Here is a 57,671-nt window from a genome sequence, read left to right on the forward strand (position 1 = left end):
GGCTCGATCGCGGTCTGAAACAGATCGACAAAGAAATCATCGGCGGCAACGCGGCGCGTGCCGTCGCGATTGGCGATTTCAAGCTCGGCACCCAGCGCCAGCGTCATCGCGGGAAATTCGGAGGCCGGATCGGCATGCGAGATGCTGCCGCCGATGGTGCCCTTGTTACGGATCGCCGGATGCGCCACATGCGGCGCAGCGTCGCTGTAAAGCGGCGCGTGCGTGCGGATCAAAGGATCGGCCAGCACTTCGCAATGGCGCGTCAATGCGCCGATCCGCAGCCAGTCGCCCTGCAGCTCAACGCCACGCAACGTCTCGATATGAGCAATGTCGATCAGCAATTGCGGCGCCTGCAGACGCAGAGCCAGCGCAGGCACAAGACTCTGGCCGCCCGCGATATAGCTCGCGTCCTCGCCAGAACTCTCAAATGCGTCCAGCGCCTCCATCACCGTGGAGGGCCTCGCATAGCTGAATGCCCGCGCCTTCAAGCCTCAACTCCCGACCGCTTCACCCATCCCAAATTTGTGACCATTTGGTCTGAAATCTAGACCACGCGAAATTCCTGCGGTCAACTAAAAATGACCATTTGGTCTCATTTTCAAATTGGGCTATTCAGAAGTTCCGCAATGCGAAGCCAAAATGGCCAAGAAGCCCGTCAAATCCGCCAAGAGACCACCGCGTCGCAACATGCGCGCAGCGGAGCGCGAGCGCTTCATCGTCGATGAAGCCGTGAAATTCTTCGCCGAACACGGCTTCGGCGGGCAGACGCGCGAACTGGCGAAACGCATGGGCATCACCCATTCGGCGATCTATCGGCACTTCCCGAGCAAGGAAGCGCTGATCGAGCGTGTCTATGAAGAGATCTATCTCAGCCGCTGGTCACCCTCGTGGGCCGGCCTGATCCAGGATCGCACGCTCTCGCTGCAGGCTCGGCTGTCGCGCTTCTATCTCGAATATGTCGAGCAGGTCTTCGAATATAACTGGGTGAGAATCTTCGTCTTCTCCGGCATGAAGTCGTTCGACATCACCAAGCGCTATCTTCAGATCGTCCGCGACCAAATCATCGAGCCCGCCTGCCGCGAGCTTCGTCACGAGTTGAAGCTGCCTTCAAGCGACCAGGTGCCGCTGTCGGAGCGCGAAGTCGAAATGTTCTGGGGTTTGCACGGCCGCATCTTCTATATGGCCATCCGGCGTTTCGTCTACGACACGCCGACACCGGAGCGACTGGACGACATCGTCAACGACGCAGTGAGGGTGTTTCTCGATGGCTCAAAACAGCTGATGCCTGAGCTTGTACAATCGGCATCATGACGTTTGTAGCACAGCCACGCCGGCAGATTGATCAAGTTGATCGAGCACATGAAGTGCATTGACGGAGCCAGGTTCTGCCGCGGCATTGATGTGACCCGGCACTGGCGCAAGCATTTTCCGCCGAAAGAGTGAGATCGCGCCACGCCGACATTACGGGCTTTCCGAAGCGCGACGCTCGAAATGGGCATTGCCGAGGTCGGAGAGAAGCTTGCTGTCATTGTCGCGGGTGCAACTGCAGCAGAGGAAACCGAAACGCGCGTCATCGAGCATCATTTCTCTCAGCGATACTTATGCGCGCGTTTGTGTAGTTCCTTCACCGTATCGGGACTATTGAAAAGTACCGTTGCGAACAGATTGAATCGTTACGTACCGTGCCACCACTTCTCTGATACCAGCCTCCAAGTTTTAGCACAATAAACTCACCGTTTTGCCCAGCGCCGCGCCAAACTCCCGCCTCAAACGTAAACAAACGTTAATCCATGGGCGCTTCGATCGAAGCTAATGCAGAACTGTAGTTACGTACCTGCACTTTCTTTTACGAAGATTCTTGGGGGCTTCGTCAACACAATACAGGGGAACGGTATTGGCAACATTACACTACGCATCCGGAGATAACATTGACTCACAAGGTAACTTCACTCCAGCTCAGGCAGGCTTCAATCTTGCCGACGTTTCGTCGGTAGACCAATTGAATGCTTTGCCGGCAGGTGTGAAGGGCCTCGTCTGGCTCGATCAGGGTGATGGCGTCACCCAGAGCTTCATCGACGCTGTGAAACCTTACATCGGTAATCCCAACGTCTACGGTTTCTTCCTCAAGGACGAGCCAGATCCCACGGGGCAGTGGAATACCCTCGTGACCGCTGCAAACCTGAAGGCTGAGTCCGATTGGATTCACGCCAACGTTCCGGGCGCGAAGACGTTCATCACCATGATGAACATGGGATCTTCAGATAATCCCAGCTTCGCGAATACGTACACTCCGGAAAACACCCACATCGATCTCTTCGGAATCGATCCGTATCCGGTGCGGTCGGATAGTGGGACAGTCGACTACAGCATGATTGACAAGGCTGTAGCTGCGGCTGAGGCTGCCGGGATTCCGCATGCCAGCATCGTTCCGGTCTTTCAGACGTTCGGTGGCGGCAACTGGGTCACCGATTCGGGAGGCCACTACGTGATGCCGACCGCTGCACAGGAGCAGCAAATGCTCGACCATTGGGCGGCGGCGGTCCCGAATCCGGCTTTCGACTACGCTTATGCCTGGGGTTCGCAGAACGGAGACCAGGCGCTCGAGAGTTCGCCAGCGCTCCAGAACGTTTTCCTGCAACACAATACGAGCGGGAACACCACGACGACGGGCTCAACGCCGTCGGATGGCAGCACGCTACCGGTCGAGCCCCCAAGCGACAGCACGACAACGCCGGTCGATACCTCAAGCGGCAGCCCGACGACGCCGGTCGATACTTCCAATGACGGTTCGACGTCGCCGAGCAATCCGTCGACTCCTCCTGTCGTCTCCCAACCAGCGACGACGGATCCGACAACATCTCCGGATACGGATGTCGGCAATTCCAGACACGACCATCATCACAGGCTGGATTTCTCACATCTCACAGATGGGAACACATCTTCCTGGGGCGGACATCATCACCGTGGATCTGCTTCGCAGACTGCAAGCGAGGCAGTGAGTACTGCAACGGATACGGCTTCGACTCCGCCCGTCGCCTCCCAACCAGCGACGGCGGATCCGACAACGTCTCCGGATACGGATGTCGGCAATTCCAGACACGACCACCATCACAGGCTAGATTTCTCACATCTCACAGATGGGAGCACATCTTCCTGGGGCGGACATCATCACCATGGATCTGCAGTGGCTGCTGCGATCGCGGCTGTGAACACTGCAACGGACACGATTGCGAGCGGCATCTCCGATGCAACTCTGGCGCCGTATCTCGATCAGATCAGTCTCCACGGTTCGCATCATTCGAACCACGCGGATCACCATTCGTGGCACTGGTAAGCCTCGGGGGCTGATTTCGTGACAAGGCAGGACATACGGCGGTCCGCCACGCGTATGTAAGCGACTTGGGGGTCCCTTGGGGACCCCCTTGGGGATTATCGCGGCAAGTGTGCCGCGAGGGGAGTGCCGTCTCGCGCAGTGCGAGATGTGTTGAGTACGAGTGCCGTCGCACTCGCTTTTTCGCATGTAATTTCTCTAACCGTTTGTGCCGTCCGATCCGGGCGGCCTGGATGCACACATGTATACTTCAGCAAGACCGCCCGCGCTTGCGGACGCTTTCCGCCAGATACGTCCGGGCCTGCTTGCCGCTGGCGGGCTGTCTATCTTCATAAATCTCTTGGTGTTCGTTTCGCCGCTTTATACGATGCAGATCTACGATCGCGTGCTGACGAGCCGAAACGCGATGACGCTGTTGCTGCTTTCGCTGATCGCGCTCGCGCTTTTCATCAGTTACGCAGCACTTGAGCACTTTCGCAGCCGCGTTCTCGTGCAAACCGGAATCCGCTTCGACCATTTGCTGTCGGGAGAAGCTTTTGAAACGGCTCTCGCGCAGGCGGTGCGCACGGGAAGCTCGCATCATGTTCAGCTGTTGCGCGACGTCGATACATTGCGCGATGTTCTGTCCGGCGGCGTGATCACGTCTCTGATGGACGCACCCTGGACTCCGATTTTTCTCGGCATGTGTTTTCTGCTTCATCCATCGATCGGCATGGTTGCTCTGACAGGCGCGCTGGTCATCCTTGCGCTCGCCTTTCTCAATGAGCGCGCCACCAAAGCGCCGCTGATGGCGGCTTCGTTCAAGAATCTCCACGCTCTGGACCGATTGACGTCCTCGCTTCGTAACGCGGAAGCGATCCGTGGTCTCGGAATGGGGCCTGCCGTACGCGCCGCCTGGGGCGTCACGCATGGACAGGCGCTCGTTGAAAGCGCCAAAGCTGGAGAACGCGGCGGAACGCTGCTCGCAATCTCGAAATTTCTGCGGATGGCGATTCAAGTGGCGATTATGGGCGTCGGGGCCTACCTGGCAATTCATCAGGAGATCTCGGGAGGCGTTCTCTTCGCTGCCTCCCTGATCATGGGGCGTGCGCTGGCACCGGTTGAGGCGGCTGTCGCGCAATGGAGAGCGTTCGTGTCAGCGCGCACGTCTTTTTCCCGCCTCGACGAAGCTCTGCGGACGCGGGCTACAGAAAGACAACCGACGCGATTGCCGCCCCCCGTCGGCAACATCTCCGTCGAGGCTTTGACCGTTATGGTGCCTGGATCGCAGTTGGCGGCGATTTCCGATGTCAGTTTCCGGCTGTCACCTGGCGAAGTTGTTGCGATCGTCGGTGCGTCCGGTTCCGGCAAATCTTCCCTGGCGCGCGCGCTGGTTGGAGCCTGGCCAGCCGCACAGGGTTGCGTACGCGTCGATGGAAATGACATCCGGCATTTCGAGGCCAGTTTCCTTGGGCAAAGTTTCGGTTACCTGCCGCAGGATGTTGAATTATTCGCCGGGACCGTCCGCGACAACATCGCTCGCTTTCGTGACGGCGCCTTGGATGAACAGGTTGTCGAGGCGGCGCAACTGGCTTCGGCGCATGCCATGATCCAGCGGCTGCCGCAGGGCTACGACACTGTCATCGGGGAAAACGGGGCGGGTCTTTCCGGCGGCCAGCGACAACGCATCGGATTGGCTCGCGCGCTTTTTGGAAGGCCCGTCTTCGTCGTACTCGATGAACCAAATGCCAACCTGGACGGCGACGGCGACCGCGCCCTGGCTGATGCCATCCAAATGCTCCGTCAACAGCGCGTAACGATCGTGATCATCAATCACAGACCCAATCTCCTTTCATTGGTGGACAAGATTGTTTTCATGCATGACGGTCGCGTCGGGCGCGCGGGGACCCGCGAAGAGCTTCTTCCGTTGCTTCTTGGCGACACGGTCGCTCCCAAGCGCCACGAACCGCGGGTCGCGGCGGAAGGTCACCGAGTTGATCGGGTCTCGCGCCATGCGCCGTTTTCAAATTCGATGCGGCCTGTCCATGTGACGAGGCAATGATGAATATACCCAAGCTGCGAGCAAAGACTGCCCCTCAAGACGAATTGGCGCGCCTCCTCAGGCGTTTGAGCCATGGCGGTCGCGCGCCTGATGTCCTGCAACGATTCATGGAGATCAAGGCGCAGTCGCTGACCTGGCTATCGAGGGCGTGGCTGTCGATATTCCCGAAGCGCGACGCCGGGAACGCAAATGGCGACCCATCGGGCGATTGGCGAACTCCGGCGAGACGGGGCTTTGGTATCGTGTTCCTGACCTTCGTAGTGTTTGGTGGTTGGGCTGGCCTGGCCTCCATCGATGGTGCCGTCGTGGCTGCAGGCTCGATCGTCGTCGAGAGCGACCGTAAATCCGTTCAGCACCTGGAAGGTGGCATCGTCCAAAGCCTGATGGTGAGGGGCGACGCGCATGTCGAACAGGGACAGGTGCTGTTGCGACTCGATCCAACGCAGGACCGGGCACGGGAGGAGATGGCGCGTTCGGCCGTGTATTCGGCAATCGCGGAAGAGGCGCGCCTGCTTGCGGAAGCCGATGGGGCCGATACGATCACGTTTCCATCCGAACTGACGCAGAAGGCCTCCGATCCCTCTGCGCAGCGTGCCATGGGCGACCAGAAGCGGCGGTTCGAGGAACGCCGCGTCGCGCGAAAGATCGAGGTTTCGATCCTTGAAGAGAAGATCGGACAGGCGCAGCGCCAGATCCAGGGAAACGCTGCGCAAAGCAAGGCTGCACGCGCGCAGTTCGACAGCATGGCGCAGGAATATACCAAGCTCAAGCCGCTCGCCGACCAGGGGATCGTTCCGTTCGCGCGGATTGCGACTCTGGAGCGTTCCAAATCCGACCTTGAGGGCCGAATTGGTTCATACGACGCCGACATCGCGCGCTTCGGACGGATCATCGACGAAGCACGGTTACAGATCAATCAGGTCGGGCAGAAAGTTCTGGAGGAAGCCACCGGTAAGCTTGCCGACACCCGCGCTCAGCTCGCCGACGCGCGCGAGAAGCTGCGCATGGCCGCAGACGTTCTCGGTCGGATGGACGTTCGCGCATCTCGCTCCGGACGTATCGTCAATCTGAAAGTCCACACGGTCGGCGCGGTGATCAAGCCGGGCGACGTCTTGATGGAGATCGTGCCGGACAACGACGTCCTCGTGGTTGCCGCGAAAATATCCTCTCTCGACGTCAATCACGTACAAATCGGCATGCCCACGGAAGTTCGGCTTCCCTCGTTCAAGGCTCGCTCGACGCCGATCGCCATCGGCGAGGTTCTCTCGGTGGCAGCCGATGCGCTTCGCGACGAAGCCACGCACCAGCCTTACTATGAAGTCAAAGTTTCAGTACAAGTGACAAAATTTCCCGACAAAATTCGCGAGAAGCTCAAACCCGGCATGATGGCCGACGTCCTGATCGCGACTGGTGAACGCACCGTTCTTGCCTATCTCATGCAACCGATGACCGATGCGATACGGCGTGGCATGCGGGAGGACTAAGGAGGCCAACCGGCATCGCGACTTGCCGACGCCTCGCCGGCGGCTTGATTCAGTTCAGCATAACCGTCGTTGCCGCAATGCCAAGACATTGCAGATGTTGGAGCGTTGAATGGACGAGCGGGTGCGAGGGGCAGCTGCGAACGGGTCGCGTTGTCCTGCACTCGTTTAGCATCTGCGTCGGTCAGGGCGCGGGCCAGTTGCATGCTGTCGCTATCTTGCGTCGGACTGAATCCAAGCCGACCAATTGAAACGTACTTTCATATGGCAGACCTTTCCCAACGCGGACCTTAACGAGAAGTTGGCTGCCCTCCGGCATTGAGCGGAGCAAGCGAACAACGTCGCCTGGAAAGGCAAGACCTTTCCCCGTTTCTAAAGCCCGCCAGCGCTGTTCAACAACTGGCTCTTCGTTGATCCGGTGCGCGACCTTCACCTCGCCATCCGGGACCTGCTTCCAGGATCCCGTTGTGGAAATTATCAACTCCGTGCGATGGGCGCGACAATGGATGGCGAGCGCGGAGGCAGCATTTTGCGACGCCGCGCGCGCTATCATCAGTGCCTCAATCTGCGGCTGATAATCCACCGGCGAGGTCGTCTCGCTGATGATCCAGTTCGGACTTTGAGACAACGCGGTATCGGGGGTTTCAGCCATCTCCCCCAACAGCTCGTCGACGCATTTCAATCGCTCCATACCTTCAAACTGTGAGCAAATCTTCAGACGATCGATGGCGCCACCGGTTTGAGCAAACACCGCCTGGCTCAGAGCTAAGAGCACAGTCAGACCGAGAGCACCCACATCCTTCATTGGGATCGTCCCGCTGTTACGGCTTGCGGAAGATCAAGCCATTCCTGCGCCGGCTTAAACCGGCTGAGACTCGGCACGCTGGCGCGCAGGTTGACCTCTTTCCATTTCGGATCGAAACCGGGGGACTGCAACCGGTCGAGGCGACTAAACAGGTGATCTACAAGGCGCGCCACGCGCCGGTATCGGTCGGACTGTTGTGGCCAGTTGTAGGCCGCAAGGATGGTGGGGACTGCAATCGTCGCTATCCGCTCACCCTTCGGCACCAGACTCGGATAGTCCGTCGCGTCGATAGACGAAGGAAGATAGTAGTCCTCAAATTTGGCGCCGTATTCGACTGCGAGGAACCTAAATCCGGGATCCCAGCGTCCCTTCAGAAAAGCGTCGACGGGCTTTGACGTCACAAACACAACGGCTGCGATTTCTCCGCGCTTCATTTGCTCCAATGCTACCTGGTGCGGAATGAACATCTTTTCCACGTTTAGTCCCAGCCGGCTGAAGATCAGCGGACCGGAATAGGCGGCTGCCGTACCTTGCGTATTGAAATTCACCTTTTTGCCCTTGAGATCTTCGAGCGACCGGATCTCGGGGCGGACGAATATGTGCAGTTCGGACGGAAAGAGGCTCAGAACGTAGACGATGCGCCGTTCGATAGACGGGACTTGAGCTCTATATTCGTCAAGAGCATCCGTGTTGATGATCGCCGCATCAACGCCTCTAAGATACAGCAGCGAATTGACGTTTTCCGTTGCTCCGCGCGTCACGATCGGGAGGACGTGAAGCTTATCCTCCTCGTTTACGACGCGAGCGATCTCTGCTGCGAGACGAAGCGGAGCCCCTTCAATGAGCCCGCCGGCGAGGCCGACAGTCCATGCATTGATGCGCTCTTTCGCGGCCGTTTCGGTCCTTTTCACCGCCGCCATAGCCTGCGTCTCGCGCGTCGGGAGAGATTGGGCATTGGCGGCCAGTTGCAGCCCGAACGCCGCTAATGCCATAGCAAATGAGAACTTGATGAGCGACATGCGAGTCTCCATTCTCGGAATGACCATCTACGCGTCACGAGCTGGCTGCTATTTCAGCGACTCAATCCTCGCCTTCGCATCCTCAATGCCGCCCGCCTGTGCCTTTTCATACAGTTCGAGTGCCTTTCTGGAATCACCGAGGACCCCACGTGCGCTCCACGATTTCAGCACGCGGGCGTCGTAGGTCTCCGCGAGCATAAAGGCGGCTCGCGCGCTGCCATGTCCAAGAGCGTGTTCAAGCAATGGGCGCGCCCCGCTGATGTCAGCTTGCCGGAGCAATGCGTTCGCCCGAACAAGCAGTCTCTGTTCGTCCGCCACAGAATAGGGAGCGACACTCGCCAGCACGGTTGCCTCTGATGCCACGGGGACTTTCGGCTCCACACTTGGCACGGCTTCGCGAGCGGTCGACCGTGCTTGCGGTGGCGTTTCCAACACGGACGATCGTTCCGCATATGAAGCGACGGCCTGAGTGGAAGCCCACTGCGGCAAGGCGCTCTTTCCCTCGGTCGTCTTCGCACGGGGCTCCGCCGCGCCTTCGTTCCGGCCAGTAGGGGCGGGTTGGCGCGAAGCGAGAGTCTGAGAAGCACTCACGGCAGCAAGCTGCTGGTTTCGAGCCTCCAGTTGGTTCTTAACAAGAGCAAGCTCCTGCACAAGTGCGTCAGCACGCTCGCGCTCGCTGGCAAGAGCTCGCTTCTGCTCTGCTGCCGTGGTGTTGCTGGCCTCCGTCACCCGAAGCACCTCAGCGTGTGCCGCCGCGAGACGGCTGGCATGCTCCTCGATCTGCTGACGCGCCGAGGAGAGCTCGCGGACGACTGCCTCGGTCCGGCTGCGCTCCTTTGCAGATGCGCGCTCTTGTTCGACCTTCGCAGCCTCGACGATCCGCGCAGCCTCCGGCGTCGCGGCACGCGCCGCGTCGAGTTCGGTCCGGAGAGAGATCAATTCACGCTTGAGGGCTTCCGTGCCGTCTTGCTGCTGTTTGAGCTGCTGTTCGAGCGCCTGCTTTTGCTCGATCTCTGCCGCGGTGGCTTTTGCGGCGTCCGAAGCTGCGATCCGCACCGTATCGAGTTCCGCTTGAAGGGAAGCAAGGTCATGGGCGGGCGCGTCTGCCTTCCGCCGCTCCTGCTGTTCGAGCGCCTGCTCTTGCTTGATCTCTGCCTCGGTGGCTTGCACAGCTTTCGAAATCACGATCCGCGCCGCGTCGAGTTCCGTCCGAAGGAAGGCAAGCTCACGCATAAGGTCGATTGTTTTGTCTCGCTCCTGTTCGAGCGCTTGCGTTTGCCTGATCCCTACCTCGATGGCCTGGGCAGATTCCTTGCCTGCCACCCGCGCCGTCTCGAGTTCCGCCCGGAGGGTCGCAAGTTCACCCGCAAGGGCGTCTGCCCTAGCTCGCTCTTGATCAAGCGCGTGTCTTAGCATGGTGTTGGCCGCTTCAGCCGTCGACTGCACCGCATTGAGTTCTGCTCGGGGGGGCGCGACAAGCGTAGGTGCAAGGGCCTCAGCCCTGTTCCGCTCCCGTTCAACGACCAGCCCCCGCTCCCGTGTTTGAGGGGATTCGGAGGCCTGCGCGCGGAATTGGCTTTCACCGCATAGTCCATCCTCCGCAGCCCCAATGAAGACCCACAGGATGCAAGCTCCCGCTGCAGACGAGGCACGCGCAACAGTTCTGCTTGTTACGCGGGAGCCCTCAACAACTTTGGATCGCGGTAGCCAATGCGATGCTACCTCAATTGCCTGTGACCACATCGTGACAACTCAGGTGAGCTTTTATGTGTGACCATTTTCATGACACAGCCTTCATCGACCGTTTGTCGATGTAGCAATGGAAGTAGTCACAATGAGGTAGGCGCACCATCGCGGCAATTAAGTAGATCACGCCTGCATTGCCTGAACTATTCTTGACCCGCTTGTTCGCGCACGATTACGCTGTAGCGCACACTTGAGCCAGCACTCCAGCACACTCAAGGAAACAACATGAACAGATCACTCGTCGTCTTCGCCAGCGTGGCCGCCGTTGGGAGTATCTTGGTGCTGAGCACTCAAACCAGCGGCGCTGTAGAAATCAATACTTCTGCCAAGACTTCTGCCAAAATGAACGTTAACGCCAAGATGACGACTGCGGCCATCCGAACGCAGCCACATCGGCTCGTTGTACAGGTTAACGTCAATGACCCCGCAACAATGAATCTCGCTCTCAATAACGTCAGCAATGCAGCTCAGCACTACAGCGAGATCGGTCAAAAGGTTGGGATCGAAGTGGTCGTTTTTGGACCCGGACTGCATATGCTGCGAGATGACACCTCTCCCGTCAAAGCGCGCATCAAATCCATGAGCGAAACCATGCCACAGCTGACCTTTTCAGCATGCGGGAACACCCGCGAGAATATGGCAAAAGCTGAAGCGAAAGATATTCCTCTTATCCCGCAGGCCAAGGTCACCAAATCCGGAGTGGTACGGCTCATGGAGCTGCAAGAGCGAGGCTGGAGCTACTTGCGACCTTGATCCAGAGGGGGCCTTTGCGATCTGCATCGCCTCGTTCCAATCTGTTGGTCGAAGATCAGGAACAGGACGACGTGATCGCTCGTTCGATGACCGGTCGGTTGACGGTCAAATGCGGGTCGATAACGAGATCGAGATGGCCGCCAGCAATCGGAATAACCTCCAGTTTTGCAAACAGAGAGTCCCATCCGAGGTGTGCTGGTGACCCTCGCCGGTTGCAAAGGAATAGCGTTCCGGTAATTGGCAAGCGAGGTTTGGCACTCGCCACCCAGCGGCCGAATTCCTGCATCCGGAGAATCTCCTCAAGCTCCAACTTGAGCATGAAGCGGGTGCCGGCCAGGTGCGTCCAGATCCTCGCATCGAGAATTCGGCAGAACTTCACCTCCCAGTGAAGTCGAGCAACACATTTTGCGATAGCGCGACACAGCATTCGGTACATCGTAACCCGGTGTGATCTAACTCGCTGCAGCGTACGTGACAGGGTCTCCCGATAGTCACTCCTGCGGGGGCCGATATTCGTGTCAAGAATGCCCAGAAATTTCACCGACCGGCCTTCCGCAATCAGCCGGGCTGCCACTTCAAATGCGACGCCGCCACCCAGTGAATAACCGATTAGACGTATGTCGCCGCGGGGATGAACGGCGTTGATCTGTTCCAGCGCCAACGTCGCCATGTGGTCAACCGAACCGCATCCAGTCAGGGCGGACGTCAGATCCGGGTAACGGATCGGGATCACGTGAGCCGTCTTGCTCAGCTGTGCCCCGAACGCCGCCAGACTCGGGCCGTAACCTATCGAGCCCGGCAACATCACCAGATGAGGCAGGAGTTCCCCGGCGACTTGTTGCCGCTGCGACCGGCCACCTGCAGCGACGATCTGAATCATATCGGCTGCGCTCATGTCCACCGTGAAGGCTTCCATGTTGAGCTCTTGGCCAACCAGCTCTTCCAGCTCCATCACGCATCGCAGAAGCTTGAGGGAATCGCCACCTGCCTCGTCCCAGCGGCTGGCAACGTCGGTCGTACCTAGGATCCGCGTCCATACCTGCGCCACCATTTTTTCGGCTTGCTTCACTTCACCCGCCCCTGGGGGCTGAGGTGGGCCTGGACCTCTTCGGCTCTCGGTATCCAGCACCTTGAGTTTCGCGACGTCTATCTTTCCGCCGGCGAGGCGCGGAAGCTCTGCGATTTCATGCAATCTGGTGGGATGCAATGCGGTCGGAAGCGTCTGCCTGATAACGTCCCGAACGTCAGCCGTGAATGTTGCCTTGGCCTCGACACCTGGCGATGCAAAAATAATCAGCTCGCTTGAATCGGTGACGATGGCGACGGCGTCGCTCACATAGGGAATTCTGCGTACAACAACCTCGAGTTCAGCCGGTTCGACACGCCGTCCATTGATTTTGAGCTGACGCCCCTTTCGTCCCAGCATCTGCATCAATCCGCGCGCATCAACAGTAACAAGGTCGCCTGTCGGGAAGATGCGGCAGCGGTCGTCATCCGGGTCAGGTAATGCAGGGAGCACCTGACCGTTCTCCCAGTAGCCAAGCAGCACATGCACGCCCTTGATGATCAGCTCCCCAACCTCGCCGGTGGGCACAGGCACTCCGTTGTCGTCGACGACGGCAAACGACATTCCGGGAAGCAAATAGCCAACCGGGGGTATGCTGAAATCGCCTTCTTTGCAGTCGTCGGGAAGAAACCACTGCGTGCCGGTGGTTTCGGTCGACGAATAGCTGATCTGAATGAAGCAGGAGGGCTTCACGACCTTTCGGACGAGTGCGACATCCGTCCACAACACCTTCTCGCCGCCGATGCGGACAACCCGAAGCGATTCGAAATCACCGGTATCACTCGCGGCAACCACTGCCCGCAGGAGAGCGGGAACGATATACGTGATCGTTATCTGCTGCGATCGGATCTGACGCAACACGCCGCGAAGGCCAAGGGCCTCGACATCCGCCATATGCAATCTTGCGCCGGTCAACAAGGCCGTGAGCATCTCTCTGGTGCCCGCAATGGTCGTAGGGCCGCTCAGAGGCATGAAGACGTCAGTGGCGTCTATGTGGCATGCATCCGCATATTGCTGGACGCGCTGGAGCAAGCTGCGTTGGCTATTCACAACACCCTTTGGCTGTCCGGTGCTGCCCGAGGTGTAGAGCACGAGGGCAGGTGCATCTACCGAGATCGACTCAAGCGATGCGGTATCGCCGGAAAATTCGTTGGCGCGCGTAATATCGATCCAGCGCAGGCCGTCTTCATCGATCCATTTGGTCGAGCTACTGTCGCCCTGGCCGATCAGTACAGAAATCTGCGCATTTGCAACGATGTGGGCAAGTCGCTGATCCGGATCGCGCGGATTGAGCGGCACCAAGGGGCGCCCTGCGGCCATACATGCAAGCATGGCGATCGGATGCCAGATCGAGTGGCGCAACAACAGGCCGACGGCTCGCCCTTCGGGAGTCACCGCTGCAATCGCCCGGGCCAGCGTCAGAACTCTGATCAGAAAATCCGAATATGTGATTTGGCGGGTGTCGTCGCTGATGGCTACGTTGTTCGGAAATCTCCTTGCCACCGCATCCAGATGCGTAATCGCGGGCACGCCGGCAAATTCACCCCCCATACGATTGAACGGGCGATCGACAGGCCCGCCCACGTCAAGGGGCAATTCGGGGGGGGGCATCCAGAGGGCTTCTGCAGGCTCCCTTAAATCTCCGGAAAGTGCGCGCCCGCCAGCGAACGTCTTCGCGCGTTTCGCCAAGGATCCATCGGGAAATCTCTGAAGTTGCATGACGGTACTCACCGTTGCGGGATGGAGATCGTAGGCCACACGTCGGCTATTGACGTCCTTCGAGTGAATGATAGGGCTGCACCAATTTTCCTGCCTCTATCCAATTACCAGGCTATTCGGCGGCGGCGGGCCGACGAAACTCCACAAAGGCAAAGAGCAGACCGGCCGTCATGTTCACGCGTTTGTAGATGTAGATCGCCATTGCCGTGTTCCAGGCCACATTCGTCACGGCCGTCGCAACGGCGGCACCCATCACGCCAAAGAAAGCAATGCCGATCGCACAGGCGACGACGTTCATGACGGCTCCGATCGCCGTGATTGCGGCTGCTGCCCGCTCATGCCCTGTCATGGTCAGAAGATTTTGCTGCGGACCAGTAGCAGCAGCAAAGATCTGTCCGACGACGAGAATTTGGGCGACCGGAGCTGTTGCAACGAATTCCTCGCCGAAAAAGCGGAGTAGCGGTACCGTCAGCAACAAAAGTGGAAGTGCCAGCACGACTGTTCCAGCCAGCGACAGGACAGTTGCTCGGGCAAACAGACTCTGAAGCGCTGCCTCATTCCGATGAGCGTGAAGCTTCGAGACGTTTGGCGAAAAGAACGTCCCTACTGCCATACGCGGGAGAACAAGAAAAAGAGCTAAATTCAACCCCAGTGCGAAGATGCCGGCCTCGTGGGCATCGCCGGTCCAGCCGAGGATAATCACGCCGGCGCGGCTCATGAGAACCTCAACTCCAATCAAGATCATGACAGGACAGGCAAGATGCCACCAATCGCGGGGCGCATAAGCCGGCACCGCCGAGCGTAGTTGTGGCGGCCAAAGCTTCCGCATGCTCAGTCCAACGATGGCCGCTGTGACGGCAGAGCTTGCCATCAAAGCGATCAAAACCGTTGTCGCATCGATTGGCGTGACGTTGAGTGCCACGGCAAGCAGAAGCAGCACAACCATAAGGCCGTCCCGAACGAAGCGTTCGGGCGCAATTGCCGAAATGACGCCACCCAGCGCGCGTACCGTGGCAGAACCGAGAACGTAAAGCGCTACCAATGGGACGGTCGCCATGCCAACCGCCAGACTGACAGTCAGCTCCCGATGAAGCGTCTCCGACAGGAATAGTGCGATGGCGACTCCGCAGATCGCAATCAACATCCCAACCAACAATGATCGTCCGAATGCAAATTGAATGACTCCGCGCGCCAATGGCCACTTTCCGGTCGCGCTATAGGCCGGCACATATCGCAGCAGAACCGTGTTGAACCCGAGTCCCGCGATGTAGGAGAGAAGGGTCGTCCAGGCCAGGACGTATGAGTAGATGCCGTAACTCGTCGCTCCTATCGTACGGGCAATGACAAGTTGAGCTACGCACGTCAGCCCGGCGCCGCCAACATAGATAACGAATGCCCACAGGCTTGCGCTGGCCATGCGCCGAGCCAGCTCGGGTTGAGCCTGAGCTGTGAAAGTTCCGATCGTCTCGGGCGCCGGCAAAGGTGGCGTGAACTTCTCCGCACAGCGCTCAAAGCTGTCGTCCCCTGCCCCAGGTGACAAACCGACCGCTCCGTCGGGCCTGAACTTGCTGGAGACTTCCTCTTCGATACGATCGAGAGCCTTGGACATCAGGCCGGGATCGAGCGAGTTGATGCAGATCATCTGTTGATGCTCGGCCGCGAGCAGCGAGCCAACGTAGTCAGTAATCGGCTTTGCCTTGAGAAAGGTACCTACATCGGGTTCGAACCATTTCTCCATGTACGTTTTCTGGCGTACTCGCTCATGGAGGCGCTGCTCCAACAATTCCGCCGGAGCATCAAAGCGGATCAGCAGATCTGATCGCGTCCTCATACCGATTGCATGAGCGATCGTCTTCTCGTCTGCTCGGCTAAACAGAGCCAAGGTGCAAACGATCTGCACAAAGCCCTGGTCGAACAAGACGATGCGATCGGGCTTGTGCGAATCTCTCCATATGCAGGAAAACCGGACGACGTATTGGCTAAGCCTGATCCACCAGACGGGATTGCTGGGTGGCATCAGTCGGAGCAAATCCTTCGCCAGACGCAGCCCTCGGGCATTTGCGACAGGACGGCACAAGATTGCGATGGTGGCGAAGATCGCAAGAGTGACGCGCTGCAGCGCTGGAAGAAATCCACCAAAGTTTAGAAGATGATTGGATAGATGCGGCAACGTAAGTACGAGGTCGACTTCATACCCACGGTCACGCAGGCGTTGAGCGAGTGCCTCACTAAAGGTTGTTTTGCCAGCGCCTGGTGGACCGAAAGTCTCGATAATCATGCTGCCCTCAATCGCTTCTTAACCAATTGCGGGGGTTCAGTTTGGGTGATCCGGAGCGCTTCAGTTCGATTGCTTCTCCGCCCCACGTTCTCCAAGTGATTGCTCTCTTCGACCGCTGACGGACTACGCCCCAAGTCCTCTTGAACAGTTGCTGAGCGCGCTCACCGAACTGGTCCTGCTGTGGCGGTTCGACGCGAGTTAAGACCGACGAGAATCTCGTGTTCTGGGCGGGGTTGAGATGCTCCGTCCGAACAAGTTGATGCAGCGCGGTCTGCGCCGCCTCACGATCGGTGCTTCCAGAGTGAATGGCGAGCAAAACATGGTCAGCCCAACTCGCCAGAAGTCTTGCTTCCGGGGCTTCCAGCAGCGAGGGCCCGTCGATGATCACGAAATCATAGGTGTCGCTCAGTTGTCGAAGCAACGAAGGAATCTTGGGGTCGGCGAGAATCCGAAGCCGATGTCCCCCAAACGATGTGGCGGGCAGGTAGTCAATTCCGGACTCATGGATATGTTCGATCGCGTCTGCAAGTGGACGACCATACGCCAGTACACTGAGTAAGTTGGCGCTCTCGCCACCCGGTCGACGAGTGAATTGGCCAAAGTCAAGGAGTAGAGTGCGCCACCCGAGCCGGGCAGCGTAAAGACCAAGGCTCCATGCAAGTGTGGTCTTGCCTTCCCCACCGATGCTGGAGCTGACGAGGACAACACGCTGCGATCGTGGGGTTGCCGGGTCGGAGGCCAGTATGGATACCAGAATGGAGCGGATTGCTCTGGCATAGTGGCTCGCAGGCTCCTCCAAAACATAATGCGGCTGCTTGCCTGGCTCCAGTGGAATCGAAGGTATCAGTCCGGCGCATGGAATACGCAGAGCTTCAGCGGCGTCGGCTTCCGTGTGCAGGGTCCGATCGAAGTGATTCAATACGACTGCGAGAACACAAGCCAGCAGAGCAAAGATAATCGCTGCAGGAGGAATCATAAGTAACGGGTGTAGTGATGTCGGCCGTTCTGGCGGCGTGGCCGTGGCGAGAATACTGACATCTGATTGCGCGGTGAGGCCTTTTGCGGTTAGCTCCTGCCGTCGCCGCAGGAGCGTTTCAAACTGTTGCGCCAGCGTGGTGACCTGCCACTCCAGCGCGGCGCTCCGGGAGGGCGAGGGCTGGCCAAGACGGGAAGCTTTTAGTTCCTCCTCCGCCTTTGCAAGGTCGCGCTGAACTTTGGATGATTGTGTCGCGAGGGAGCTCAAAGCATACTCCACATCGCTTTGCTTCTGACGCGCGACCTCATCGACATACGATTGTGCCACCGTATTAGCGATTTCCGCCGCTCGTTGCGGATTGGAGGCCGTAGAAGTAACGGCGATGATTCTGGATCGCCGCTCCTGGCCAACCTTCAGGCTGCGCTTTAGCGCAGCGAGAGCCGACCCGTCATCGGGCTCGTGGTTCTTGCCAAGTAACAGCTCCTTGGTTGCTGACCATGTACGACGAAAGAACGTGCGCAAGCTTTGCATCCACGTTAGTGACCCCGCTTCAGCACCGTGCCTCGCATCCTCGAGAGCGCGGAGCGTTGGGAGAAGTCTCCGCAGATAGGCGTCGGAAAGCAGCACCGTGACATGTGTGTCGATGGTGGATTCCTCGGCTGCCGGTGTAGGTGCTGCGGACGCGCCACCGGCATTCAAGGCATCGACTGCGCCGGACTGTCGGACGTCAACAGCAAGTTGTGCCGTCGCCAGATAAGAAGGAGACATAAGAAGACCGGCTACTCCAGCCAGCAAGGCGCCGATGACAATCGTCCTGACGACAAGCCGCTTGTACTTCCGCACGCTATCCAACACCCGGTGCAAAGACTGGAGACCGTCATTTGAAGCCAGGGATTGCTCCGTCAGGCGCCGCCCAAATTCGTCCTCTGCCATATCCGGCGAAAGAGCCTGCAGCGGTCGAATGCGTCTTCCTACTAACGCTTCCATAGCTCGCTCCTCTACTGTGCGGGCTCGAGGGTATCTATCGATCGGGACGTACTCTGTTCAACCACCGTTCCCAGCCATGATTGCAACATCAGGACGGCCCATAGCATTCGCGAGTGATCGCGATTGCCACTCAGATGATCCTGCCAGCAGCTCTGGACTCGTTGTACATCCAGCAAATTCTGGTGGTTAAGGCGTGATTCGGAGAGCAGGTCTGCAGCCCATGAGCGCAAGGGGCCTTTCAACCAGGCGCCAACAGGCACGTCGAATCCCTGCTTGGGTCTATCTATCAAGTGGCGTGGCAAGTAACGGCTGAGAACCTGCCGCAAGATCCACTTGCCCTGTCCATCGCGCACCTTGGCCGTGTTCGGCAGCCGCCATGAGAATTCCACGACGCGATGGTCGAGAATTGGACAGCGCGCTTCCAGGCCTGTCGCCATGCTGGCCCGATCGAGCTTCACTAGAATGTCGCCGGGGAGATAACCGATCATGTCCCGCACAATGAAGTCGGATAGAAGATCGTTCAGCGGCGGCACCTTAGCCGAATCGGTGACCTGCTCCGGGGTTAATTGCAGCTCAGAAAGCCGCATGACTTTCCGGTACATGTCGCCGGCGTCATTGCCTGCAAACAGTTGCGCAAGGCGGTTAATCCGGTCGCTTCCGATCATCCGTCGCAGGCGGCCTGGAAGAGGCAGGGCGTCGGCGATGTCCTCCCGCAAACCGCGGGCGAGCAATGACACACCCATTGCCGCCGTTCGCCGAAGTGCTCGATTGGAGTTAAGGAGGGGAGCCAGACGGGCGGTCAAAAGATGCCTGGAATATCCAGCAAAACATTCGTCTCCGCCGTCACCGGAAAGGACAACAGTTACATCCCGGCGGGCGAGGCGAGATAGCAGCAGTGTCGGAATCTGCGATTCGTCGGCGAACGGCTCGTCCCAAATACGGGGCAGTTCGGGAATGACATCCATGGCCTCCGAAGGAGTGAGACGTAGCTCCGTGTGGTCCGTGCCGAGGTGACGAGCCACGGCCGCGGCACTGGCCGCTTCGTCGAAGGCGGGCTCACCGAAACCGATAGTGAACGTGCGGACCGGCCGGGTGGATTGGGATTGCATCAGGGCGACGACAGTTGAACTGTCGATGCCACCGGACAGGAACAGCCCGATTGGCACGTCGGCAACCATGCGCTTACTGACGGCGTCGCGAAGCAGGCCATCAAGATGCGACACGAGCTCGCCATCGTCCGCGGAAACGGGGTTTTTTCGGCCGTGCTTTGCGATGTCGGCCAGCGACCACCAAGTGCGCGCCTTTGCCCGAAGCGCTGCAGCATCCCGAGATGCCAGAAGTTCATCGGCGCCGAAAGATAGAATGTTGCCGGGCGGAAGTTTGAAGACATCTTTCCATATACAATGTTCATCCGGTAGCCAGCCGCGGGCGAGAAACTCAGCGACCCCGCACGGATTGATCTCCGGATGGAAATCGGGGAACGCATTGATCGCCTTTAATTCTGAAGCAAAGACAGCGGCGTTTCGCGTTCTGGCGACGTACAGGGGCTTCTTTCCCATTCGATCGCGGGCCAGATGGAGAGTGCGGGTCTGACGATCCCAGAGGCCGATTGCGAACATGCCGTTGCAGCGCGCCAGGGCTGCCTCAAATCCCCGTCTCTCAATCATCGCGAGCAAGACCTCGGTATCGCTGCTGCCGATGAAGTTCTGGCCGAGGCGTTGAAGCTCCTGTCGCAACGACGGATAATTGTAGATCTCACCATTGAATGTGATGACGAATCGGCCGCTCTCGGAAAGCATCGGTTGTCGCCCCGCGTCAGTGAGGTCGACGATGGAGAGCCGGCGATGCCCGAATGCAATCCCGGCGTCACGATCGCACCACGAACCGTGGGCATCGGGTCCGCGATGGTGCAAACGATTCGTCATTCGGCCGATCGCATCCAGATCGGCGGATCCGGAAGCTTGTGGCATCTGAAGAATTCCGGCGATTCCACACATGATCTAGCTTCCGATACGCGTGTGCGGCGACGGGGTGGGCGCCGATCCGAGGATCAGGCTGAGAGCAAACGCGAACCACACGATGGGATGACGCAAGATGAAATGGCTGATGCTGAAAATGGCCAGCGCAACGAACAATGCTGCCAGGGCATCGAGCTTTGCGCGGAACATGAGCATGAACGTGCCTGCGAAGAGGCCGCAAACGGCGATCACGCCGAGCAGCCCACCTTGCGTAAACATGTCAAGCAGTGTGCTGTGGGCTTCGAAAGGAGTTGGAAGCAACTTGTTGTTGGCAACGTTCGGCTTCTCAAGATGTGGGCCTGGCCCCAGCCCCAGCGATCCGGTTTCCAGCCCTCGATGGAGCGCATCTTCCCAGAGTTGCAGTCGCAGGGACGCGGTGCGCTTCGTTGCCTCGCCGCCACGGTCCTTGGCCAAACTGATTGCCAGACCTTCAAACTCATCGGCGGTCGCAACGGCATACGGTGCTAATGCGAGCGCCAGAGGGACGGCGGCGGCGATGACCAGAACCGCGACCACCGACCGGAAATTTAGCCTGTGCTGTGGCGAGGTCAGCCAACTGCGCAAACGCAGCACAGAAAAGATCGCGGTGGCAATCACCATCGCAACAAGAAATGTATCGCTTTTGGTCAGGCGCCCGACGGCGAAGGTTAGCAGGCAACTGAATGATCCCGCTATGCGGCCAAACCCTTTAGCCGATAGGGCAAGGCTGAGAGACAGCGGCGTCAAAACGGCGCAATAGAGAGCGATCTGATTGGGATTCTCCGCCCAGCCTCGAAATCGATCCCAGTACCATGGATCGACCGACGGCAGGCTGATGATGGACCAGCCCGCAGCGATCTGAAGGACCAGTGCGATGTTCCAGAAAGCGATCAGGAACCATTGGGTTTGGCGTAGGGCAACGTTGGCTTCCATCGTTGCGACGATGAGGCAGGTCAAAGTTGCCACTAACAAATACGCGAAGGTGTCATGCAACATCGAAGGAAGGTCCAGCTCCTGGCTCAGATAGGCCACGCATGTCCCCACGCTCAGGGCGAGTGCAAGACAGGCCCAAAAAGCACCGATTCGGAGCAAAGCTGTCGCGTTGTAAAACTGGCCAGTAACGACGACCCGCAATGAGACGAAGGCAAGCCACAGGACGAGACAGACTTCGCCAACACCCAGCGGAATTCCGGGCAGGCGCAGCTGTGAAGCTGTCGTAAGTACGATGCCAAAAGAGAGAAGCGCATTGGCGATCATGGTGATTTCCCGCCGTGCTGGCTAACCCTTCGATCTTCATGGATGTCGCGAGATAAAACAGCCGGATCTTCGCTTCGCCTCCCGGTGAGAATCAGCTTCCTGTAAAGATCGGCGTAGCGGTCAGCCACGACGTTCAGGTCGAATTCACGGCGCACGAGTGCGATCGAGCGCTGTCCCATGCTCTTTGCGCGGGCAGGATCCTGGAGAAGATCGAGAATGGCTGCAGCGAGCGCACGCGGGTCCCGGGGCGGCACCAGATGGCCATTGCAGTTCTCCACCACAACATCGCCGCAGCCTGGCATACGCGTGGCGACAATAGGCACACCCGCCAATCCTGCTTCCAGCAGAACACGGGGAATTCCTTCGCGATACTCCGTCGGGAAGGCAAAGACATTCGCGATTCCGAGAAGCGCAGGAACGTCGGATCGCGCACCGAGAGCGATTACGTGTGGCGCATATCGATCAATCAAAGCCTGATCCACGGCAAAAGGACCTTCGCTCTCCCTTGGACCGACAAGCAAGAAACGAACGCCAGGTCGCGCTTCGCGGACAATCGCCGCCGCATCCAGAAGCGTGGGTATGCCCTTTTGTACGGTCAGTCGGCTCACAGTCATGACGACTTCGTCGTCACCGAGTCCGAGTTCTGTACGAAGTTGTGCGGTGGACGGCGCCTGAGCCCGCGCTGTGTCGAAAGCGTCGATATCGATTCCCGAACTTCCGATCAGTACAGCGGGGCTGTTGCCAAGCAGACGATAGCGGCGGAAAAAGTCGCCATCCTCCTTGTTTTGAAATACCGTTGCCGAGGTCCAGCAGGCAGCCAACCGCTGCAGCGCCAGGTAGGCTGGCCTGAATGCAAGAGCTTTCAGCTGCGCCGAGGAGAATACCCAACCCATTCCGTTGATGGTGCGCACAATGGGGATTGCGCCTCTCACCGCAAGAGGGGCAAGCAGATTTGGTTTGGTATCGAACGTTTGAACAACGTCCGGTCGAATGCCACGCACAAGCTGAGAGAGTTGGCCGACAGCTAGGCGGTCAGCAACCCGTGCGCCGAATCTATTGAAGTCATAGCGATGATACTCGATGCCGCTATTTGAGAACGGGAGTGCAGCGCCAGTACCGGCAGCGCTCACCCGAAAGCCACGACTGCGCAAAGCTGCCAGAAATGGGATCCGCAGGGCATGATCCTCGCCTCCCACACAAAGCACATGCAACGTCATGCTAATCCTTTCGGTCGCAATCGGAATGCAGCTCAGTCGATCCGGAGAATCGGCTACAGATGAATTTCGATGTCCTCGCGTATGAGCGGACGATGTGAGCTTACGAGGCGATCACAAAGTGTCTTCATTCGTTCGAATGACGGCTGCGTCGGAAATATTCGGCGATCCTGAAGAATTGAGACATCGACACCACGAGGATTACTCCGAAGCGCGTTTGGCATGATGTACGCAAGCTGAAGCGTCGCGTCGTCAGATCCGGACTCAGTTCAAACGTCGGAGCAAAGCGGGCCGCTCGGCGAGCCGTTTCACTTGCCGCTGTGTTTATGCCCGAATGAACAAGGAGGCTCGCCTGGGTTGCCTATCGTCAGACTCAATTACCGGGAGAAGGCAGGACGGCGACACGCCCGAGTAATGCAACCAGCTCCGCCTGCCGCCGTGTCTGTGTCTTGACGAACAGGGAGGCCAGATGTGAGCGGATCGTCGTCCGGCTCAGCCGTCGGGCGCGAGCAATATCAAGTAAGTTATGGCCGCGCGCCAATTCGACTGCAAGCTGGGTTTCCGCGGCTGTGAAGCCGAACAAACACCGGAGCGCCTGGGGCGTCGGCTCTGGATGAGCGTCGAGATCGAGCAGAATGATGGTGCTGGTTTCATCCGTCCAAACATTGACCATCTGGCTTACAAGGCTGGTGACGCCCTCCTTGAAGGAAGTCGCGAGCCATGATGTCGAGCCAACAGGAATTTGGGCCCCCGCGCGGTTCACCAGCTGCTTGACGGCGCCGTAGAGTGTTTCAGGGCTGGTGGTGAGGTTGCCTTCGCGTTCCAATATCGCACGTCCGATTGCGCTCACGTCAAGCACGCAGCCACGTTTGAGTAGAACTTGCCCGCAGCCAATACGCGCCAGAACTGCGTGTAGGACGTCACGCTGTTCGCCAAGGTCGGGCTTCTTGCCTGGATCAGCGTCTGGCCGGATAGCGGGAGCGCGATTCGAAATGTTGAAGATGGATTCCCTGCAGGGATGAAGCGATGCAATTGCGCCGGGCAATGTGGCACTCTGGTTCAAATTCAACATTTCGTCATTCCCTTCGCCTACTACTTCGATCGAATGACAAGGCTTGATCGGAGGCAAAGCATTCCAATTTCGACGAGCCATGTAAATGTTCAAATTGGGGTAACCCGACTGCACATTTGGCTGAGGCGGTCTACTGTTCGTGGGGCCTCTAGTGGTCTGAATGACATGGAGGAAATGTCGGCTGGAAAAGCGATGCGCGCCTCAGCGCGCAGTTTTGTGCAGGCATCCGGCCAGAGGTCGTTAACGCGGTATCCTTTGTGGGTACCCCCGCTTGTGCCAATGGCTCAATTGGATGCGCTGGCTACTCCCGAAGGGCGCAGCGAAACTTCGACCACATCTCCCGGCTCTACATCGAAATCAACTGATGCAACGATCCTGTTCCACTGCTGGCCGACCTTTCGCGCGATCGTTACCTCTGCTCGGAGATCGCTGGTTCCGACAGGTAGTGCTCCCACACCACCGACAGGCTGCAATTTTTGACTCAACGCCTGCAATTTAACCCGTAAGTCCGCCATGCGAACGGTTGAATCCTTCAACTCGCGCAACAGATTGATGGTTCGCTGATTGGCGACCCGCTCGATCTGGCGCAAGAACTCGTCGCGCTGACGTTGCAGCCGCATGACTTCGACCGTCGTCTGAAGACGCCTTGTCGACGACAACAGAAGAGCGCGTCGGCTTTCCGTAACACGGGGGCTTGGCAATGATCCTGCGCCAAACAACTTGGCTACCCGATCCAGCTCATCCTCATCGGCCTGAACACCCTTTTCCTCACCGTCCTGCTGCTTCCTGAGGGTTACGAGCTGGGCATCCGATTGTCTGACTGCATCCTCCAGAAAGCTTCGTTCCTTGCGATAGTCGATTTGCGCGGTCTTTAGCGACGCCGCCTCGGATTGCATGATCGACTCGATGACGGAGGCCGGCAAAGATACTTCGCTGGGTATCTTCTGATCGAAGCTATCATTTCCCTGGAGTTCCGCATTGGTGCGGATCACGTGGATATACTCTTTGATGTACTCGGTCGACAAGGATTGGTAATCGCGCAACAGATCCGCCGGATCGATGGCACCGATCTGACCGCGAGAACGCAACAGGCTAAAGCCACCGGCGACCGCAACGGCTTGGCGTACAGTCATGGACGCGCGATACACCAACTGTCCGGGCGTGAGAACATCGCCAGTGACGTAGATCGGTCGATATTCCACGACGCTCGTGATCACGTCCCCAGGCTTGATGACGAGCGCCTGCTCGCGCCCATCCGGTGAGCGCTGACGCAGAATCCTGGACTGCAGCAGCGTCTCCATGCGGGTCTGAAGTTCCGACGGGGTCAGACCAGCAACCGGCACCGTACCGACCCCGGGAAGAGCAATGGTGCCGTCAATCTGGATCTGAGCTCTATTGCGCTGTTCAGGCGCTCCACCGACCGATACCTCGACAGTATCGCCGGGCGCGAGGCTGTATTGAGCTCCAAGGCAACCGTCGCTGCCTGCCAAGACAATGATCCCTGCCCAGACGCTAATGGGGACATAGCTGAAAGTCTTACTGCGCCTGTTGCCCTTCATGACGATCTCCTTGCGCTAAGTCGTTTCCGCTGTCTCGATCAGCCCAGTCGATGCGGGAAACAAAATCAAACACCGGCCCGCCTCGTTGCCCCCAGTTGCTCGACCAGATGACTTGCGATCCATCAGGAGAAGGTGAGCCGTGCGTTTCGCTCCAATAGTCATACGGAGCATTGCGCGTATGCGCGATACGTCGAAATTCGCCACTGCCATCGATTTTAAGTGCAATAACTTCCTGAGCGAACGGGGCCACTTTCTTACCGCCGGCGGGAGCGAGCGCGGCGCCGGCATAACTCATGAAGACCCAGCCGGGACGGCGTATCGCTCGCATCGATGCATGCTGAGCTTCTCCATAGGGAGCGAGCGCCGTGACCTGTCCGTCCTGGAGTCTCCGTTTGATGACCTGATACTTGTCGGGCGCCGACTTGCTGATACCTACATAAACTTCATAGCCATCGTTATCGACGGTCATGTCGCCGTGGCCGGGCCGGTGATGCTCGGTCCAGCTCTGCAGGAGATCGCCCTCAATGCTGAAGACAAATGCTTGATCTGTGAAGTCAATGAGAGATTGCTGGCAGAATATGTACTTGCCCAGCGGCGAAATTCCGCAATAACTGTTTTTGCCGGGAATTCGCGCCAGCTCAATGTCGGGAAATTTCCGGCGATCCGAAAGATCCATCGCAAATGCGACAAGCGTGCCCTGCTGGCTGATGGCGCGCACCACGATACGGTTGCCGTCCCATGAGGGATTGCCCTTGTAGGGGCCGAATTGAAGCTCGCGATATGCTTCAGTCTCAAGAATTACATCTTCGGCGTTGCTTCGCGGCGCCCATAGCGAAATGCGACGCCCGGCGACACAAATCATGAGCTCTGGATCTTGTGGATGCCATTCGCATTCACCCCCGCGCTGTCGCCGGAACAGTGGGGCATAGGCGTGCCCATCAAGAAAGCACAGGCCATTGCAGCCGTTGACAATCAAAAGCAGGCTCTGGTCGGCGTTCCACGCCTGCGCGCTCGAATAGCGATGGGTGCAATAGGAACGCTTGCAAACCATGCCGTTTCCCATCGGACTTTCAGGCGTGGTCACACGTACAAAGGTCGTCCCGAGGGACGCGTCGGCGGCTGGCGCGAGATAGCCAGGCAAATCCATGGCGGGCGCCGGGAGGAATTGGGCGTTTGCGAGCGATTCCGTTGAGGCGGGTCTCGAGGATGCGAGCAAGACAAGGGCGCCACAGCACAGGAGAGCTCGGGCGTAACCCAGCGGGGCCATCATGTGATGAAATCCCTCTGCCGCCGGACTTGCTTTCCCGAAAGGCGATGACGCCACCAGTCAACTGTCCGTTCCAGCCCTTCCCGCAGCGTGACCTGCGGTGACCATCCCGTTGCATGGACGAAGCGGGTGCAATCAGCGAGCAACGCTCGCACTTCCGAATTTGTCGGTCGCAGACGCTTTTCATCCTGAAGCACAGGCTTGTCGCTGGAAGTAAGGTCGACGATGACGTCAATCAGGTCGCGGATCATGATCGCCCGCTGACTACCTGCGTTATATGGTTGGCCGTATTCGATGCCCTCGGCCAGCCCGGCAGCCATGAACGCGGCTGCCGTATCTGCAACGAATGTAAGGTCGCGCACGGTCGTTGCGTCCCCGATCATGATCGCGGGGCAAGAGGGATCGAGCGCTTGCCGTATAATGGCGGCGATGATCGCCCTTTCGCTCTGTCGTGGCCCAAACGTATTGAATGGTCTGAGGACGACGACCGGTACGCCGAACGACTTCGCAAAGGCCCCTGCCATCATGTCCGCGGCTATTTTAGAAGCTGAATACGGCGATTGTCCCTGCAGCGGATGAGTTTCATCGATCGGCATTGTTATGGCCGTGCCATAGACCTCGCTGGTCGACGTGTGAATGACCCGCTCGGTGCCGTACTGCCGCGCGGCTTCGAGCACATTCAAGGTGCCGAGCACGTTCGTTTCGACGTAGGATTGCGCAGCGACGTAGGAATAGGGGATCGCGATCAGTGCCGCGAGATGAAAGACGATTTCGTGGCCGGGTACGAGGCGACCAACGAAAGCCGCATCGCGGATGTCGCCGCGAACGAGATTGACTTTCTTTCGAGTCGAATCCGGCAGATCGTCCAGCCAACCATGGCTATCGAAGGAATTGTACTGGGCAAGAGCGGTAACGTTGGCTCCTGCCGAAACAAGCGCTTCAGTCAGGTGCGAACCAATGAAACCGTCGGCTCCCGTGACGAGAATTCTGGCACCAAGGTAATTCATGGCCGTCAATGTCCGGTTTGTTGTTCAGAGTCTTTCGGTTGATTCTTCGGCGTGCATTCGGTCCACGATCCCACCGCGATTGCCCAGGCCGCACGAACAATCCAGCCGAGATCAGAAGCCAGTGTTCGGCGCGGGAAATAGGCGAGATCGATTTTCGCCTTGGTCGGGAACAGAACTTGTCGATAGAAATCCACAGCCGCAACGTCAGCGGGATACAGCTTGCTTTCATGTCGAAACATGACCTGGCACGGACCAACAAGACCGGGCTTGTGGTCGAGAAGCTTCTCGAACCCACCGTGAAAGCAATCGAAGAATGCGAGCGATTCAGGCCGCGGTCCCACGAGCGCCATGTCGCCGCGCAAAACGTTCCATAGTTGCGGTAACTCGTCCAGCTTGCTCGCGGCAAGGATGCGGCCAATCCTAGTCAGGCGGCCGTCTCCCTCCATTGTGAGCGGACATCCATGCCGGTCGCAATCCGGCCTGAACTTGCGAAATTTGTACATGCGGAATGGTCGTCCATTTTGCCCGAGACGAAGTTGCGAGAACAAAATCGGCCTTCCTCCTTCGATCCAGATAGCAAGTGCTACGATCAGGAAGAGAGGAGCGAGAGCGACTGTCGCAGCACCGGCAAACAGAATATCAAGGGCGCGCCGCAAGCCCACCTGCGTAACAGGAGTTGACGCCAGGAGCTGGTTCGCTGTCCCGCGCATGGCTACGCGATTGCCCCTAATGGAAACTCCGTGCCAAGTGCGGCCGCAAGGGAATTCACTACCTGTTCCACGTCAGCCGGGTTCATCCGGGGGTGCAGCGGCAGCGTGAGCTCCCGTTGGGCAAATTCCTCGGTGCGCGGCAAGAATGTATCGGGATAGAGTTCTCTGTAGAATGTCAGGTGGTGGACGGCGGGATAGTGAATGGTAGTCTGTATGCCACGCTTGCGTAGCCGATCGATCACGGGCTGCCGATCGGTTGCCGTCGGCAGGACGACTGGCATCAGATGATGCGCCGATGGCCATGGATTCGCGAAGGGTATCATCACCGCTGGGCAATGCTCCGCCATCAACTGACGATAGCACAGTGACAGGCGTCGCCTGGTGTCATTCCATTCCGGAAGTTTCTTGAGTTGGGCAAGGCCAACGGCAGCGCGCAAATCGTCCATACGATAGTTGAATCCGAGGATCGTGACATCGTAATCGGGACGACGACTGGTGAGGCGCTGTCGCGTACTGCTTGTCATGCCATGAGACCGTGCTCGCCTGATGGTTTCCCTCAAAGCGCGACTGCGGGCGATAATGGCGCCCCCCTCGGCGGTCGTCATGTTCTTGTTGCCGTAGAAGCTGAATGCTGCCGCCTCGCCAAAGGTCCCCACTGCGGGCAGTCCGGGCGCATGAGCTGCATCCTCGATCAGGAGCAGGCCCTTGCGACGAGCGAAGGACTGCCAGGTGTCGCGATGTGCGAGGTAGCCGGCGAAATGGACGAGAATAATTGCTTTGGTTCTCGATGTGCATTTGGCTTCAGCATCATCCAGCGACATCAACGGAATTTCGGCTGAATCGATATCGACGAAGACGGGGCGCGCTCCCACATAGAGAACGCTATTGGCCGTGGCGACGAAGGTCAGCGATGGAACGAGAACTTCGTCGCCCGGTCCAATGCCAAGCGCGTGCAGGATGAGGTGAAGGGCTGCCGTGCACGAGCCGACGGCGATCGAATCCTCGGCCTCATGAAGATGGGCGAACGCTTGTTCGAACTCCCGGACCCGGTCTCCCATCGTGACCCAGCCGCTCTCGATGACAGAGGCTAGGGCTGTTTGCTCGTCCGGACCCAGGACTGGCTCTGATACCAATAGCATGTGTTCATCTCCAATCCCGGATTCAGCGATACGTTTGAGATTGCACGAGCAGCAGCCGTGACATGCAGCGTCTTCGTCAGGCCGCGACGGTTGCCACGAATGCCGGGGGCGATTGCTCGTCCCATGCAATGTCCTGAGCCTTGAGGAAGTCGTCCACCCGCCCGATATCGAGCCACATGCCGTAGTGCTTGAATACGTTCACGGGTATTTCCTCTTCGAGCATCTGGGCCATCAGATCATCGAAGCCGAATGGAACACCTGACGGAATGCGATCCAGTACTGAGGGATCCATGCAATAGATGCCCATGCTCACGAGATGCGACAGTTCAGGCTTCTCGCGGAATCCGGTGACGCAACCGCCCGTCTCGTCGATCACGCCAAAGTCCATCTTGGTAGGACGTGTGGCGGTGGCGATGGTGAGGGGACCTTGGTGTCGTCGATGACAGCTCACGAACTGACTGAGGTTCAGGTCCGTGAGCACATCGCCGTTGAGGACCAGAAACGGCGTGTCGAGTTGTTCTCGCAGAAGTGACAGCGGGCCGATCGTTCCAAGCGGCTCCACTTCCTGCGTGTAAACGATCTGCATGTTCCACTGATTGCCGTCGCCGCAAACGCTGCGAATAAGGTGGCCCAGATATCCAGTCGTGATGAAGACTTCTCTGATCCCGTTTCGTCTAAGCCATTTGAGCAGGAGTTCGAGTACGGGCCGCGATCCGATCGGCATAAGCGGTTTCGGCAAGATGGATGTATGCGGACGCAAGCGCATTCCCTTTCCGCCGCATTGGATGACAGCCTTCATATTATCCTCCTCTGTTGCTCGAGCGCGCAATCGCTCATCATATCAACGCGACGGCCCGACCTAGCGCTGATGGCCGAACCGCAATGGCATTGACGAGAAAACTAGACGCTGACTATCCACACGTCTTCGTGCGTTTGCATGAGATGTCGGAAGGATAGTTGGATTGCACGCGAGCACACGTACTGCAGCGGCAATGCCGCAGTTAGCAATAGCGCATGATGGGATGGGATAGACCGGACCTGACTTCGGCTGCATCGCTGGCGTGTGATATCGCGAGGCGCGATTGACATCTCTGCGATTGGAAGGACGACGACGGCCGCAACGAGCCGACTTTTCAGCAAGCCTGTTAGAAACTGACGCCCGGCATTCGTCACGCGCGCAAGCGACATTGCACTAACCGTCGCCGAAGATCGGTGGAATAATTTATGGAATCGCATCACGACAGCACGCGCGATCGTCAGTGCCCCACGCACCTATGCCGATCGTTCACCGGCGAGAGCGCTACCGTCCGACAACCATCGAGCGCTCGCCTACGCCAACAATCGCTGACTATTTGCCGATTCGTGCCGTGCCGCAGATCTTTCCGTTGATGCCCTTACGGATCAGACCGTCGATGCGCGAGACCTCAATATGATTTGGCTCGTGGTTGCTCACACCCAGTGGCACTGGCGTCTCGTTTTTCTTGATCTCAGAGATCATCGCAACGGGATTTGAAAGCCGACCTTTCGAATCGCCAGCTAAAGGCGGGGAGTTGCTGTTCGCTGGCTCGGCCAGCGATCCGTTGTTCATCCCCCAAATCGCGGCCTGTGTCCGATTCTGGACTCGGAGCTTGCGAAGGATCGCCTTGACGTGGACTTTTACAGTTGCCTCGGCGATATGGATCGTTCGCGCGATGCTTTTGTTGGAGGCGCCTTCAATCAGGCAGTGCAAAATTGATTTTTCCCGCGGAGACAGCTGCGGCGTGGTCATATCTTCTGTCGCGATAAGAATCGCCTGCGTCTTGTTTTGGTCGCGCGACCCCGTCTCGCCTGAGTGACTGCCTTCGGGAGCAAGAACAGATGATAGAAATTCCGGAGGAAAAATCGTTTCACCCATCATTATCAGTTCGATGGATTTTATGAATACATCGCAGGTCATAACGTTGACAAAGTAGCCGTTGGCACCTGCCCGAAACGCCGAAGCCAGTTCGTCCATTCGATAATGATCGGCGACGATCGCAATGCGCCCGCCCGGATGATAGTCCCTGAAAAGTTCGATTTGTTCAATCGCGGCGTCAAAATCATCGCCGGTGTGAGCAATAAGAAGCAGAGGCTGGTGTGCTTGCGGTTGACCCGGGAGCAAATCATCCACGCTTGATACTGAGGCTAGGATACGAAAATTTGCTGAGCGTAAAATCCTGGCAAGACCTTCTCTGAGTAAAGTATTTTTCCCAACGAGAATTGTAAAAAAAGATTGTTGCCTCCGCATCGCGACCCTCCCAACCATACGCAAACTGATTTAAAAAAAACGGAGCGATTGAAATTCAGCTCATTCTTGGTGATCTGTCGGCGGTTAAGCCCCGCTTCTTCGGCAGAAATTTTGGCATTGGAATATTTTCAGTCGGCAAGAAACTATGTCTTTGTAGAAGCGTTTCGTCGTCGAATTGAAGAAGCCTCCCTTCTCGTTTGCGACGATTTTATGAATGTTAGATGCGAATTCTCGATCTCCCTATATACCTTTAGTTATAGGCGATGGGCCGGTACTGAGGGATGTCGTTCATAATAGTAAACGGGGTAATCACTGCAGACTCCGTAGTGGGAGTGCGTGCTTCGTCATATAGGTCATCTATCCTTGAGTGATAGTTTAAGACACGTCCACCCAAAGTTGTGACGCGTTTTCGTTGTTGCGTTGCGATGTAGCGTAACGAATTTGAGCCTCCAGAAAATTAGGTTAAGAAGGGAATATCGGGGGTAGCGTGGAGTTTAACTTTTGGGGGGCTAGGCTGAGGACCGCCCATGCGTTGCACCAGTGTGGTGATCGCAGACCGCCATCCTGTGGTTCTGCAAGGTTTGACGAGCGTGCTTGAAGCGCAAAACGGCTTCAAGGTTGTCGCATGCTGTAGCAATGGCATGAGCTGTATCGAAGCGATCCGAAATTTAACGCCGGACATCGCCGTTATCGACATCGCAATGCCGGGCCTGACCGGGCTGGAAATCATTACCATCGCCAATTCCGAGGGGCTTTCAACGCGGGTCGTCTTTTTCAGCGCCATGGTTGAAGATCGCCAACTGGCTTTATCGGCCGCGGCTGGCGCCTACGGTGTCATCCTGAAGGATGTGCCTCTCGAAACCCTGGTGCAATCCTTGCGGGAGATCGCGACTGGCCAAAGGCTATTGCCGCTCCCCTCGGTCAATCACGTTATATCTTCCGAGCAAAAGAATATCGCGATCGCGGAGAGTGTCCTGACGGTGCTGACAGAGCGCGAGCGTCAAATCATGCGCCTGGTCTCTGAAGGGTTGTCGAACAAGCAAATTGGGCGACGGCTGAATATTGCTGATGGCACCATCAAGCAGCATCTCCATCACATCTATCAGAAGCTTGAAATCAACAACCGGACAGTGCTTGCGGCGCTTGCTATATCCCACAATGAACGTGGGGGCTTTCTTGAGGATCGGGCTCTGTCGGTTCATTGTGATTGAGCGTCTGCAGTCGCGCGCTGACCCGTGTGCCACTTCCACGCTGATGCGGGCACTGATCGGCACACAAGCCTGGTCGACTACATCCATCATGCCTCCAGCCCGGAGGTCGAAAGGACGATTCCCCGCGGCCTGACTTGCATCCCTCTGCTATGCTTCGGAAATTATAGCGATGCATGCAGCCGTGCATGCGCCGACGTAGGCGCATGAGGTCGTGACCACCGCCGAATTTGTTGCCACCATCAAGAGCGAAGCGAGATAGGCTTGGGCGTGTCGCCGTCCTTGCCATGTCGATGGCCGAGCCGACGCTGAAATAGTACGGTATGACCTCTCCCAGACAGCGGTCGAGATAGATCATCTTCGGCGCGTCCGGCCATGCGAACGGGTCGCCAACCGCTGTAACTGTTCGTGGGCAACGGGCAGAACTTTCATGTTGCTCAGTAGCGAAAAAACCAGCGTCAGAATGCGCGGACGCAACTGATATTTGCCACTGACGGGTTCGTAATCGAGGTAACTCGCGTCCACCAAGGCTCGGGTTAGCCGGGACACGGTCGGCCTCGGAAGGTACTCGACGAGATTCCCAAGACAATCTCGGAGAAGCCTATCGAATGCGCTTGTATCGACCGATTGCGCCGAGACGGGACAATCCCATAGGGCGGAAACCCTCGCGGTCGTTGCGTGGACGCGCTACGAGGCCCACCATGAAATGTTAGATTCCAATCATGGTTCTACGCGGAATACTCATACGGCAAGCCGCCCCTGGCGGCGCAGACCCACGATCATTCGCGCGATAACTCACGGCGACCCAAATGCGGCAGCACCTAACGAGGCAGCGGCACCGCTGCCGGAGGCCTCTCGTCTACTGCAACTTTCTGAATGCTTAGCCGATCTGATTGCCCTAGCCAGGCTAGGCGCGTCTCAATACCGTTGCAGACGGATTTCGCCGGCTCAAATTAAGCCGGCTCGACCTTGAACAGACAATGATCGTACACGCCTTCAGCCTCGCAATAGACCTCCTGCGCCCGCAACCTGACGTCACGACCGGCACTTGCGGCAACATATTCGAGCGAGCCTTCGAGCCAGGACGCAAACATGTAACACACCTTGCGACCACTGTTGCGGCGCTCGCCATCAACCATTGCCGAATTACGCAAGCGCACTGTCGCCGTCCCTGCTTCCGGCGATACGTCGAGCACGTCAAACTGGCCCCATCCGCGCTGCGTGATGCGGCGCATATAGTGGCGGAACACATCGACGCCGGACATGCCGTGGAATTCGGCTTCCTTTTCGCACCAGTAATAGGCCGAGCGATGGCCGGCCGGCCGCAGAATGCGCTCCAGCTCCGCAGCTCCTACCGCCGCCTCGATGGCGAAGTGGTTGTTCATATAGAAATGCTGCGGCACCAAGATCATATTGGTCGCGTCGACCGACCAACGCCCGGTCTGGTCATCGACATTGATGTCAACCTGCGGCTTACCCATCTCAGGCCCCCCAGACAGTCTTCAGGAGATTGATCCAGTTCTTGCCAATGACGGCCTCGATGCGTGAGGCCTTCCAGCCGCGTTTCTCCATGGCGGCGGTGAGATTCGGCCATTCGCCGATAGTCTTGATGCCTTCGGGATTGATGACGTCGCCGAAATTGGTGAGGCGGCGGCCATACCCCTTGTCATGGGTGATCCAGTCGAAGAATTCCTGGCCATAGCCCTGCGTGAAGTCGGTGCCTATGCCGACGCTGTTCTCGCCGCAGATATCGATGACGTATTCTATTGCCTCGACATAATCGTCCACAGTCGATGCCGGACCGCGCTTCAGGAAAGGCGGGAACATGGTGACGCCCACAAAGCCGCCGTGATCGACGATGAAGCGCAGTTGCTCGTCGGACTTGTTGCGCGGATGCTCCTTCAAGCCGGCTGGCAGGCAGTGCGAATAGGCAACCGGCTGCTTGGAGGCGAGGATGACGTCTTCGCTGGTCTTCGATCCGACATGCGACAGGTCGCAGAGGATGCCGAGGCGGTTCATCTCGGCGACGACCTCGCGGCCGAAGTCGGACAGGCCACCGTCCTTGGACTCGTAGCAGCCGGTGCCGACCAGGTTCTGCGTGTTATAGGCCATCTGGATGATACCGACGCCGAGCTCCTTGAACAGGCCGAGATAGCCGATCTGATCCTCGATACCGGTGACGTTCTGCCAGCCCAGGATGATGCCGGTCTTGCCTTCCTCTTTGGCCTTCAGGATGTCAGCGGTGGTGTAAACTTGCTTGAGGATGTCGTCGTTGTCTGCGAACCAGCGCTTCCACTTGACCACATTGCGCATGGTGGCTTCGAAGCCTTCCCAGACGCAGCAGGTGCAGTTGGCGGCGGTCAGTCCGCCCTTGCGCATGTCCTCGAAGACCGGACGCCCGAAGTCCGAGATGATCAATCCATCGACGACGATGGCGTTTTCATGAATGGTTGAGGACATGACGTTTCCTTTCAGATGATAGTCTGACTTTTCGTTGTGATGCGGCAGCCATCAGCTAGCGCGACGTTCTTTCTGATCAGTGCGCTCCACCGAAGTAAGCGCTTTGGACTTCCTCGTTCTTTGCCAGCATCTCGGAGTCGCCCTGGACAATGATCCTGCCTTGCGACAGCACATAGCCGTAATGGGCGATGGCGAGGGTCTGGTTGACGTTCTGCTCGACCAGGAGAACCGTCACGCCGGTTTCGTTGAGCCGGCGCACGATGTTGAAGTTCTCCTGCACGAACAGCGGAGACAGGCCCAACGATGGCTCGTCGATGATCAAAAGCTTGGGATCCGTCATCATTCCGCGGCCGATCGACACCATCGCCTGCTCGCCGCCGGACATGGTGCCGGCAAGCTGCTTGGCGCGCTCTTTCAGGCGCGGAAACACCTCATACACCTTGCCAAGGCGCGCTTTGACCGTCTTCTCCGCATTGACGAGATAGGCGCCGACCCGAAGATTCTCTTCGACTGTCATCTTCGCGAAGATCCGACGCCCTTCGGGAATGCAGGCAATCCTGAGACCGACGATCTCATGGGTCGCCATCTGATCGAGCGTCTTGCCTTCGAAAGCGATGGAGCCGGCACGCGGCGGCGTCAGCCGCAGAATCGAGCGGATCAGCGTCGATTTTCCGGCGCCATTGGAGCCCAGAATACAGGTGATCTTGCCCGGCTGCACGTCGATCGAAATGCCGGACAGCACGTCGGCCCGGTCATAAGCGGTGAAGATGTTCTCGACAGTGAGATGACCGCTCATGCTTGCCCCAGATAGGCTTCGCGGACCACAGGATCGGCCGCGACATCACGGAATTTGCCTTCACAGATCTTCTTGCCGTAGTTCAGCACGACGCAGCGATCGGTGACGCGTTCGATCAAGCCCATCTCGTGCTCAACAATGATGATCGTGAGCCCGCCGAGCGATTTGCGGATGCCGAGAATTTCATCTACCACCTGATCCGTCTCGTCATGGGTCATGCCGGCAGACGGTTCATCGAGCAGCACAAGCTTTGGCTTGCCTATCAATGCGCGGCAGATCTCAACCCTGCGCCGATCAATCATACCGAGCGATATCGCCGGATCGAACAGTTTGTCCGGCAACGCGGTATTGAAGACCCCCAGCAGTTCGCGAGCTTCCTCCGCGATCTTCCGCGCTTCCGCAGCGAATGCTTTCCGCTGCACGACATTGTGCCAAAGGCCATTGTTCAGCGTTCGCTGCGCACCCAGCGCAATATTGTCGAACACCGACAGCGACAAACACAGGCGCGATCGCTGGAACGTGCGCGACAGTCCATAGGACGAGATATTGTGAGCCTTCTCGCGGGTGATGTCGATGCCACCCAGCGAGATCTTGCCGGCACTAGCGGAATAGACGCCGCTGATCACATTGAGAAACGTGGTCTTACCCGAGCCGTTCGGCCCGATCAGTCCGAGCACTTCGCCATTGCGGACGTCAATGTTCAGCTCATTAAGTGCGAACAGGCCGCCGAAACGAACCGTCAAGCCGCGGCTCTCGAGCAGCACGTCGTTGGACAAGCTCGTCATGCGCTTGCCTCCGTGTGCAGTTTCCGGACCCGGCGCGCCACGAGGCCGTCCGGGCGCATGGTCAGGATCGCAATGACCAGGACGGCATAGAAGATGAGCCGGTATTCCTGGATGAACTGGAGCTTTTCGGGCAGTAGGACGACGATCAGCGCCGCCGGCAACACGCCCCAGCGATTGCCGATGCCGCCCAGGATGACGATGGACACCATCACCAGCGAGTCGCCGAATGTGAAATTCGCGGGCGCGATGAACCCCGTCATTTTCGCATAGACCGCCCCCATCAGGCCGGCCAGGAAGTTGCCGAGCGTGAATGCCAGCACTTTCCAGTAAGCGATCTTCAGTCCGAAAACGGATGCCGCGGTCTCGTCGAGGCGCACGACATCGAACCAGACACCGACCCATGAGCGATCCAGCAGTCCGACAAAGATCATCGCCAGCGCCGTCAGAATACCGGTCAGGATCACGTAGTTCACATAGGACGACAGCACGAGGCCGAAGATGTGGATGTCATTGGTGAAATCCCAGCCGAACAGATTGATGCCGGGAAGCTTCAGGCCTTGCGGACCGCCAAAGAAGTCATTCGCGTCGAGAAAGACGTTAAACATCACGCCGAACGCCATGGTCGTCAGCGCGCCGTAATGTCCGCGGGTGCGCAGCACCGGGAGGATGAGCAGTGAGCCGATGAAGACCGCGACCAAGCCGCCGCAGACCAGAACCAGCGCATCGGGCAGACCGCCCTGCTGCCCCAGCATCGCCGCGGTATATCCGCCGGTGCCGGCGAAAGCTGCGGCTGCAAAGTTGGTCAGGCCAGCATAGCCCATCTGCACAGTGAGGCCGAGGCAGATGGTCGCGTAGATCAGCACCGTTGCCAGCATCAGCAGGCCGAAATTGTCGTCGCGCAGCACGAAGATGACGGCAAGCGAGGCCAACGTGAGCAGGCCGCGCAGCAGCCAGGGATTTTCGGAAGCGGCGACTTCCGTCGCGGCGACGCCTCCGAACCGAGCGGCGCAGAAGCAGACCGCAGCCGTGATCGCCAATGCGGCACCGAGCAATTTCTGGTTTTCGATCAGGACCAGCGCCGTGAGCGCCACTGCAGCGAAGGCCACAGCGACAAACAGTGGCCACACCGGCCCCCGTGCAAGCGTCCGAGAGGTCGGCGTCATACCCGCTCGCTCCCGCGTTCGGCGAGAAGCCCGGTCGGTCGCCAGGTGATGAGGACGATGATCAGCACGAAAGCAAACACGTTCTTGTAGTCGCTCATCGACGGCATCGCGGCGACGACGAAAGTCTGCAGCCCCGCAAACAGATAGCCGCCGATGATCGCGCCCCAGATATTGCCGAGACCGCCGACGATCGCAGCCGTGAAGCCGATCACGGCCAGCAGCAGGCCCATGCTATAATTGATCTCGCTGTAATACAGCGCATAGATCATGCCGGCGAAGCCTGCGGTGATGGAGCCCAATGCAAAGGTCAGCGGGATGATGCGACCGAAATTGATCCCCATCACACGTGCCGTTTCGGTGTCTTCGGCCACCGCCCGCATCGCGAGGCCGAATTTGGAGTGGTTGATGATCCAGTAAACGGCACCGATCGAGGCGGCGCCGGCAATGATCAGAATAATAGCGTCCGTGCGGAAGAACGACGGACCGATATTGAAGCCTCCGGCCGGCAGCAGCTCCGGAAAGCGCTGCGGATTGGTGCCGTTCGGAAAGAACAGCCGGATGGCTTCGCGGATGGCCGTACCGACCATCATCGTCATCAGCAGCATGTTGAGCGGCGGCGCATTGCGCAGCGGCATGATGAGGAAATGCGAAATGCCGGCGCCGACCACCGCGGTCAGTGCCATTGCCACGCACAGCGCGACAATGAACTGCAGCGGCACCGACAGTCCCAGTGCGTTCGCCGCCCAGACGGCGACGAGGCCTCCGAAGGCGCCGAGCGTGAGCACGTCCCCGTGCGAGAACTTGATCACGTTCATGACGCCGAAGAAGATGGTGAACCCCATGGCGACGAGGCCATAGATCGTTCCTTGCATCAAGCCGTTCAGCAGGTGTTGACCGATCATACCCATGGGATGTCCCGACGATCCGCGCTTACGGCAGGTTCTTGAGCTTGCGCTTGCCGGACACGTATTCGCTTTCTTCCCAGACCACCCACTTGCCGTCCTGGACGACATAACTCGTGGTCAGCGGCGTGATGTTCTGGCCATGGTCGTCGAAGGTGACCGGACCGACGATGGACGGACGGTCCTTCACATCGCCAAGGTCGGTGGTGACCTTGGCGCGATCCGGCCCGACCTTCTCGATGGTCTCCATGACCAGACGGGTGGCGACATAGGCGAACGGTCCATAAGCTTCCGGCGGTTCGGAATAGCCGGCAGCCTTGTAGGCATCCGCAAACATCTTGCCGCCCGGCATCTTGGACAGCGGCGGGCTGTCGAAGAAGGTCAGCGTGCCTTCGGCGAGCTCCGGACCAGCGGCGTTGACGAAGGCATCGCCCATGATGCCGGAATTGCCCTCCAACTGCGCGTTGATGCCGAACTTGGCCATCTGCGTGCGGAGGCGCGCGCCGAGCGGCGTCAGGCCACCAAAATAGATGACCTCCGGATTGAGCTCCTTGATCTTGGTCAGCTCGGCCGACAGATCCTGCTGATCCGGCGGGACCGAGAAGCTGCCCAGGATTTCATTACCGTTCTCGAGCGTGAACTGGGTGAAGTACTTGTTCATCGACTTGCCGTAGTCCGTGGAGTCGGCGAATGACACGAACTTCTTGTAGCCGCGCGCCTTCATGAACTGCGCGCCGATGCGGTTCTGGCCGATCAGGATGCCGCTGACGCGGTGCACTTCAGGATATTTCTTGGCATAGGTAATTTCGGGCAGCACTGCCGCCCACACGACCATCGGCATCTTGAAGCGATTGAAGATATCGACGGTGGCAATCGCGGTAGCGGAACAGTAATGCGGGATCGCGGCAATGATCGAACGATCGGACGCGATCTTGGTGACGACCTGCACGCCCACGTTGGGCTTGCACTCGTCGTCAAGCACGACGAGCTCGTACTCATATTTGGTGTTGGGCTCGGCATTCATCAGCTTCACGGCCAGTTCGGCCGAGTTGCGTCCGCCAATACCGTGAGGCGAAATAGCGCCGGTCAGCGGACCCACGAAAGCGATCTTCACCTTGTCCTTGGCGAAGGCCGCGCTGAAACTGCCAAAGGCCAGTGGCAACACGCTCGCAACGGCCAATGCGGCCAAACCACGCTTGCTAATCGTCCCCATCGCTGATCCTTCCAGGTTGATCCAGCCTGCAACGCTAGTGGTCCGCGAATACGGCAGATAGGATGCACGCGCGCTGTTGCTTGTAGAATTGCGTCATAACTACCGAATATCGACTGCCTGTTCTTGGTTGGCGCGCCGCGCTGCTCGTCGAGACTGTTTTGCGTAGCAAACACAATGATTTCCGCTGCGCTGCAAAATTCATCCCGAAGATTAAATCTTGGCCTGTCTATGCTTTTCAAACGAGCATTCGTCGTCGCCTTCCGGGCGCTAGAACACCACCGTCCTGCGTCCATTCAAAAGGACACGACGCTCGAGATGAAGCCGCACCGCGCGCGCCAGAACTCGCGACTCGATGTCGCGCCCAACGGCGACAAGATCGTCCGAGGACGACGCGTGCGTCACCCGTTCGGTTTCCTGTTCGATGATCGGGCCCTCATCGAGATCCGGCGTCGCGTAATGCGCGGTAGCGCCGATGATCTTGACGCCCCTGTCGTGAGCCTGGTGATAGGGCCGCGCGCCCTTGAAGCTCGGCAGGAAGGAATGGTGGATGTTGATGACGTGACCATAGAGCTTGCTCGACAGGTCGTCCGACAGGATCTGCATGTAACGTGCAAGGATGACCAGATCGGCGCCTTCCTTCAAATACAGCTCGTAGAGTTGCCGCTCTTGCTCTGCTTTGGTCTCGTTGCTGACGGGCCAGTGGTAGTACGGAATCCCCGCCTTCTCGGCGATCGGTTCGCAGTCACGGTGGTTTGACACGATCGCGACGACCTCGGCTTTCAGCCGGCCGACTTTAACCTGATACAGCAGCTGCTCGAGACAATGGTCCGACTTGGAGACCATGATGATCACCCGGGGACGCGACGCTGCATCGACCAGAACGGCGTTCATCTCGAATCGCGACAACACCGGCTTGAGCACCGATTCCAGTGTCCTTCGACTGACCGCATCCGGCGTCTCAAAAGCAATCCGCATGAACAGGCGGTTGGTCGTCCGGTCCCAGAACTGCGCGCTTTCCAGGATGTTGCTATCGACATCGGAAATCGCCGTCGCGACGCTCGACACGATGCGCGGGCGATCCTGGCAATAGAAGGTGAGTATCCAGTTCTTCTTCGTCATCTTGCTTGTCTCGGTGGTGGGATCAATCGCGTGGCTGCGATCGCTATGAGGTGAAAACATGTTGGTGTGGCTGCCGCGCAGCGGGATCCGCGGACGCCTGCATCACGCGGTCCGACGATGCCTGTCGGCGCGATATCGCTTCAGCCTTATGCCGACGTCTTCGAAGATCGCCGTGATCGGCGCCTGCGGCTTGTGGACGGTGACGCGCACGGCGCTGGCGCGCGTGAACATTCAGCCCTTGGATGAATATCCCGTCCGCCTGCCCCTCTCCGACACGCTCCATCAAGCGGCCTGATCAGGACCGATAGATCGGGAACGACGCAACCAGCTCGGCGACGCGGCCACGTGCCTTTGCCTCGACCTCCGGTGCTCCCTGGTCTGGGGCGCCGGAATTCGCATCCAGGACGGCGGCAATGAGCTTGCCGACTTCTTCGAATTCACCGACGCCAAAGCCGCGCGACGTCGCGGCCGGCGAGCCGAGCCGGATGCCCGACGTGATGGTCGGCTTCTCCGGATCGAACGGGATACCGTTCTTGTTGCAGGTGATGTTCGCCCGCCCGAGCGCCGCCTCGGCGAGCTTGCCGTTCAGGTTCTTTGGCCGGACATCAACCAGCATCAGGTGGTTGTCGGTGCCGCCGGTGACGATCGGATAGCCGGCCTTTGAGAGCGTGTCCGCCAGCGTGCGCGCATTGGCGACGACGTCGGCCGCATATTGACGGAACGAGGGTTGCAGCGCTTCGCCGAACGACACGGCCTTGGCGGCGATGACATGCATCAGCGGCCCGCCCTGCAGTCCCGGAAAAATCGCCGAATTGATCTTCTTGGCGAGGTCTTCGTCATTGGTCAGGATCAATCCACCGCGCGGTCCGCGTAGCGTCTTGTGGGTGGTCGAGGTCACCACATGCGCATGCGGGAACGGCGACGGATGAGCGCCGCCGGCGACGAGACCAGCGAAATGCGCCATATCGACGAACAGATAGGCTCCGACCGCATCCGCGATGCGGCGGAACGCAGCAAAATCCCAGAACCGCGAATAGGCCGAGCCACCGGCGATGATCACCTTCGGCTTGTGCTCCACTGCCAGCTTCTCAAGCTGCTCCATGTCGATGGTGCAGTCGTCGCGGCGAACGCCATAGCTGACGACGTTGAACCACTTGCCCGACATGTTCGGCTTGGCGCCATGGGTGAGATGACCGCCTGCCGCAAGATCGAGGCCCATGAAGGTGTCGCCAGGCTTCATCAGCGCCATGAAGACGGCCTGGTTGGCCTGGCTCCCGGAATTCGGCTGCACATTGGCATAGCTGCAGCCGAACAGCGTCTTGGCGCGCTCGATCGCCACCTCCTCGACTTCGTCAGCGAAGTGACAGCCGCCATAGTAGCGTCGGCCGGGATAGCCTTCGGCATATTTGTTGGTCAGCACCGAGCCCTGCGCCTGCAGCACTGCACGCGAGACGATGTTCTCGGATGCGATCAGTTCGATCTCGTCACGCTGCCTGCCGAGTTCTCCGGCCAGCGACGACGAGATGGTCGGGTCCGCTTGGGCGAGATCGGTTGTGAAGAATGCCTCGCGTTCGGCTTTGGTCATGGTCTTCCCTCAACATTCTGCCAGATTGACAGCGAGACCTCCCAACGAGGTCTCCTTGTATTTCGATTGCATGTCGCGCCCGGTCTCGCGCATCGTCGCGATCACCTTGTCGAGCGGCACCACATGGGTGCCGTCGCCCTGCAATGCGAGCGACGCCGCATTGATCGCCTTCACCGCGCCGAACGCATTACGCTCAATGCATGGCACCTGCACCAGCCCGCCAATCGGATCGCAGGTCATGCCGAGGTGGTGTTCCATACCGATCTCGGCGGCGTTCTCGATCTGCTCATTGGTGCCGCCGAGCACGGCCGCCAGCCCCGCCGCCGCCATCGAACAGGCCGAGCCGACCTCGCCCTGGCAGCCGACTTCCGCGCCGGAAATCGACGCATTCATTTTGAACAGCGCGCCGATAGCGGCGGCTGTCAGCAGGAACACGCGCATGTTTTCAGGTGACGCCTCGCGGCAATGGTCGCGGAAATAGCGAAGCGTGGCCGGGATGATGCCGGCCGCGCCATTGGTCGGTGCCGTCACCACCTTGCTGCCCGCCGCATTCTCCTCGTTGACCGCGATCGCATACAGGCTGACCCAATCCATCACCTCATGCTGGGCGCGGCTGTTCGAGCTTGCAGCGGCGACAAGGCGCCGATGCAGTGAGGGCGCGCGGCGCTTGACGTTCAGCCCGCCCGGCAGCTGCCCCTCTTTGGTCATGCCGCGATCGATGCAGTCCATCATCACCTGGATGATGCGATCGAGCCGCTGCTCGATCTCCTCCGGCGGGAGCGACGACATCTCGTTGGCCATGACGATCTGCGCAATCGACAGACCGGTTTTCGCACCGATCTCGAGCAGCTGCTTGCCCGACCTGAAAGGATGCGGGACGGGAACGTCCTCGACGATCCCGTCGACGCCGACCTGCGCTTCCGGAACGACAAAGCCGCCGCCGACGGAGCACCAGCGTTCACCGTGAAGGACATGACCGGCCGCATCGAAGGCGGAAAGTGCCAGCGTATTCGGATGGTTTGGCGGCTCGGTCACGCCGTCGAAAACGATGTCATTGGCGAAATCGAACGGGACATTGCGCCGCTCGGCCACCCGCAGCGTGCCCGCCGCGCGGGCGCCATCGACCAGCGTCTCCGCGTCTTCGGGATCGATCGTTTCCGGAAACTTGCCGGCAAGACCGAGAACAACCGCCTTGTCGGTGCCATGACCGCGACCGGTCCAGGCCAGCGAGCCGAACAGCTCGACCTTCACGCGCGCGAGATCCTTCAGCAGACCGCGCTCCGCAAGCTGGCTGGCAAACAGCGCCGCGGCCTTCATCGGTCCCATCGTATGCGATGACGACGGCCCGATGCCTATCTTGAAGAGATCGAACGTTCCAATCATCGCACGGTCTCCAGGGCGCAGCCGGGCTGCTAGGACAGGCTTCGCGCTTCGTCGAGGAACTGCCAGACATAGGGCGCAAACGAACGCCATACATCCACGTGGAACACGTGCTCTTCAGAACGTGACAGCAGAAGTGATGCCTTGCCCAGCACCGTGCGCGTGCACATCCCGACCGGGAACGCCTTGAGGGACAGATCCAGCGGGCAGCCATGGTTCAGCACCAGCGCCGCCGTTGGACCCGCAACCGCGATGCCATCCGAACGATGGCTGACATCCACGAGCGAGCAGGCCTGTGCCTGCAGCGCTACCGACATCCCGCCAAATACCTCGATCGGATCCTCGTTCACCGCCTGGAAGAGCCACTCGTCCGGCCCCAACCAATAGACCGACCGGCCGCCAACCGCCGCGAAACGACAGGCCTCAAGACTCGGCTTGACGCCGAAATGCGCCCCGGCCGCCTCGATCGCCTCGGTCTTGCCGCGAAATACCAGCTTCGCCGCATCGGGAAGAATCGAGAGCGTTGTGGCGGACGCAGCAGTGGTGCCGGATGACCGCATTGGGGACAACGCGTTCGAACGCATGATCGCGGGACTAAGCATTCAAACGTTCCCCTTTCGGATCGAACAATATCGAGTCGACGACTTTCGCCTTGATCACGCCGTCCGGCATCGGGATCGAGAGCTCCTCCCCCATCCGCGAGCGACCACCGCGAACGAGTGCCAGCGCGATCGAGCGGTTCAGCGTCGCGCTCCAGTAGGCGGAGGTGACATGTCCGATCATCGGCACCGGGATCGGATGGGTCGGATCGAGCACGATCTGGGCGCCCTCTTCGAGAACCGCCTTGGGGTCCGTCGTCAGCAACCCGACCAGTTGCTTGCGGTCTTCCCTGACCAGCGCCGGCCGCGACAGCGAGCGCTTGCCGACGAAATCCCGCTTCGCCTTGCCGACAGCCCAGCCGAGGCCGGCGTCATCGGGCGTCACCGTGCCGTCGGTTTCCTGACCGACAATGATATAGCCCTTCTCCGCGCGCAGCACATGCATGGTCTCGGTGCCGTAGGGCGTGATCCCGTAGGACTTGCCCGCAGCGAAAATCGCTTCCCAGACCGCCCGGCCATAACCGGCGGGGACGTTGACCTCGAAGCCCAGTTCGCCAGTGAACGACACCCGGAACAGCCGCGTCGGCACGCCGCAGATACGTCCTTGGCGGACGCTCATATGCGGCATGGCATCGGCCGACAGATCGATGCCCTCGACCAGCGGCTCCAGCACCCTGCGCGCATTCGGTCCCTGCAAGGCAATGACCGACCACTGCTCGGTGGTCGAGGTGAGCCACACTTCGAGGTCCGGCCATTCGGTCTGGAGGTAGTCCTCCATCATGGACAGCACGCGGGCCGCGCCGCCGGTGGTCGTGGTGACGTGGAAACGATCCGTCGCCATGCGGCCGACGACGCCGTCATCCATGATGAAGCCGTCTTCGCGCAGCATCACGCCATAGCGCAGCCGGCCGGGCTCCAGCTTGGTCCAGGCATTGGTGTACATGCGATTCATAAATTCGGCGGCGTCCTTGCCGACGATCTCGATCTTGCCGAGCGTTGAGGCATCGAAGATGCCGACCGACTCGCGCGTCGCCTTGCATTCGCGCGCGACGGCGGCATGCATGTCCTCGCCCACCTGCGGGAAATACCAGGCACGCTTCCAGACGCCGACATCCTCGAACTGTGCGCCCTGGGCTTCGGCCCATGGATGGATGCTGGTCTTGCGCACGGGATCGAACAGATCACCACGCGATTGGCCGGCAAAGGATCCAAAGGTCGTCGGCGTATACGGCGGCCGGAACGTGGTCAGGCCGACCTTCGGCACCGCGACATCGATCTGCTTCGACACCACACCGAGGGCGTTCATGTTGGACAGCTTGCCCTGGTCGGTGGCCATGCCGGTGGTCGTATAGCGCTTGACGTGCTCGATCGACCGGAACCCTTCGCGGGTCGCGAGCCGGACATCCTTGGCCGTCACGTCATTCTGGAAATCGACCCAGGCTCGCTTTTCCGCCTGATGATCGGCCATCACGGAGCCGATGAACGCATCGGCACCCACCGACCGCGCGGAGACCGTATAGCTGCGCTCGCCGCGCGGGGGGAAGCCGGCCTTGGCCGCAGCGTCCCGGCCACCCTTGGCGCCGCTTTCGATGACGCTGTCGAGCGCGAACAGTCCCTTGCACGCCCCGACCGACCGCTCACGCTCGACAGACTCGCCAGGCACATAGGCACGCAGCTCTTCGCTATAGCTGAGCTTGCCGCGGCTCTGCGAGAACAGATGCACAGACGGCGTGAACCCGGCTGACATCAGGATAAGATCGCAAGCCACCGTCTCGGCATCGCCGCCCTGCGCGTTGGAGATCTGCGCCGACTTTACCCGCAACCGGCCCGACGTGCCGCGAACGATGCTGTCGGAGCGAACCTTGATGCCTTCGGCGCGTGCCTTGTCGACCCAATGGCCCGACGCGCTCTTGCGCAGATCCACGATCACCTGGATCTTGGCACCGGCTGCCTTGAGGTCCAGCGCCGCGCGATAGGCGCTGTCGCAGGCGGTGAACACGACCACCTGCTTGCCCGGCACCACGCCGTACCGATTCACATAGGTCCGGGCAGCATCGGCCAGCATGATGCCCGGCCGGTCATTGTCGGTGAAGACGAGCGGCCGCTCGATCGCGCCAGCCGCCAGCACGACTTCCTTTGCCCTGACCTGCCAGAGCCGCTCACGCGGCTGGTTCGCCGCGGGATTGGCCAGATGATCGGTGACGCGCTCGTTGAGACCGACGAAATTGTGCGGGTACCAGCCGAACGCCGTCGTACGCGACATCAGCTTCACGTTGGGGCGCTTGCGCAATTCATCAAGCGCCGCGCGCGCCCAGTCGGCGGCCTGCATGCCGTCGATCGATGCCGAACGATCAGACAGTAGCGAGCCGCCCATCTCTGCCTGCTCGTCGCACAGGATCACGGTGGCATCGCTGTTGCTGGCTTCGAGCGCTGCGGCAAGACCCGCAGGTCCGGCGCCGACGATCAGCACGTCGCAATGCGCAAACACCTGCGTATAGCGATCGGCATCCGGCTCGGCTGGCGCTCTGCCGAGACCCGCCATCCGCCGGATCACCGGCTCATACAGCTTCTTCCAGGCCATGCGCGGCCACATGAAGGTCTTGTAGTAGAAACCCGCCGGCAGGAAGGCCGAGAAATATTCGTTGAGGAAGCCGGCATCGGTCTCGAGCGACGGCCACCGATTCTGGCTTTCGGCCACCAGCCCTTCATAGATCTCGACCTGGGTCGCGAGCAGGTTCGGCGTATAGCGCGATTGGGTCGCGCCGACACCGACCAGCGCATTTGGCTCTTCCGAGCCGGCGGAGACGAAGCCGCGCGGCCGGTGATACTTGAACGAACGGCCGACCAGATGCACGCCATTGGCGATCAACGCGGAGGCCAGCGTGTCGCCGGCCAGACCCTGATACGACTTTCCCTCGAACGTGAAATGAACTGCGTTGCGACTTTCAGCGCCGTCGCCGCGCCGCACGCGATACGTATCCGTCATGGCTTGGCACCCTGATGTTCGGCTTCGGGGCGCTCGCCCATGCGATAGGTGCGCTTGATGACGTCCGTGGTCGTGTCACGGCTGGCATTGAAGAAACGGCCGCAGCCATTGGCGTGTCGCCAACGCTCGTGATGCAGCCCCTTGGTGTTGTCGCGCATATAGAGATAGGCGGCCCACTCGTCGTCAGTGAGGCTCATCGGGTCGGCCGGGCGGGCGATATGCGCCTGCCCGCCATTGGCGAATTCGGCCTCCGGGCGCGGCCCGCAATAGGGGCAATTGATCAAGAGCATCTCGTTTTCCCCGCTATCAATGCGCCACGGCGGCCGCAGCCGCTTCGTCGATCACGGCGCCATCGCGGAATCGCTCGATGGTGAACGGCGCATTGATCTTGTTCGGCTCATCCTTGGCGATCGTGCTGGCGAACACCTCGCCCGATCCCGGCGTCGCCTTGAAGCCGCCGGTGCCCCAGCCGCAATTGACGTACAGCCCGGATACCGGCGTCTTCGCCACGATCGGCGAGCGATCCGGCGTGACATCGACGAGGCCGCCCCAGTTGCGCAGCATGCGCAGGCGCCGGAACGCCGGCACCAGTTCGCAGATCGCATCCAGCGTATGATTGACGATATGCAGGCCGCCACGCTGCGTATAGGACGTGTAGACGTCCGTTCCCGCGCCGATCACCATCTCGCCTTTGTCCGACTGCGATATATAGGCGTGGATCGTGTTCGACATCACCACGCAGGGGAAGATCGGCTTGACCGGCTCGCTGACCAGCGCCTGCAGCGGGAAGCTTTCCAGCGGCAGACGCACGCCGGCCATGTTCATCACCGTGCTGGTATTGCCGGCCGCGACGACGCCGATGCGCTTTGCATTGATGCTGCCGCGCGTCGTATCGACGCCGACCACCTCGCCAGTCGGCGCGCGGCGGATGCCGGTGACTTCGCAATTCTCGATAATATCCACGCCGAGCGCGTCAGCAGCGCGGGCATAGCCCCAGGCCACAGCGTCGTGGCGCGCCGTGCCGCCGCGGCGCTGCAGCGCGCCGCCGAGGATCGGATAGCGCATGGACCCACCGACGTTCAGCGGCGGACAGAATTCTTTGCATTCCTCCGGCGACAGCCATTCATTGTCGATGCCGTTGAGACGGTTGGCATGAACGTGTCGCTTGAAGCTCTGCACATCGTGAATGTTGTGCGCCAGCATCAAGACGCCGCGTGGTGAATACATGACGTTGTAGTTCAGTTCCTGCGACAGCCCTTCCCACAGTTTGAGCGCGTGCTCGTAGATCCCGGCGCTTTCGTCGAACAGATAGTTCGAGCGAATGATCGTGGTGTTACGGCCGGTATTGCCGCCGCCGATCCAGCCCTTTTCGAGAACGGCAACGTTTTTGACGCCGTAGCGGCTGGCCAGATAGTAGGCCGTTGCAAGCCCGTGGCCACCACCACCGACGATGATGACGTCATAGCCCGGCTTCGGTTCAGGCGAACGCCACTGTCGCTGCCAGCCGACATGACCGGTCAGCCCTGCCCGTAGTAATGAAAGCGCTGAAAATTTCTGCATGGCTGTCCACGTTGTGATTGGACGGAGCCTACAACTCGCTGCCGCTTCGCGGCCAGCATCAGCCCGCCAATCATGTTGGATCAGAGCGACATCGGGACGCCGCAGGTTTGCAAAGCCCCGACACGAAACACGTAGATTTGCGACAAGCCGTCCGGCTTCGCTCGCCGGGGTCTCGAATTCGCGACGTATCCATGCGACACGGATCGCTGCCATGTAGACAGGACCGCCTGCCCCGGGCGCACGCAGTCCCGCCACCGAGACGATCAAGGACACGCAGAATGAGCATCGAACGCAGCGACGAGATTCTTCAGTACCTCAAAGACAAGTCGATCGTGGTGGAGACGTTCGAACACCCGCCCGTGCATACGGTGGAAGAGTCGCGTGCACTGCGCGGCGACATTCCCGGCATTCACACCAAGAACCTGTTCCTCCGCGACGGCAAGAAGCGGTTCTTCCTGTTCGTCACCGACGAAGCCGCGACCGTTCAGCTGAAGTCGCTGGCAAAGACGATCGGCGCCAAGGGCGGGCTGTCATTTGGAAGCGCGGAGGCCCTGAAGGAATTGCTCGGGATCGAACCGGGATCGGTCTCGATTCTGGCGCTCTATAACGATGCCAACCAAGCGGTCACCCCCATCATCGATGCGCGCTTGCGGTCGGCGGAGCGCATCAATTGCCACCCCGTCATCAACAGCCGCACGACATCGCTGTCGGTCGGCGCGCTCGACGCATTTCTTGCTGCGATCGGCCGCGAAGCGCAGTTCGCGACGCCAGAAGAGCCGCCGTCCGCCAGCTGACCCTCCTGCGCCGCACCGGCCAACCTGATCTGGCCGCAACAACCAGGGGCTTCCGGGTTCCCAGCAGACGCCCCGAACGTCGCGCGCCAGGCGAGGCGCTTCGCCGCTCTTGCGCGCGCGGCAATGTATTTTTAGGATCAGCCCGTCGTAAATGCCTGCCGCTGCGCGTTGGAGGTATGTAATGATGCGACATGGGTCCGTTTTGGAGCATCGTCTCGCGGCGATCACCCGGATTGCCATTCGACCATATGGTGAATGCGAAGGCAGGGGTGATGCAACCAAAGGTCCGTCCGCTGCGCGTTGGCTTCATTCTGACCAAGAATTTCACGCTGACTGCGTTGGCCAGCTTCGTAGACGTGCTGCGTCTCGCCGCCGACGAGGGCGACAACAGTCGGCCTATCCGCTGCCAGTGGCACATCATGGCCGACACCGACGAGCCGATCCGTGCGAGTTGCGGTCTGCTGATGTATCCGAATTCCCGGTTCCTCGATCCGCGCGAGCTCGATTATGTCGTCGTCGTGGGCGGCCTGCTGCATCAGGGCCCGCAGATCGATGACAAGATCAAGCGCTATCTGCTGGAGGCTGCGAACACCAAGGTCGATCTGATCGGCGTCTGCACCGGCAGTTTTGTGCTGTGGCGTCTCGGCCTTCTCAACCAGAAAAAGTGTTGCATCAGCTGGTACCACTATCGCGATTTCCTGGAGGAATTCGGCGAGACGCTGCCGGTGGCCGACCAGCTCTTCGTCATCGACGGTAACCGCATCACCTGTTCGGGCGGCATGGGCGTTGCCTACCTCGCCGCCCATATCGTGGAACAACGCATGGGCCTGTCGAGTGCGCAGAAGGCGCTCCACATCATGCTGATCGATCGCATGAAACCCGGGTCGTCGGCTCAATCGGCGCCGCCGACCGAATTTTCCGAGACCGACGGACGGATCTCGCGCGCGCTGTTAATGATGGAGCAGAACCTGTCAGCGCCGCTGTCTGTCGCGCGACTGGCCGGCAAGGTCAATCTGAGCACGCGGCAACTGGAGCGCCTTTTCAAAGAGGAAACCGGACAGGCGCCGCAGGCGACATATCTGCGGCTGCGCCTGAAACATGCACGGTGGATGTTGAAGACCGACCTATCGCTGGCCGCAATCGCCGCCGAAACCGGCTTCGTCGACGGCTCGCATCTCAGCAAGGCGTTCAAGGCCGCATTCAATACCAACCCGTCCGAGGAACGGCGCAGAATAATCGGGCAGTCCCACGGACAAGATGCCGGCGAAGGTCGGCGTATATTCAGTCTGGCTTAGGCGGCACTTTTTATGGTCATGCACTCCGACGACCTGATCATTCGCCCGGCTGAGCCGGCAGACCGGACAGACATCTGGTCGGTCATCGAGCCGACCATCCGTGCAGGCACTACCTACGCCCTGGACCCCCTGATGACGAAGGACGATGCTTTGTCCTACTGGCACGGTCCGGATAAACGAACCTTCGTTGCCGTGCGCCAAGGTCAGATCGTGGGATCTTATTATGTGCGCGCCAACCATGACGGCGGCGGCAGCCATGTGGCAAATTGCGGTTACATGACGTTGGCGCGAGCACAGGGCAGCGGCGTAGCTCGATACATGTGCCTGCACTCACTCGAATATGCCAGAAATGCTGGATTTCGCGCCATGCAATTCAACTGCGTCGTGAGCAGCAATACACGTGCGGTGAAACTCTGGACTACGCTTGGTTTTGAGATCGTCGGGCGGCTGCCTGAGGCTTTTCGGCTTCCGACTGGCGAATATGTTGATGCGCTCGTGATGTTTCGTAAGCTTGACGCTCAATGACGGCATCGCGAGGCGCGGTGTGCGCCGCTCCATAATTTTTGCTGATCTGGTTCGGTATCACCATGGCCGAGCACTATGACTGGATCATCGGCGGCGGCGGGCCCGCGGGCCTGATGGAGGCGAGCGGGCGCCGGCTTTGCCGGAGGTTCGACAACGCTCTTCAAATCTCGACAAGTTTCAAGGCGTGGAGTCGCTTTGCCTCGACTGGATCTCGGGTACCGAGGCTAAGCCGCCCTTCGCGTTTGCCGACAAACTCGCGGAGATCGTCCGGCACGCCTCGCCGGAACCAATAGTCGCTGCTGTCGGGATGCTTCCAAGGACGAGACATAGATAGAGCCATGTGTACCACCCGAGTGTACCAATCGGGTGCAAAAAGCCTATTGCTTTCAATGGTCTATTGATTTGGTTGCGATTTTCATCTGGCTGGCGGAGAGGGGGGGATTCGAACCCCCGATGGGCTTGCACCCATGCCGCATTTCGAGTGCGGTACAATCAACCACTCTGCCACCTCTCCAAGGCGCCAAGACCCGCGGTCGCCCGTGGGTGGTTGCGCGGAGTTCTAGGCGAGGATGGCGGGCCAGACAAGACGGGCAGAGCGGAAAATCCGCACCCAATCGCCCGCAGAGCCGCAAAAGCTGGCTTGAGCGGGCGCGTCGACCAGAAGGCTCCCCTTTTCGTTACAGATTCGCAGCTGCAACGGACGCGATGGTCGTGTCTGCCGCATAATGAGCCGCGGAGGCGCCAGGATGATTCGCTGACAGATGTCCGCCTCGGCCATTGGCCGAGGCGGCACCGGGACCACCTGGCCTCCGCGCACTCAGCCACCCGCAGCACCGATGCAAAAGATGACGATGAAAGTGCCCGGGACAAACCGGCATGGCGCGAGCACATCCATGATGCGAGCACTCCGCGCAATTACACCGCGACCAGAAGTCGGGCACCACCGACTGGCTCGATCCGAAAGCGTCGCGCGATGGTGCGCATCATTCCGCCGCCGCGAAGGCCGGCAAGCGCCGGAAACTGAAGAACTGAAAGTCATGACGCCGGATCGCTGTGGCGGGCGCGGCAATTGTCCAACTCAATCCTTGTCCTTCTTCGCTTTCTTGTCGTCCTTCTCTTTCTTGCGGTTGGTGAAGCGGGCATTGCCCAGCCCCGTTCCGATCGTCAGCACGCCCCATCGTTCGAAGTCCTGCATGAAAGGGACTTCACTGAGGCCTTGGACAACGCCGTCATTGTGCATGAGCACCGCAGTATCGTGATCCCCGATTGTGGGAATGCCTTCGGCGAGCAAGGCCGGCAGGTTGAACTTGCTGCTTTCCCAATTACCCGGAAGATTCTGCGCTCCCTTCGCGATGGTGCCGTCTTCGTTGATCACCCCCGGGCACGAGATGCCGATGAACGGCGCCAGCTTGAAGCCTTCCTTGTCGGCGGCGCTGGTCAAGTCCTTCAGCATCTTCACCAGGCGCTTGACGGCGCCTTCGCGCGTCGGCTCGTCATTGGCATGTTTCCAGAGATCGGATTTCCACACCGCGGCCCTAGAGAGATCCTTCGATTTCTTCCATGCGGTTTCAACCACGCCGCAACGGATGTTGGTGCCGCCGATGTCGACCGCGAGAATGCTGTCGTAACCTTCGAAAATCCACGACGGCGCCAGATGCAGGCAGCCGATCAAACCGGCTTCATCGGGATGAAAACGGATCGGCACCAGATCTACCTTCAAGCCTTCCGCCTTGAGGATGATATCGGCACGCGCAATCGCGAGCTCGCCGACGCGACTTTGCCGGAAGCCGCCGCCAACCACGATACATTCGGTATCGGCCCAGGATTTGGTCTTGAAGAAGCGCCGGACGACGTAAGCCAATTCCTGGGCGAACTCCTCGATCGCGCCATGCACCAGCGCTGCTGCCGGCACATCGTCGCCGAGCAAAATCTCATCAAGGCTGGATTTGCTGATCTCGTTGGCGACTTTCTCGCCGAGCGGATCCTCGCCGTTTTTCTTCAGCGGCTTGCGCAGATCGTCCAGAATTTTTTGAAATGCGCCCTTGCTGGCCCGGTCGCCGAGAAAGCCGTCATCGTCCTTCAACTCGATGTTGAACGTGTCCACGTCAACGGATGGCAGCCGCTTGGCACCGTGATTGCCGATGCCGACGGTCGTCATTGTTTCTTCAGCCATATTGCCCCTGCCAGACTAGAACCGCATGATAATGCCCGGGGAACCCATTGGTTTCATCGCCGGAGCAACTGCGTTACGCTGAGTGGTAAATACGGCGTCAGGGCCTTGGCTGTTTCATGCTCTCCTTCAGGCTTTCCAGCAGCAATTGCGCCGGTCGACTCAAGCCCTTGTCGCGCACGGCGACGACGAATTGCCGCTTCGCCCAGTCATTGCTGAGCGGAATGACTTTCAGCCCCAGTGTCTGCTGGATGGTGGACGCTTTTTCCTGCGGGATGATCGCGACAGCCAGTTGCGCCGCGACGATGCGATAGGCGGCGTCCACGGTGGAGACCTGAATGCGATAGCGCATCTGCTTGCCAGCCGCCGCCGCGACACTGCGCTGCATGGTCTGCATGATACTCCGCGCGACGATGTCGACATGCTCGAAGTCGATCGTGTCCTCGAACGATACTGACGTGCGTTTCGCAAGCGGATGATCGGGGTGCACCACCACCGCGAGCTGATCGCGGTGATAGGGAAACGTCTTGAGGCCGCGCAGGTCGACGGCATCCCAGCACACGCCGATATCGGCGCGCCCTTCCTCGACACCGCGCACGACTTCCCAGATCTCGCGCTCTTCCAGACTGACGCGCACGTCGCGATAGCGCTTGGCGAACAGGCTGATGTCTTCCGGCAGTACCTGGGCCACCGCTGACTTCGAGGCAAACACCCGTACGTGGCCCTGCACGCCATCGGCAAAGGCGCCGAGTTCGGCCTGCATCCGGTCGAGCAACTGCAGCGACTCCCGTGCGTAGCGACATAGCGCTTCACCGGCAGCCGTCACCGTGACGCCGCGACGACCGCGTTCGAGCAACTGCACGCCTGCTTCGTCTTCCATCTGGCTGATGCGCTTGCTGACCGCCGAAGGCACGATGGCCTCGCGCTTGGCAGCATTGGCGATATTGCGCTCCTCGCAGACGGCGATGAACAGGCGGAGCGACACGGGATCAAAGCTGCGCATAGAATCTCCGGATGGCTTTAGCCATCTTATATTGGAACCTAAAAGATGAATATTGACCATTTCAGAGATGGCTTATTTTGGCGTATGCCATCTCGAGCTGGCTGCAAGTCGGCCTCGAGCATCTGAAGACCGCCTCAGGAAAGTCACAGGATCCATGCGCATCGTCGACATCCGGGAGCGCACCGCTCCGATCGCCTCCCCCATCGCTAACGCCTTCATCGACTTCAGCAAAATGACCTTGAGCCTGGTCGCCGTGGTTACCGACGTGATCCGCGACAGGAAACCCGTAATCGGCTACGGCTTCAATTCGAACGGCCGCTACGGCCAGGGCGGCCTGATCCGCGAGCGCTTCGCGCCGCGCATTTTGGAAGCCAAGCCCGACAGCCTGATCGACGCCACCGGCGACAACATCGACCCGCACAAGGTGTGGGCGACGATGTTCACCAATGAGAAGCCCGGCGGTCACGGCGAGCGCTCGGTCGCCATCGGGACCATCGACATGGCGGTCTGGGATGCGGTCGCCAAGATCGCGGGCAAGCCGCTGTTTCGCCTGCTCGCCGAACGCTACGGCACCACGGCCGATCCCCGGGTATTCGTCTATGCCGCTGGCGGTTACTACTATCCCGGCAAGGGTCTCGAAGGCCTTGCCTCGGAAATGAAGGGCTATCTCGATCGCGGCTACAATGTCGTGAAGATGAAGATCGGCGGCGCGCCGCTGGCCGACGACTGCAAGCGTATCGAACATGTGCTGAAACTGCTTCCGGCAGGGGCCAAGCTTGCTGTCGACGCCAACGGCCGCTTCGATCTCGACACGGCCGTCGCCTATGCCAAGGCGCTGCGCGAATACGACCTGTTCTGGTATGAGGAAGCCGGCGATCCGCTCGATTACGAGCTGCAGGCAAAGCTCGCCGAGCATTATCCCGGCCCGATGGCCACCGGCGAGAACCTGTTCTCGATGCAGGACGCGCGCAACCTGATCCGTTACGGCGGCATGCGCTCGGACCGCGACTGGCTGCAATTCGACTGCGCGCTGTCTTACGGCCTCGTCGAGTATCTCCGCACGCTCGACATGCTGAAGAGCTACGGCTGGTCATGGCGCCGCTGCATCCCGCATGGCGGTCACCAGATGTCGCTGAACATCGCGGCCGGCCTCGGTCTTGGCGGCAACGAGTCCTACCCTGACCTGTTCCAGCCCTATGGCGGGTTCCCTGACGGCGTGAAGGTCGAGAACGGCCATATCGTGATGCCGGAACTCCCGGGCATCGGCTTCGAGGGCAAGTCCGACCTGATCAAGGAAATGCGCAGCTTGGCGTCGTGAGGATGATGCGCCACTAAGGTACTGGCAGAAAACGTAAAACACCGTCATGGCCGGGCCTGACGTCCGAGGGGACAGCGCGTCCGTTAAAGCGGGCGCAAATACCGGTAGCCGCCAAGCGGCCCAAGACCCTGTTTTGGCCGGTTTTCCGGCCGTTTTCCTTGACTCATCGCCGTCGCGCTCTATAAAGCACCCTTCGGCGCAGGTTTTTCCTCGCGCCGATTGTTTTTGCACGGCCCGCAGCAACGTCTACGAGCCAACCAAAAACTTCGCAGTCTCCTTCGGGAAGTCCGCGGTGAACCCTTATCGACTGAACAAGAAGCCGTCCCGGATCTGATCCGAGGATGGGATCGAACACGAAGGAATATAACGATGTTCGCAGTCATCAAAACCGGCGGCCGGCAATACCGCGTCGTTCCGGATGATGTGCTCGAGATTGGCAAGATCGCCGGCGATGTCGGAACGATCGTGCAGCTTGGTGAAGTTCTCGTGCTGGGCGGTGATACGCCTGTGCTCGGCCTGCCTTTGGTGGCTGGTGCGTCGGTTGCGGCCGAAGTGCTCGATCACAAGCGCGGCCCCAAGGTCATCTCTTTCAAGAAGCGCCGCCGCAAGAATTCGAAGCGCAAGCGTGGCTACCGTGACGAGCTCACGATGATCCGCATCACCGAGATCCTGGCCGACGGCAAGGCGCCGACGATCGGACCTCGCCCGAAGCGTGAGAAGCCGGTCGTGGCCGCTCCGGTTGATGGCGACGAAGCTCCTGCCAAGAAGGCGCCGGCGAAGAAGGCCGCTGCTCCGAAGGCAGCCGCCGCCAAGCCTGCTGCAGCCAAGAAGCCGGCTGCGAAGAAAAAGCCCGCCGCGGAATAAGCCGCTGCGAAAAGTTGAGAATCTGTGAGACAATTCCTTCAAGGAATTGATCTAGAACTTATCGAGATCGGAGACGGGCTATGGCTCATAAAAAAGCAGGCGGTTCATCGCGCAACGGCCGCGATTCGGCTGGCAAGCGCCTCGGCGTGAAGGCGTTCGGCGGCGAACGCGTGATTCCCGGTAACATCATTGCGCGTCAGCGCGGCACCACCTGGCACCCCGGCCTTAATGTCGGCATGGGCACAGACCATACCCT

The 57,671-nt window shown here is 59.4% G+C and carries 47 protein-coding genes, 1 tRNA gene and 1 pseudogene (2 of these 49 cut by a window edge); 12 read left to right on the forward strand and 37 right to left on the reverse strand.

Annotated elements, in window-relative coordinates:
- Positions 1-488, reverse strand: partial view of an FAD binding domain-containing protein gene (locus A4A58_RS26235; RefSeq protein ID WP_068737760.1) — the 5' portion only. It extends 376 nt beyond the left edge of the window; 488 of the gene's 864 nt are visible here — the first part of the coding sequence; it begins with the start codon at positions 486-488; the stop codon falls past the left edge of the window.
- A 151-nt stretch (positions 489-639) separates the two neighbouring features.
- Here A4A58_RS26235 and A4A58_RS26240 point away from each other — a divergent pair, with 151 nt between their 5' ends.
- From A4A58_RS26240 to A4A58_RS26255, 4 genes are all read left to right on the forward strand, one after another.
- Entirely contained in the window at positions 640-1,311 is a 672-nt protein-coding gene (locus tag A4A58_RS26240) for a TetR/AcrR family transcriptional regulator (protein WP_244499872.1), read from the forward strand.
- Between the two features lie 583 nt (positions 1,312-1,894).
- Entirely contained in the window at positions 1,895-3,334 is a 1,440-nt protein-coding gene (locus tag A4A58_RS31200) for a calcium-binding protein (RefSeq protein ID WP_192855938.1), read from the forward strand.
- A gap of 238 nt (positions 3,335-3,572) precedes the next feature.
- Positions 3,573-5,372, forward strand: a complete 1,800-nt coding sequence (locus A4A58_RS26250) for a type I secretion system permease/ATPase (RefSeq protein ID WP_068737761.1) — start codon at positions 3,573-3,575, stop codon at positions 5,370-5,372.
- A complete protein-coding gene (locus tag A4A58_RS26255) occupies positions 5,372-6,856 on the forward strand; it encodes an HlyD family type I secretion periplasmic adaptor subunit (RefSeq protein ID WP_244499873.1) in 1,485 nt (494 codons plus the stop codon). Before A4A58_RS26250 ends, A4A58_RS26255 begins: the two co-directional genes overlap by 1 nt.
- Before the next feature lie 181 nt (positions 6,857-7,037).
- Here A4A58_RS26255 and A4A58_RS26260 read toward each other — a convergent pair whose 3' ends face one another.
- From A4A58_RS26260 to A4A58_RS26270, 3 genes are read right to left on the reverse strand one after another with little or no spacing between them, the layout of a single operon-like run.
- Positions 7,038-7,658 carry a type VI secretion system-associated protein TagO gene (locus tag A4A58_RS26260; protein ID WP_068737762.1) on the reverse strand — a complete coding sequence of 207 codons (621 nt, stop codon included), beginning with the start codon at positions 7,656-7,658 and terminating at the stop codon, positions 7,038-7,040.
- Positions 7,655-8,677 carry a TAXI family TRAP transporter solute-binding subunit gene (locus A4A58_RS26265; RefSeq protein WP_068738001.1) on the reverse strand — a complete coding sequence of 341 codons (1,023 nt, stop codon included), beginning with the start codon at positions 8,675-8,677 and terminating at the stop codon, positions 7,655-7,657. The genes A4A58_RS26260 and A4A58_RS26265 overlap by 4 nt, the downstream gene beginning before the upstream one ends.
- A gap of 48 nt (positions 8,678-8,725) precedes the next feature.
- Complete coding sequence (locus tag A4A58_RS26270; RefSeq protein ID WP_139069950.1) at positions 8,726-10,000, reverse strand: hypothetical protein; 1,275 nt, start codon at positions 9,998-10,000, stop codon at positions 8,726-8,728.
- A 648-nt stretch (positions 10,001-10,648) separates the two neighbouring features.
- On the opposite strand from A4A58_RS26270, the gene A4A58_RS26275 reads away from it, so the two are divergent.
- Positions 10,649-11,176, forward strand: coding sequence for a DsrE family protein (locus tag A4A58_RS26275; RefSeq protein ID WP_068737769.1), 528 nt, complete (start codon positions 10,649-10,651; stop codon positions 11,174-11,176).
- Between the two features lie 55 nt (positions 11,177-11,231).
- Here the strand turns inward: A4A58_RS26275 and A4A58_RS26280 are convergent, their stop codons facing one another.
- From A4A58_RS26280 to A4A58_RS26345, 14 genes are all read right to left on the reverse strand, one after another.
- The gene (locus A4A58_RS26280) at positions 11,232-13,961 is read right to left on the reverse strand and encodes a non-ribosomal peptide synthetase (protein WP_244499874.1); all 2,730 of its coding nucleotides are present in this window, start codon (positions 13,959-13,961) and stop codon (positions 11,232-11,234) included.
- 112 nt (positions 13,962-14,073) lie between these two features.
- Complete coding sequence (locus tag A4A58_RS26285) at positions 14,074-16,239, reverse strand: polysaccharide biosynthesis C-terminal domain-containing protein (protein WP_068737771.1); 2,166 nt, start codon at positions 16,237-16,239, stop codon at positions 14,074-14,076.
- Positions 16,240-16,246: 7 nt separating this feature from the next.
- A complete protein-coding gene (locus A4A58_RS26290) occupies positions 16,247-18,202 on the reverse strand; it encodes an AAA family ATPase (RefSeq protein WP_081422074.1) in 1,956 nt (651 codons plus the stop codon).
- Positions 18,203-18,213: 11 nt separating this feature from the next.
- A complete protein-coding gene (asnB, locus tag A4A58_RS26295) occupies positions 18,214-20,199 on the reverse strand; it encodes an asparagine synthase (glutamine-hydrolyzing) (RefSeq protein WP_068737776.1) in 1,986 nt (661 codons plus the stop codon).
- Positions 20,200-20,202: 3 nt separating this feature from the next.
- Positions 20,203-21,456 carry an O-antigen ligase family protein gene (locus tag A4A58_RS26300; RefSeq protein ID WP_068737778.1) on the reverse strand — a complete coding sequence of 418 codons (1,254 nt, stop codon included), beginning with the start codon at positions 21,454-21,456 and terminating at the stop codon, positions 20,203-20,205.
- Positions 21,453-22,673: a glycosyltransferase gene (locus tag A4A58_RS26305; RefSeq protein ID WP_068737780.1), complete on the reverse strand. Its 1,221-nt coding sequence runs from the start codon at positions 22,671-22,673 to the stop codon at positions 21,453-21,455. The genes A4A58_RS26300 and A4A58_RS26305 overlap by 4 nt, the downstream gene beginning before the upstream one ends.
- Positions 22,674-23,043: 370 nt before the next feature.
- The gene (locus A4A58_RS26310; protein WP_139069951.1) at positions 23,044-23,823 is read right to left on the reverse strand and encodes a helix-turn-helix transcriptional regulator; all 780 of its coding nucleotides are present in this window, start codon (positions 23,821-23,823) and stop codon (positions 23,044-23,046) included.
- 203 nt (positions 23,824-24,026) lie between these two features.
- Positions 24,027-25,301 (reverse strand): polysaccharide biosynthesis/export family protein, encoded by a 1,275-nt coding sequence (locus tag A4A58_RS26315; protein ID WP_068737784.1) that lies wholly within the window; start codon positions 25,299-25,301, stop codon positions 24,027-24,029.
- Positions 25,279-26,448, reverse strand: a complete 1,170-nt coding sequence (locus A4A58_RS26320) for a hypothetical protein (RefSeq protein ID WP_349509592.1) — start codon at positions 26,446-26,448, stop codon at positions 25,279-25,281. Before A4A58_RS26320 ends, A4A58_RS26315 begins: the two co-directional genes overlap by 23 nt.
- 119 nt (positions 26,449-26,567) lie before the next feature.
- Complete coding sequence (locus A4A58_RS26325) at positions 26,568-27,575, reverse strand: SDR family NAD(P)-dependent oxidoreductase (RefSeq protein WP_068737786.1); 1,008 nt, start codon at positions 27,573-27,575, stop codon at positions 26,568-26,570.
- Positions 27,576-27,580: 5 nt separating this feature from the next.
- Complete coding sequence (locus A4A58_RS26330) at positions 27,581-28,237, reverse strand: sugar transferase (protein WP_244499880.1); 657 nt, start codon at positions 28,235-28,237, stop codon at positions 27,581-27,583.
- Between the two features lie 50 nt (positions 28,238-28,287).
- Entirely contained in the window at positions 28,288-29,424 is a 1,137-nt protein-coding gene (locus A4A58_RS26335; RefSeq protein ID WP_068737787.1) for a DegT/DnrJ/EryC1/StrS family aminotransferase, read from the reverse strand.
- Between the two features lie 76 nt (positions 29,425-29,500).
- Positions 29,501-30,223 (reverse strand): sugar phosphate nucleotidyltransferase, encoded by a 723-nt coding sequence (locus A4A58_RS26340; protein WP_068737788.1) that lies wholly within the window; start codon positions 30,221-30,223, stop codon positions 29,501-29,503.
- A gap of 549 nt (positions 30,224-30,772) precedes the next feature.
- Positions 30,773-31,573 (reverse strand): LuxR C-terminal-related transcriptional regulator, encoded by an 801-nt coding sequence (locus tag A4A58_RS26345; RefSeq protein WP_244499876.1) that lies wholly within the window; start codon positions 31,571-31,573, stop codon positions 30,773-30,775.
- A 644-nt stretch (positions 31,574-32,217) separates the two neighbouring features.
- On the opposite strand from A4A58_RS26345, the gene A4A58_RS26350 reads away from it, so the two are divergent.
- Entirely contained in the window at positions 32,218-32,901 is a 684-nt protein-coding gene (locus tag A4A58_RS26350) for a LuxR C-terminal-related transcriptional regulator (protein WP_068737789.1), read from the forward strand.
- 950 nt (positions 32,902-33,851) lie between these two features.
- On the opposite strand, the gene A4A58_RS26355 is transcribed toward A4A58_RS26350, so the two are convergent.
- The 15 genes and pseudogenes from A4A58_RS26355 to A4A58_RS26425 form a co-directional block, all read right to left on the reverse strand.
- Positions 33,852-34,379, reverse strand: a complete 528-nt coding sequence (locus tag A4A58_RS26355; protein WP_068737790.1) for a 4-vinyl reductase — start codon at positions 34,377-34,379, stop codon at positions 33,852-33,854.
- 1 nt (position 34,380) lies between these two features.
- Positions 34,381-35,358: a dipeptidase gene (locus A4A58_RS26360; protein WP_068737791.1), complete on the reverse strand. Its 978-nt coding sequence runs from the start codon at positions 35,356-35,358 to the stop codon at positions 34,381-34,383.
- Positions 35,359-35,434: 76 nt separating this feature from the next.
- The gene (locus tag A4A58_RS26365; RefSeq protein WP_068737792.1) at positions 35,435-36,154 is read right to left on the reverse strand and encodes an ABC transporter ATP-binding protein; all 720 of its coding nucleotides are present in this window, start codon (positions 36,152-36,154) and stop codon (positions 35,435-35,437) included.
- On the reverse strand, positions 36,151-36,939 hold the full coding sequence (locus A4A58_RS26370) for an ABC transporter ATP-binding protein (protein WP_068737793.1): 789 nt from the start codon (positions 36,937-36,939) through the stop codon (positions 36,151-36,153). Before A4A58_RS26370 ends, A4A58_RS26365 begins: the two co-directional genes overlap by 4 nt.
- The gene (locus tag A4A58_RS26375; RefSeq protein ID WP_068737794.1) at positions 36,936-38,102 is read right to left on the reverse strand and encodes a branched-chain amino acid ABC transporter permease; all 1,167 of its coding nucleotides are present in this window, start codon (positions 38,100-38,102) and stop codon (positions 36,936-36,938) included. Before A4A58_RS26375 ends, A4A58_RS26370 begins: the two co-directional genes overlap by 4 nt.
- Positions 38,099-39,004 (reverse strand): branched-chain amino acid ABC transporter permease, encoded by a 906-nt coding sequence (locus A4A58_RS26380; RefSeq protein ID WP_244499877.1) that lies wholly within the window; start codon positions 39,002-39,004, stop codon positions 38,099-38,101. Before A4A58_RS26380 ends, A4A58_RS26375 begins: the two co-directional genes overlap by 4 nt.
- Before the next feature lie 28 nt (positions 39,005-39,032).
- The gene (locus A4A58_RS26385; RefSeq protein ID WP_068737797.1) at positions 39,033-40,217 is read right to left on the reverse strand and encodes a branched-chain amino acid ABC transporter substrate-binding protein; all 1,185 of its coding nucleotides are present in this window, start codon (positions 40,215-40,217) and stop codon (positions 39,033-39,035) included.
- A 267-nt stretch (positions 40,218-40,484) separates the two neighbouring features.
- The gene (gene purU, locus A4A58_RS26390; protein WP_068738008.1) at positions 40,485-41,336 is read right to left on the reverse strand and encodes a formyltetrahydrofolate deformylase; all 852 of its coding nucleotides are present in this window, start codon (positions 41,334-41,336) and stop codon (positions 40,485-40,487) included.
- A gap of 102 nt (positions 41,337-41,438) precedes the next feature.
- A pseudogene (locus A4A58_RS31870) lies at positions 41,439-41,564 on the reverse strand (dihydroneopterin aldolase); the annotation flags it as partial.
- A 67-nt stretch (positions 41,565-41,631) separates the two neighbouring features.
- On the reverse strand, positions 41,632-42,921 hold the full coding sequence (gene glyA / locus A4A58_RS26400) for a serine hydroxymethyltransferase (RefSeq protein WP_068737800.1): 1,290 nt from the start codon (positions 42,919-42,921) through the stop codon (positions 41,632-41,634).
- A gap of 9 nt (positions 42,922-42,930) precedes the next feature.
- Positions 42,931-44,304: an L-serine ammonia-lyase gene (locus A4A58_RS26405; protein WP_068737802.1), complete on the reverse strand. Its 1,374-nt coding sequence runs from the start codon at positions 44,302-44,304 to the stop codon at positions 42,931-42,933.
- Between the two features lie 29 nt (positions 44,305-44,333).
- Positions 44,334-44,903 (reverse strand): sarcosine oxidase subunit gamma, encoded by a 570-nt coding sequence (locus A4A58_RS26410; protein ID WP_081422076.1) that lies wholly within the window; start codon positions 44,901-44,903, stop codon positions 44,334-44,336.
- Positions 44,896-47,886, reverse strand: coding sequence for a sarcosine oxidase subunit alpha (locus A4A58_RS26415; RefSeq protein WP_068737806.1), 2,991 nt, complete (start codon positions 47,884-47,886; stop codon positions 44,896-44,898). The genes A4A58_RS26410 and A4A58_RS26415 overlap by 8 nt, the downstream gene beginning before the upstream one ends.
- Entirely contained in the window at positions 47,883-48,176 is a 294-nt protein-coding gene (locus A4A58_RS26420) for a sarcosine oxidase subunit delta (RefSeq protein WP_068737808.1), read from the reverse strand. The genes A4A58_RS26415 and A4A58_RS26420 overlap by 4 nt, the downstream gene beginning before the upstream one ends.
- Positions 48,177-48,192: 16 nt before the next feature.
- The gene (locus tag A4A58_RS26425; protein ID WP_068737810.1) at positions 48,193-49,446 is read right to left on the reverse strand and encodes a sarcosine oxidase subunit beta family protein; all 1,254 of its coding nucleotides are present in this window, start codon (positions 49,444-49,446) and stop codon (positions 48,193-48,195) included.
- A gap of 278 nt (positions 49,447-49,724) precedes the next feature.
- Here A4A58_RS26425 and A4A58_RS26430 point away from each other — a divergent pair, with 278 nt between their 5' ends.
- The 3 genes from A4A58_RS26430 to A4A58_RS26440 all read left to right on the forward strand — a co-directional run bounded on the left by A4A58_RS26430 (position 49,725) and on the right by A4A58_RS26440 (position 52,060).
- Complete coding sequence (locus A4A58_RS26430; RefSeq protein ID WP_081422077.1) at positions 49,725-50,240, forward strand: prolyl-tRNA synthetase associated domain-containing protein; 516 nt, start codon at positions 49,725-49,727, stop codon at positions 50,238-50,240.
- Between the two features lie 272 nt (positions 50,241-50,512).
- Positions 50,513-51,535: a GlxA family transcriptional regulator gene (locus A4A58_RS26435; protein ID WP_081422091.1), complete on the forward strand. Its 1,023-nt coding sequence runs from the start codon at positions 50,513-50,515 to the stop codon at positions 51,533-51,535.
- Positions 51,536-51,568: 33 nt separating this feature from the next.
- Positions 51,569-52,060, forward strand: a complete 492-nt coding sequence (locus A4A58_RS26440; RefSeq protein WP_068738010.1) for a GNAT family N-acetyltransferase — start codon at positions 51,569-51,571, stop codon at positions 52,058-52,060.
- 160 nt (positions 52,061-52,220) lie between these two features.
- Here the strand turns inward: A4A58_RS26440 and A4A58_RS31875 are convergent, their stop codons facing one another.
- From A4A58_RS31875 to A4A58_RS26455, 4 genes are all read right to left on the reverse strand, one after another.
- A complete protein-coding gene (locus tag A4A58_RS31875; RefSeq protein ID WP_433993657.1) occupies positions 52,221-52,400 on the reverse strand; it encodes a DUF6538 domain-containing protein in 180 nt (59 codons plus the stop codon).
- Between the two features lie 84 nt (positions 52,401-52,484).
- Positions 52,485-52,574 (reverse strand) — tRNA-Ser (locus A4A58_RS26445).
- Positions 52,575-53,138: 564 nt separating this feature from the next.
- Positions 53,139-54,233, reverse strand: coding sequence for an ROK family protein (locus A4A58_RS26450; protein WP_068737811.1), 1,095 nt, complete (start codon positions 54,231-54,233; stop codon positions 53,139-53,141).
- A 97-nt stretch (positions 54,234-54,330) separates the two neighbouring features.
- Entirely contained in the window at positions 54,331-55,233 is a 903-nt protein-coding gene (locus tag A4A58_RS26455; RefSeq protein WP_068737817.1) for a LysR family transcriptional regulator, read from the reverse strand.
- A 154-nt stretch (positions 55,234-55,387) separates the two neighbouring features.
- Between A4A58_RS26455 and A4A58_RS26460 the strand changes: the two genes are divergently transcribed.
- The 3 genes from A4A58_RS26460 to rpmA form a co-directional block, all read left to right on the forward strand.
- The gene (locus A4A58_RS26460) at positions 55,388-56,551 is read left to right on the forward strand and encodes a mandelate racemase/muconate lactonizing enzyme family protein (protein WP_068737818.1); all 1,164 of its coding nucleotides are present in this window, start codon (positions 55,388-55,390) and stop codon (positions 56,549-56,551) included.
- Positions 56,552-56,920: 369 nt separating this feature from the next.
- Positions 56,921-57,415 carry a 50S ribosomal protein L21 gene (gene rplU / locus A4A58_RS26465; protein ID WP_068737819.1) on the forward strand — a complete coding sequence of 165 codons (495 nt, stop codon included), beginning with the start codon at positions 56,921-56,923 and terminating at the stop codon, positions 57,413-57,415.
- Positions 57,416-57,495: 80 nt separating this feature from the next.
- On the forward strand, positions 57,496-57,671 hold the 5' portion of the coding sequence (gene rpmA, locus A4A58_RS26470; RefSeq protein WP_068737821.1) for a 50S ribosomal protein L27. It continues 97 nt past the right edge of the window; 176 of the gene's 273 nt are visible here — the first part of the coding sequence; it begins with the start codon at positions 57,496-57,498; its stop codon lies off the right edge, out of view.

Source organism: Tardiphaga robiniae (assembly GCF_001618955.1).
Taxonomy (GTDB): domain Bacteria; phylum Pseudomonadota; class Alphaproteobacteria; order Rhizobiales; family Xanthobacteraceae; genus Tardiphaga; species Tardiphaga robiniae_A.

What these genes read in the sequence shown, in the direction of transcription:
- A4A58_RS26240 (WP_244499872.1), top strand. Translation starts at nt 640, where the DNA reads ATGGCCAAGAAGCCCGTCAAATCCGCCAAGAGACCACCGCGTCGCAAC.
- A4A58_RS26250 (WP_068737761.1), top strand. Translation starts at nt 3,573, where the DNA reads ATGTATACTTCAGCAAGACCGCCCGCGCTTGCGGACGCTTTCCGCCAG.
- A4A58_RS26255 (WP_244499873.1), top strand. Translation starts at nt 5,372, where the DNA reads ATGAATATACCCAAGCTGCGAGCAAAGACTGCCCCTCAAGACGAATTG.
- A4A58_RS26260 (WP_068737762.1), bottom strand. Translation starts at nt 7,658, where the DNA reads ATGAAGGATGTGGGTGCTCTCGGTCTGACTGTGCTCTTAGCTCTGAGC.
- A4A58_RS26265 (WP_068738001.1), bottom strand. Translation starts at nt 8,677, where the DNA reads ATGTCGCTCATCAAGTTCTCATTTGCTATGGCATTAGCGGCGTTCGGG.
- A4A58_RS26275 (WP_068737769.1), top strand. Translation starts at nt 10,649, where the DNA reads ATGAACAGATCACTCGTCGTCTTCGCCAGCGTGGCCGCCGTTGGGAGT.
- A4A58_RS26280 (WP_244499874.1), bottom strand. Translation starts at nt 13,961, where the DNA reads ATGCAACTTCAGAGATTTCCCGATGGATCCTTGGCGAAACGCGCGAAG.
- A4A58_RS26285 (WP_068737771.1), bottom strand. Translation starts at nt 16,239, where the DNA reads ATGATTATCGAGACTTTCGGTCCACCAGGCGCTGGCAAAACAACCTTT.
- A4A58_RS26290 (WP_081422074.1), bottom strand. Translation starts at nt 18,202, where the DNA reads ATGGAAGCGTTAGTAGGAAGACGCATTCGACCGCTGCAGGCTCTTTCG.
- asnB (WP_068737776.1), bottom strand. Translation starts at nt 20,199, where the DNA reads ATGTGTGGAATCGCCGGAATTCTTCAGATGCCACAAGCTTCCGGATCC.
- A4A58_RS26300 (WP_068737778.1), bottom strand. Translation starts at nt 21,456, where the DNA reads ATGATCGCCAATGCGCTTCTCTCTTTTGGCATCGTACTTACGACAGCT.
- A4A58_RS26305 (WP_068737780.1), bottom strand. Translation starts at nt 22,673, where the DNA reads ATGACGTTGCATGTGCTTTGTGTGGGAGGCGAGGATCATGCCCTGCGG.
- A4A58_RS26310 (WP_139069951.1), bottom strand. Translation starts at nt 23,823, where the DNA reads ATGGCTCGTCGAAATTGGAATGCTTTGCCTCCGATCAAGCCTTGTCAT.
- A4A58_RS26315 (WP_068737784.1), bottom strand. Translation starts at nt 25,301, where the DNA reads ATGAAGGGCAACAGGCGCAGTAAGACTTTCAGCTATGTCCCCATTAGC.
- A4A58_RS26320 (WP_349509592.1), bottom strand. Translation starts at nt 26,448, where the DNA reads ATGGATTTGCCTGGCTATCTCGCGCCAGCCGCCGACGCGTCCCTCGGG.
- A4A58_RS26325 (WP_068737786.1), bottom strand. Translation starts at nt 27,575, where the DNA reads ATGAATTACCTTGGTGCCAGAATTCTCGTCACGGGAGCCGACGGTTTC.
- A4A58_RS26335 (WP_068737787.1), bottom strand. Translation starts at nt 29,424, where the DNA reads ATGCTATTGGTATCAGAGCCAGTCCTGGGTCCGGACGAGCAAACAGCC.
- A4A58_RS26340 (WP_068737788.1), bottom strand. Translation starts at nt 30,223, where the DNA reads ATGAAGGCTGTCATCCAATGCGGCGGAAAGGGAATGCGCTTGCGTCCG.
- A4A58_RS26350 (WP_068737789.1), top strand. Translation starts at nt 32,218, where the DNA reads ATGCGTTGCACCAGTGTGGTGATCGCAGACCGCCATCCTGTGGTTCTG.
- A4A58_RS26355 (WP_068737790.1), bottom strand. Translation starts at nt 34,379, where the DNA reads ATGGGTAAGCCGCAGGTTGACATCAATGTCGATGACCAGACCGGGCGT.
- A4A58_RS26360 (WP_068737791.1), bottom strand. Translation starts at nt 35,358, where the DNA reads ATGTCCTCAACCATTCATGAAAACGCCATCGTCGTCGATGGATTGATC.
- A4A58_RS26365 (WP_068737792.1), bottom strand. Translation starts at nt 36,154, where the DNA reads ATGAGCGGTCATCTCACTGTCGAGAACATCTTCACCGCTTATGACCGG.
- A4A58_RS26370 (WP_068737793.1), bottom strand. Translation starts at nt 36,939, where the DNA reads ATGACGAGCTTGTCCAACGACGTGCTGCTCGAGAGCCGCGGCTTGACG.
- A4A58_RS26375 (WP_068737794.1), bottom strand. Translation starts at nt 38,102, where the DNA reads ATGACGCCGACCTCTCGGACGCTTGCACGGGGGCCGGTGTGGCCACTG.
- A4A58_RS26380 (WP_244499877.1), bottom strand. Translation starts at nt 39,004, where the DNA reads ATGATCGGTCAACACCTGCTGAACGGCTTGATGCAAGGAACGATCTAT.
- A4A58_RS26385 (WP_068737797.1), bottom strand. Translation starts at nt 40,217, where the DNA reads ATGGGGACGATTAGCAAGCGTGGTTTGGCCGCATTGGCCGTTGCGAGC.
- purU (WP_068738008.1), bottom strand. Translation starts at nt 41,336, where the DNA reads ATGACGAAGAAGAACTGGATACTCACCTTCTATTGCCAGGATCGCCCG.
- glyA (WP_068737800.1), bottom strand. Translation starts at nt 42,921, where the DNA reads ATGACCAAAGCCGAACGCGAGGCATTCTTCACAACCGATCTCGCCCAA.
- A4A58_RS26405 (WP_068737802.1), bottom strand. Translation starts at nt 44,304, where the DNA reads ATGATTGGAACGTTCGATCTCTTCAAGATAGGCATCGGGCCGTCGTCA.
- A4A58_RS26410 (WP_081422076.1), bottom strand. Translation starts at nt 44,903, where the DNA reads ATGCTTAGTCCCGCGATCATGCGTTCGAACGCGTTGTCCCCAATGCGG.
- A4A58_RS26415 (WP_068737806.1), bottom strand. Translation starts at nt 47,886, where the DNA reads ATGACGGATACGTATCGCGTGCGGCGCGGCGACGGCGCTGAAAGTCGC.
- A4A58_RS26420 (WP_068737808.1), bottom strand. Translation starts at nt 48,176, where the DNA reads ATGCTCTTGATCAATTGCCCCTATTGCGGGCCGCGCCCGGAGGCCGAA.
- A4A58_RS26425 (WP_068737810.1), bottom strand. Translation starts at nt 49,446, where the DNA reads ATGCAGAAATTTTCAGCGCTTTCATTACTACGGGCAGGGCTGACCGGT.
- A4A58_RS26430 (WP_081422077.1), top strand. Translation starts at nt 49,725, where the DNA reads ATGAGCATCGAACGCAGCGACGAGATTCTTCAGTACCTCAAAGACAAG.
- A4A58_RS26435 (WP_081422091.1), top strand. Translation starts at nt 50,513, where the DNA reads ATGCAACCAAAGGTCCGTCCGCTGCGCGTTGGCTTCATTCTGACCAAG.
- A4A58_RS31875 (WP_433993657.1), bottom strand. Translation starts at nt 52,400, where the DNA reads ATGGCTCTATCTATGTCTCGTCCTTGGAAGCATCCCGACAGCAGCGAC.
- A4A58_RS26450 (WP_068737811.1), bottom strand. Translation starts at nt 54,233, where the DNA reads ATGGCTGAAGAAACAATGACGACCGTCGGCATCGGCAATCACGGTGCC.
- A4A58_RS26455 (WP_068737817.1), bottom strand. Translation starts at nt 55,233, where the DNA reads ATGCGCAGCTTTGATCCCGTGTCGCTCCGCCTGTTCATCGCCGTCTGC.
- A4A58_RS26460 (WP_068737818.1), top strand. Translation starts at nt 55,388, where the DNA reads ATGCGCATCGTCGACATCCGGGAGCGCACCGCTCCGATCGCCTCCCCC.
- rplU (WP_068737819.1), top strand. Translation starts at nt 56,921, where the DNA reads ATGTTCGCAGTCATCAAAACCGGCGGCCGGCAATACCGCGTCGTTCCG.